The sequence below is a fragment of the Aeromonas sp. DSM 116730 genome (genome assembly GCF_046581335.1).
Lineage (GTDB): Bacteria > Pseudomonadota > Gammaproteobacteria > Enterobacterales > Aeromonadaceae > Aeromonas > Aeromonas rivipollensis.
Genome location: NZ_CP144265.1, coordinates 1,637,757 through 1,693,430, shown reverse-complemented (window position 1 = coordinate 1,693,430; position 55,674 = coordinate 1,637,757). Strand labels below are relative to the sequence as shown.

Sequence of the window (55,674 nt, the reverse complement as noted above, 5' to 3'; positions counted from 1 at the left end):
TCTCCAGTCGGTGACCTCCAATCCGCCGGCCAGACAATCCCTTATCGTGAGCGAGATAGATAATGTCGCGACAACGCATTAATAGGCTTTTATCGGAAGTTTTAGGGGTAACGCCTATTCTCGACAAGAGTCACTGTCGCTACAGTGTCGACGAGCAGCACGCGATAACATGCAGGAGATGGATATTGCTAAATATCAAAGTAAAACGGCAGTGGTTATTTTTATTCGTCTTTTCCCTCTTTTCGATTTTATTGGTGAGTTTCCTGATCGTTGGCGGAATAATTGGTTGATTTCTTGCTCGTTGGTGGCGACGGAAAAAACATAACCACCCCAATCGATGACGACTCTCCTGTCGTGGACAAGGGCACCGAGCCGTTGCCGGCGCGTTGCAATAGCGGGAGGCGCACCTTTTGTGGTTCAAAATGGGCAACATCAACATCTTCCGGCTATTGCCAAGCGGCTTGAAGTAGAGAGACCGCTGGTCAGCCAACTCTCCCCTATCATTAAATGGTCCGCTTCTCTGAACAAAGTCTGGAGGCGCCTATGACTGAAAATGCAAGGGAGCGTCTGAAGATGCTCATTACCCACAGTGGGAAGTCGCTAGAGGAATGCGGGCATGATGGCGTGCTTGAAGAGCTGGTAGAAGACTCCACCCTCTTTGGCTCCGATCACAACGAAATCTTGTGTGTGCTGGAGGCCTGGAGCGGTTCATCCAGAAGAACGCAGCTGCTGGGATTCCTCTTCGATGAGTAGCATAGGAAGAAGGCCCCACATCCTGGGGCCTTCTTCCATCCGCCTGACAGCGCCACGCAGAGCGCGTGTAGTGTGGAATGCACCCGGCCACACCTTGGGAGGGAAGAAATTGAGTAACAGGCCACCGAAATCGCTGTCGCCACTCTGTCGCCAATTAGAAATAACAAAAAGGCCACTATCGCTAGTGGCCTTAGTAAGTCTTTGATTGCTTTTTTCAATAACTGGTGCCCGAGGCCGGAATCGAACCGGCACGACGCGAACGTCGAGGGATTTTAAATCCCTTGTGTCTACCGATTTCACCACTCGGGCACCGCAATCGGTATCAAGTCCGCGCCGCGGGCTTGTCAATATGGAGGCACGTTCCGGAGTCGAACCGGACTAAACGGATTTGCAATCCGCTGCATAACCGCTTTGCTAACGCGCCATGCAAAAGAGAGTTGGCTCTCTATTGTCTGAATTTGGAGCGGGAAACGAGACTCGAACTCGCGACCCCGACCTTGGCAAGGTCGTGCTCTACCAACTGAGCTATTCCCGCATCGGTCTGGCTGACTGCCTGACTACGAGAACGCATTCTAGCGATGTTCCTCGTCCAGTCAACCAAAAACATTTAATACTCTGATCGTTCGGGCATTTTTTGCCCTTCTCCCACACTTTTGCCACTCATGGCCGTTTCTCTGCCCCAACGGCAAGGAAACGGCCATTTGCCCATGGGCGGACTAGAAGCGGGAGTGGTAGGTCAGATCGCCCCAGGCGGCCTTCATGTACTGGAACATGGACCAGAAGGTGAGCACAGTGGCGACATAGAGCAGCACGTAGGCGAGCCACACCATCCAGATGTCGTATTGCCAGATGAGGCCGGTGAGCGACACCATCTGGATCATGGTCTTCCACTTGCCAATCCAGCTGACCGCCACCGAGGAGCGCTTGCCGAGCTCCGCCATCCATTCCCGCAGGGCGGAGATGATGATCTCGCGGCCAATCATGGTCATGGCCGGTATGGTGACCCAGATGGTGTTGTAGTGTTCGACGATGACCACCAGGGCGGCCGCCACCATGATCTTGTCGGCAACGGGATCGAGGAAGGCGCCGAAGGCGGTGGACTGGTTCAGCTTGCGGGCGAGGTAGCCATCAAACCAGTCGGTCGCGGCCGCCAGGATGAAGACAAGCGCAGCCGCCATGTAGGACCACTGATAGGGAAGGTAGAACAGGATGACGAAGACGGGGATGAGCAAAATCCGAAAAAACGTCAGCAGGTTAGGAATATTTGTCATTATTTTCAGCCACTTCTTGTATGCCGCTACATGGTAGCCCCAAGCCGATCACCGTTGCAACCGGACAGGCGCCCGCCTTGGTCTATTAATCCATCAATAACCTCAGGATGCATGCCATTATGGCATTTGCGGGCCCCCTGCGTCACGGCTCTTGTGCTGCCGGGGCCGGTTTGCGGGATCCACATCAAATGCCACCCACTCGAGGTGGCCCGGGTCAGACCCGCTCCTGGGTATCGCCTCTCCTGAACAACACTCTTTATCCCGGGTCAGAGCGAGTGCAGGGCGTCGTGAATGGACTGTGCCAGCTCCTGGCTGATGCCGGGCACCTTGGCAAGCTCGTCCACTCCCGCCTTCTTCACCTCCTGCAGGCCGCCCAGGTATTTGAGCAGTGCCTGCCGCCGCTTGGGCCCCACCCCGGGAATATCTTCCAAGGTACTGGTGGTGCGGGCCTTGGCTCGGCGGGCCCTGTGGCCTGTGATGGCAAAACGGTGGGATTCATCGCGAATGTGCTGAATAAGGTGCAAAGCGGGCATATCTGCCGGCAAGTGCAGCTCTTCGTGGCTCTCCCCCAGGATCAGGGTCTCCAGCCCCGCCTTGCGGGTCACCCCCTTGGCGATGCCCACCAGCAGCGGGTATTTGCCGCCAAGAAACTCCAGCTGGCGGGCCAGGATCTCCTCCGCGCGGCGCAGCTGGCCGAGGCCGCCGTCGATGAAGAGCACATCAGGCACCTTGTCCGGCTCCTGCTGCTTGCCAAAGCGGCGCTCCAGCGCCTGCTCCATGGCGGCGTAGTCATCGCCCCCCGTGATGCCGTCGATGTTGAAGCGGCGGTATTCCGATGAGAGCGGCCCCTCCCGGTTGAACACCACGCAAGAGGCGACGGTGCGCTCCCCCATGGTGTGGGAGATGTCGAAACACTCCATGCGGGCGATGGGGGTCTCGAGCTCCAACAACTCCTCCAGCTGGTCGTAGCGGGCTGTGATGGTGCTCTTGTGTGCCAGGCGCGAGCGCAGCGCCGTCTGCGCGTTGATGGAGGCGAGCTTGATAAAGCGGGCCCGTTCACTCCGAGTGCGGCTTTGCACCCGCACCTTGTAACCTGCGGTCTGGCTCAGGGTCTCGGCTATCACCGCCTCGTCTTCCAGCGCCACATCCAGCAGCACCTCGCTCGGGATCTGCCTGCCCCCCTGCCCCGACAGATAGAACTGCAGCAGGAAGGATTGCACCACCTCCTCCAGCGGCGTATCGCTCGGCACCTTGGGGAAGTAGCTGCGGGAACCCAGCACCTTGCCCTGACGGATGAAGAGCACGTGGATGCAGGCCGCCCCCTGATCGAAGGCCACCCCCACCACGTCCAGCTCATCCAGCACGTTGCCGCTCACCGACTGCTGCTCGGTGACCCGACGCAGGGCCTGGATCTGATCCCGGTAGCGGGCCGCCTCCTCGAAGCGCAGATCGCCGCTGGCGGACTCCATCTTGCCCACCAGTTCCCCTATCACCTGTTGGTTCTTGCCCGCTAGGAACAACTTGGCCAGCTCCACCTGCTGGGCATATTCCGACTCGCTCACCAGCCCAGCCACGCAGGGGCCGGCGCAGCGCTTGAGCTGATAGAGCAGGCAGGGGCGAGTGCGGTTGGCATAGACAGCGTCCTCGCACTGGCGCACCGGGAAAATCTTCTGCATCAGGTGCAGGCTCTCTCGCACCGCGCCACCGGAGGGGTATGGACCGAAATACTCCCCCTTCACCTTGCGGGCACCGCGATGCACGCCGATGCGGGGATGCTGGTGCGCCGTGATGATGATCCAGGGGTAGGATTTGTCATCCCGCAGCAGCACGTTGTAGCGCGGCTGGTACTGCTTGATAAGGTTGTGCTCGAGGATCAGCGCCTCTGTCTCTGTGTGGGTGACAGTGACCTGGATGTCGGCTATCTGGCGCACCAGGGTGCGGGTCTTGATGCTGTCGACATTGGTGCGAAAGTAGGAGGCGAGCCGCTTTTTCAGATCCTTGGCCTTGCCCACGTAGATGACAGTGCCACCGCCGTCATACATGCGGTAGACGCCGCTCTGGTGAGTGACGGCGGCAAGGAACGCCTTGCTGTCGAAGAGAGGTTCAGAGGTCGTCATGCGGTCTCCGGCGGCAGAGATCCACATGGCAGGCAACGGCGCTTGACGACGCCTGGCTGTCGAAGAGGGGTTCGGGAGAGGGGATCATCGGCGACTCGACTCAACACTAAGGGCGAAAACGGACCAAGAGAGCATACTGCGCCGGGCATGCGAAAAGCAAAAAGGCGGCACTCGCCGCCTTGGGTGGGCACTGATACTCCCTTACAGGGTGTCGGCATCCAGCATGCCATAGCGAATGGCCAGATGGGTCAGCTCCACATCGCCATTGATCCCCAGCTTGCTGAACAGGCGGTAGCGATAGCTGTTGACCGTCTTCGGGCTCAGGTTGAGCTGCTCCGAGATGTCGGTCACCTTCTGGCCCTTGGTGATCATCATCATGATCTGCAACTCGCGCTCGGAGAGGGACTTGAAGGGGTTCTCGTCCGCCGAGGCAAACTGGCTGAGAGCCATCTGCTGGGCTATCTCGGGGGAGATGTAACGCTGGCCGGAATGCACCAGGCGAATGGCGTGGATCATCTCGTCCGGCGCTGCCCCCTTGGTGAGGTATCCGGCGGCACCCGCCTGCATCACCTTGGTGGGGAACGGATTCTCGGAATGAATGGTCAGCACTATGATGCGCACATCGGGGCGCAGCCGCAGGATCTTGCGGGTCGCTTCCAGACCGCCGATGCCCGGCATGTTCATGTCCATCAGGATCACGTCGGGGTGATGCTGCCGACAGAAGGCCACGGCGGTTTCCCCGCTCTGTGCCTCGCCCACCACCTTGATCCCGCGGACATCTTCCAAAATGCGTCTTATCCCTGTACGCACCAACTCATGATCATCGACCAGGAATACATTAATCACCCAAACACCCCGTTTTTTATCTCGTTATATGCCAGTTAGGGTTAACACGGCGTCTTGCATCATAACCAAACTCGATGATTTGGCAAACCATGGCCGGGAAAAGTTTGAAATCGCTCGTAAAAGCCGTTTTAAATCAACTTATTATATAAATAATCAACGAAAAAACGGCGCCTGAAGGCGCCGTATCGGTCAACTTTGGTGTCGCCAGCCTCAGTGGGCCAGCAGCGCGCGCACCTTGTCCAGGTCCTGCTGGGTATCCACCCCGACCGGGGGGGCCTCCAGGGCCTGGGCGACGTGGATCTTCTCCCCGTACCAGAGCACCCGCAGCTGCTCCAGCGCCTCTACCTGCTCGAGCGCGCTCGGCGCCCAGTCCACGTAACGCTGGATGAAACCGGCGCGGTAGGCGTAGATGCCGATGTGGCGCTGATAATGTGCCCCGATCCGCTCCTGACTCTGGGCGAAGCGATCCCTGTCCCAGGGAATGCTGGCCCGGCTGAAGTAGAGGGCATAGCCATCCTTGTCCGTCACCACCTTGACCGCATTGGGGTTGAACGCCTCTTCGGCGTCCTGGATGGGCACGGACAGGGTGGCCATGGGGGCCGTGGCGGCGGCCAGGTTGTCCGCCACCTGGCGGATGATGGCGGGCGGGATCAGGGGCTCATCCCCCTGCACGTTGACCACGATAGTATCGGCGGCAAAGCCGTAGTGACGGCACACCTCGGCCAGACGCTCGGTGCCGGACTGGTGATCCTTCGATGTCATGCACACCTCGACGCCGGCCTGCTCTGCAAACGGCGCCAGCGCGCTGCGCACCCGCTCGTCATCGATGGCGACTATCACCCGATCGGCGCCCGATTGCAGGGCCTTCTCCACCACGTGCTGCACCATGGGCTTGCCATGGATGTCCGCCAGCGGCTTGCCCGGCAAGCGGGTGGAGGCGTAGCGGGCCGGAATGACGACGACGAAACTCATGGCTTCAGCTCTTCCAGGGGCAGATGACGCGCCCGGTTCTCCAAGAGGACGGGGATCCCCTCCTCCAGCGGATAGGCCAGTCTGTCGAAGCGGCAGATGAGCTCATGGGCGGCCTTGTCCGATTGCGGTTGATAGTGCAGCTTCCCCTTGCAAACCGGGCAGGCGATGATGTCGAGCAATTTGATATCCAGTGCCAAAACGAAACTCCTTCAACGATGTCGAGCAAGCGACGATCTCGAGCGGGCTATGCTGCCGAGCAGTTTAATGGTCCATCGCCGGAGCCGAAAGCCGGCTCCTTGCAACGGCGCCGCACGGGCTATGATGCCGTGCAGGCGATGATCTTGTGCCATTCAATGTGCATGGTCAGGGTCGGACGCTTGCGGCGGGGTCAACCGCTGCAGCAGGGCGTCGAGCAGTGAGGCGGGCAACTCGGCGCTCACCGGCAGATACCACCAGTGCGCCGGCGCGAAGGCCCGGCACTTGACCGCATCCTTCTCCGTCATCAGCAGGGGGCGCTCGCCGAAGCGGGCGAGCAGCTCATCCCGATCAAAGGCCTGATGATCCGCATAACCGACACTCTGTACCAGCTCATAACCGAGCCCGGTCAGGGTGGCAAAGAAGCGGGGGGGATGGCCTATGCCCGCCAATGCGTCCACAGGTCCGGCGAGGGGAGCCTCGAGGGGCGCATCGTCGCATACGCGGCGCGGCGCGGCCGCCACCAGCGCCATGGGGTATTCCCCCTGGGCCGGGGTCCCGCCGTTGCAGATGATGGCATCGACCCGCTTGAGGCGGGTCATGGGTTCGCGCAGCGGCCCCATGGGCAGCAGGCAGCCATTGCCAAAACGCCGGGCCCCATCCACCACCACCAGTTCTATGTCCCGGGCCAGGGCGTAGTGCTGGAGACCGTCGTCGGTGATGATGATGTCCACCTCGCCGCTTTGCTCCAGCAGACGCACCGCATCGGCCCGCTTGGGCGCCACCACCACGGGGCAGCCGCAGCGCCGGGCGATGAGCACAGGCTCATCCCCCGCCTGGGCGGTGGTGCTGGTGGCGTCCAGCCGATAAGGGTAATGGGGCGCCTTGCCACCATAACCCCGACTGACCACCCCGGGGCGCCAGCCACGGGCTTGCAGCTGTTCCACCAGCCAGACCACCACAGGGGTCTTGCCGTTGCCGCCGACCGAGATATTGCCCACCACTATCACAGGCAGGCTGGCCCGATAGCGGGTGAACCAGCCACGCCGGTAAGCGAAACGTCGCCCGCCGCTGATCAGGGCAAACAACAGGACCAGGGGGGCCAGCGCCCAGCGCCAGCCACTCTTGCCGTACCAGAGACGCTCCAGCATCAGCCCTTGTTACTCACGGCGACGTTGCCAAACTGAATGGCCCGCAACTGGGCATATGTGCCCTGTTGGGCCATCAGGGCGTCATGGTTGCCGCGCTCGACGATATGACCCTCGTCGATCACCAGGATCTCGTCCGCCTTCTCTATGGTGGAGAGACGGTGGGCGATGACCAGTGAGGTGCGCGCCTTGCACAGCTCGTCGATAGCCGCCTGGATGTGGCGCTCGGATTCTGTGTCCAGGGCCGATGTGGCCTCGTCCAGCAGCAGCACGGGGGAGTCCCGCAGCAGGGCACGGGCGATGGCGATGCGCTGGCGCTGACCACCAGACAACGAAGCGCCGTTCTCGCCGATGACGGTGTCATAGCCTTCCGGCATCTTGCGCACGAACTCGTCGGCATGGGCGATGCGGGCCGCATGCTGTATCTCTTCCCGGCTGTACTTGTCTTCTGCCGCGTAGGCGATGTTGTTGGCCACGGAGTCGTTGAACAAGTGCACATGCTGGGAAACCAGGGCGTACTGCTTGCGCAGCTCGCTTAAGCGATATTCGCGGATGTTGACGCCGTCCAGCAGTATCTCCCCCTGCTCTATGTCATAGAAGCGGGTCAACAGGCTGGCGATGGTGCTCTTGCCGGAGCCGGAGCGACCCACCAGGGCCACGGACTTGCCCGCCTCCACCTTGAAGCTGATGTTGTGCAGCGCCGGGGTCTCCTTGGTCGGGTAGGTGAAGGTGACGTTGCGAAACTCTATCTCCCCACGGGCCCGCTCCAGGGTTCGGGTACCGGTGTCCTGCTCCGGGGTGGAGTCCAGCAGACCGAACAGGCTCTGGCAGGCGGTGATGCCACGCTGGAACTGGTTGTTCACGTCGGTCAGACTTTTCAGCGGCTTGAGCAGCATCATCATGGAGGTGACCATGACGGTGAAGGTACCCGCGGTCAGGGTCGCCTTGACCGAGTCTATGGTCGCCACATAGAGGAAGACCGCCAGGGCGACCGAGGCCACCATCTGGACTATGGGGCTACCGATGGCGTCGGCCGCGACCATCTTCATGGTCTGCTGGCGCATCCGGTTGCTGACGGTGAAGAAGCGCTTGTCCTCCACCTGCTGGCCACCGAACATCAGCACCTCTTTATGGCCCTTGAGCATCTGCTCGGTGGAGGTGGTGATGTCACCCACCGCCTGCTGGATGTGACGGCTGATCTTGCGAAAACGACGGCTGATGAGACCGATGAGCACACCCACCACTGGGCCGACCACCAGGAAGATCACCGACAACTGCCAGGAGTGCCAGAACATCAGGCCGAGCAGGCCGATGACGGTGGCCCCTTCGCGCACCAGCGACACCAGGGTCGAGCTCGCGGCGGACGACACCTGACCGGCGTCATAGGTCACCTTGGAGAGCAGGTTGCCGGTATTCTGGCGGTCGAAGAAGCTCATGGGCATGGCCATCAGGTGGCTGAATACCTGCTGCTGCAGCCGCATCACCACATGGTTGCCGACCCAGGCCATGCAGTAGTTGGAGAGGAAGGCGGCACAACCGCGCAGGGCGACGATACCGAGCACGAAGAAGGGCATCCACTTGAGCACGCTGCTGTCGTTGCCGTTGAGGCCCTGATCGATGAGCGGCTTGATGGAGTAGACGAAGGTGGTATCCACGGCCGCATAACCCAGCATGCCGATGATGCCGCCCACCAGCCCCAGTTTGCGATCCCGGACATAACCGAGCAGGCGTTTGAAGACGGGCCAGCTCTCTTGTGAGGTTTCTTGTTGCATGAATAGCCGTTAATGAGGGAAATGACGGGGTATTCTAGCCAAAGCGCAGGATTACACCAAGCGTTGCCATAACTCCGGCCCCACCCCAAAGCGAAATGACAGTTAAGGGAGTGGTTCTAGCGCCATAACCTGGGTTGCCACCAGTGGCCATTGCGCCTGTACCAGGGGCCCTGCTCGCGCTCGGCCCGGATCTTGAGCCCACCCTCCCCCGCCTCGATCAGGATGGCACCATCCTGCCCCGTCACCCATTGACGGGCCCCCTGGTATCTTGCCACCACCTCGGGGCGGGGAAACTGCCACTGGTTCCTGTCGCCGGCGCTGTGGATGACGACATCCGGGTTCACCGCCGCCACGAAGCCCGGGGTCGAGGAGGTGCGGCTGCCATGGTGAGGGCTCACCAGCACGGTGCTGGAGAGGGTGCTGAGGTGAATGCTGGAAAACGTGCTGGCAAGTTCCTCTCCCCCTCCCCTCTCTTCCAGGGCCAGCAGGCGGCGCTCCGCCCCCTGCTCTATGTCGCCGCTGAGCTGGATGCGATGCTGGCCGTCGCTTATCTGCACCACGCAACTGTCGTTGTTGCGCCCCGCCCCCGGCCGCTCGGGCCAGAGCACGCGCACCTCCAGCCCCTGCCAGTGCCAGCGCTGACCGCGGCGACACAGGGTCGTGCTGCGGGCGAAGCCGAACGAGGAGAGCTCGCGGCGCACCGGCATCGCCTGCAGCATGGCGCGTCGATTGCCCGCATGATCCCTGTCCTTGTGGCTGATGATGAGGGCATCGAGCACCCGCACATCGAGGCGGCTCAGCACGGGCAGTATTGCGGCCTCCGCCATGTTGTAGCCGCCGGGGTAGCTATTCCCGGTGTCATAGAGGATGCCGCGCTCGCCACGGGTGACGAGCACCGACAAGCCTTGCCCCACATCCAGCACCCGCACCTGCCAGGGCGTGGGTGCAGGCCAGGCACCCAGCAGCAGGGCGGCCCCCACAGGGAGCAGCAGGCTGCGCCCTCCCGGCAACTGCCAGGCCCCCCACAACAGCACCAGCAAGGCGCTGACGGGCATCAGCCAGCCGGGAACAGGCCACCAGAGCTGCAGATGGTCCGCCAGCAAGCCGAGTCCCCACAACACCCAGGTCAGCCCCAGATCGGACAGCCAGAACAGGGCATGCGCCAGGGCGGTGGAGAGGGGCGCCAACAGCACGCCGATCAGCGCCAGCGGAATGATGCCGAGGCAGAACAGCGGCAACGCCAGCAGATTGAGCAGGAGCGCCAACGGGGCCATGCCCTCGAACAGCAGCAGTTGCAGGGGCAGCAGGCCGAGCAGCAGCAGGATCTGCAGCCGCACCAGTCCGGGACGCGCGTGCAGCAGGCTCGCCAGCAACAGCAGGGCCACCGCCATGAAGGAGAGCCAGAAACCGGCCGAGTAGAGGGCGAAGGGATCCCAGAGCACTATCACCACGAAGGCCCACAGCCAGATGCGGTGGCTGGGCCAGTCCCGATTCAACCAGCGCAGCAGGCTCCACACCAGCACCATGATGAGGGCCCGCTCGGTCGCCACAGCGAATCCCGCCAGCCAGCTGTAGACGGCGGCAAACAAGAGGGAGACCACAATGGCCCCCCGCAACCCCAGCAGCCGCCCCAGCCACCAGCCGAGCACCGCCACCAGGGCGATATGCTGGCCCGAGATGGCGATGATATGGGTCAGGCCGCTACCGCGAAACAGATCCCACTGGGCATCCGTGATGCCCCCCTGCTCCCCGAAGCTGAGCGCCGCCAGCAAGGGGGCCTGCTCCAGTCCCTGCCAGGCGCTGCTGGCTGCGGCCAGCCAGCGCTCGCGCATCCCGGGGGCTGCCTCCTGGACCTCGACGATCCGGCGCAGGTTGCCGGTCGCCGTGATCCCCTTGCCAAGCAGCAGGCGCCGCCCATCCATGCCCGCCTCGTTGGCCAGCCCATGGGCGGGCTTGAGGGAGCTCACCAGGGTGATGCGACTGCCGGCCGGCAAAGGGGGCAACCCTTGGTAGGCATTGATCCTGACCAGGGGGGCTATCGTGAGGGGCTGCTCGTCCAGCGTCTCCACCCGCAGCAGCAGGCGGGCAAATTTATCTCGCGGTTTATCGCCCGAGGACTCCGTACTTTGCACCCGTGCGGTTATGATGTGGCTGGTCTGTGTCTCCAGCTTGTCCAGCCAGGCCAACCGATACTGCAGGTTCAGCTGCATCCAGAGCATGCCGAGCACCAGAAACATGAGCCGCCAATGACGGCCATGGGCGAGCAGGATGGCGAGGGCCAGCAGCGCGCCGCCCCATGCAGTAGAGGGTAACCAGGGCCAGAGCAGTGAGGAGCTTGCCCCCAGGGCAAACGACAACAGACGCAGATCCATGGAGCAAGTATTTAGCAAGGTTTCAAACATGCCCAAACGACTCATAAAACGCTGGCTGCCCGATCAGGACAAGCTCAAGGAACACAAGCACTTGCGGCTGTTCGGCAAGCTGCTGCTCGATGCCAACCTCTGGCACCTCAACCGCCGCTCCGCCGCCGGTGCCTTCGCGGTCGGCCTCTTCATGGCCTGGATCCCGCTCCCCTGCCAGATGCTGCTGGCGGCCGGTGGCGCCATCCTCTTTAGGGTCAATCTGCCCCTCTCGGTCGCCCTGGTCTGGCTCTCCAACCCCTTCACCATGCCGCCGCTGTTCTATGGCGCCTATCTGGTGGGCTGCCAGCTGCTCGGGCACCCCGCACAGCACATCGATATCCAGTTCACCTGGGAGTGGCTTGTCTCGGTATTTGAAACCCTGGCCCCGCCGCTGCTGCTGGGCTCCCTGGTGCTCGCGCTGCTGAGCGCCTTGATGGGTTACGCCTTCATCCGCACCTTCTGGCGCATCAACACAGTGCGCCAATGGCAGAAGCGCAAGGAGGCGCGGGCATGCTGAGCCGCTGGCTGGCCCGTTTCAAGATAGACCCGGACACCCTGCGCCAGCAGAAGTGGTTCGCCCTCTTTGGTGAGCGCCTGCTGACCCCCGTCCTCTGGCAGGGCGGCACCCGGGCGCTCAGCGGCGCCGTGGCGGCCGGCCTCTTCGCCAGCTGGATCCCCATCCCCATGCACTCCCTCGTCGCGGTCGGACTGGCGCTGGCGTTTCGCCTCAACCTGCCGCTGGCCCTGCTGGCGGTCTGGTTCAACAACCCGTTGACGCTGCCCTTCATGTACCTCTATGCCTATCGCACCGGCTGCCTGGTGCTGCACCAGACGCCCGAGCCCTTCCACCTCACCTGGTCATTGCACTGGCTGGAGCACGAGGCGGCGACCCTGGTGCCCCCCTTCCTGCTAGGCAGCCTGTTGCTGGCGCTGCTGACCGCCGCCACCGGGGCCCTGCTCACCCTGCTGATGCTGCAACTGGGCAGACTGACCGGCGCCCGCTGAGCCTCCTGCCCGCCCTTCGGCTTCACCACAGGACGCAATTCGCGCCGCCTTGCCATCGTTTGGCTCTGCCACCACACTCCTTGTAGCCCTCAGCTTGCCGCTACCTGCAAAGACAAGGAGTTCACCATGGCCCAACCCCTGACGCTGGCCTATGCCAATGGCCAACCCATCTCACTGCTGCCCGCCATGGCCAACCGCCACGGCCTCATCACAGGTGCCACGGGGACCGGCAAGACAGTCACCCTGCAGGTGCTGGCAGAGGGGTTCTCCCGCCTCGGGGTGCCGGTCTTTCTGGCGGATGTGAAGGGGGATCTCAGCGGCCTTGGCGCCGCCGGCACCCCGTCGAGCAAGCTGGATGCCCGTCTGGCCCAGCTCGGCATCCCGGCCCCCGCCTTCACCCCCAGTCCGGCCCTGTTCTGGGACCTGTTTGCGGAGCAGGGGCACCCGGTGCGGGCCACCGTCTCCGACATGGGGCCCCTGCTGCTGGCCCGCCTGCTCGGCCTCAACGACACCCAGAGCGGGGTGCTGGAGCTGGTGTTCAAGGTGGCGGACGACGAGGGCTTGCTGCTGCTCGATCTGAAAGACTTGCGCGCCATGGTGCAGTTTGCCGGGGACAACGCCAAATCCCTCACCACCCGCTATGGCAATGTGTCCACCGCCTCCATCGGCGCCATACTGCGCAACCTGCTCACCCTGGAGAGCGCCGGAGGGGATCACTTCTTCGGCGAGCCCATGCTGGACATTCAGGATCTGCTGCAGACCGACAGGGCCGGCCACGGCCACATCAATGTGCTGGCGGCTGGCAAGCTCACCCAGTCCAGCCGCCTCTATGCCTGCTTCCTGCTCTGGCTGTTGTCCGAGCTGTTCGAGCAACTGCCCGAGGTGGGGGATCCGGACAAGCCGGTGCTGGTGTTCTTCTTCGACGAGGCACACCTGCTGTTCAACGACGCCCCCAAGGCGCTGCTGGAGAAGATAGAGCTGGTGGTGCGACTCATCCGCTCGAAAGGAGTGGGCGTCTATTTCGTGACCCAGAGCCCGGCCGACATTCCCGACAGCGTGCTGGGGCAGCTCGGCAACCGGGTGCAGCACGCCCTGCGCGCCTTTACGCCGAGCGACCAAAAAGCGGTGCGCATCGCCGCCAACACCCTGAGGGCCAACCCGGCCTTCGACGCGGCTGGCGTCATCACCGAGCTCGGGGTGGGCGAGGCCCTGGTCTCCCTGCTCGATGAGAAGGGGCGCCCAAGCGTGGTGGAGCGCGCCTTTATCGCCCCGCCCGCCAGTCGCATAGGTCCCCTGGGCGACGCCGAGCGGCAGGCCCTGACCCAGGGATCCGTGCTTCACGGTAGATACGAGACCCGCGAGGATCGCGAATCCGCCTTCGAGCGCCTCAATGGCGGGGCACAAGCCGCCTCGGATGATGCCTCCCAGACCCCGTCGGAGCAGGGCGGCGGATTGCTCGACGCCCTCAACGGTATCCTGTTCGGTCGCACAGGCCCGCGCGGTGGCCAGCATGACGGCGTGGTGCAGACAGCCGCCAAGAGCGTGGCCCGTACCCTGGGCAACGAGGTGGGGCGCCAGCTGGTACGGGGCGTACTCGGCTCCCTGCTGGGGGGCAGCAAACGGCGCCGCTGATGCCGGAAAACAGGCATGAAAAAGCCCGCCGACATGGCGGGCTTTTTACTGAGCGGATGCCGATGGTTGTGCTTACAGCACCTTGGCGATGGCATCGCACAGGGGATCTATGATATTGACGCGGGTGATTCCCGCATAGAACCTCTTCGCCTCAGTTACAGCACCTTGGCGATGGCGTCGCACAGGGGATCTATGTTGGCTCGGGTGATCCCGGCCACGCTGATCCGGCCGGAGCCGACGATGTAGATGGCAAACTCGCTCTTGAGACGCTCCACCTGATCCTTGGAGAGACCGGAGAAGGAGAACATGCCGTTCTGCTCGCGGATGAAGCTGAAGTCCTGGCTCACACCGAGGGCAGCCAACTTCTCTACCAGCAGTTCGCGCATCTCGCGAATGCGCACCCGCATGGCCGCCACCTCTTCCACCCACTCGGCATAGAGGGCCGGATCGCTGACTATGGTGGTCACCACGGCGGCGCCGTGTGACGGCGGGTTGGAGTAGTTGGCTCGGATGACGGTCTTGACCTGGGTGAAGGCCACATCGGCAATCGCCTTGGTCGCGCTGACCAGGGTGAAGGCACCGACCCGCTCGTTGTAGAGGCCGAAGTTCTTGGAGAAGGAACTCGCCACCAGCAGTTCGTCATGGCACTCGGCGAAGATGCGCAACCCTTCGGCATCTTCCTCTATACCACGGGCAAAACCCTGATAGGCGAAGTCAAACAGCGGCAGCCAGCCGGCGGCGGCGCTCTGTTTGGCCAGGGCGCGCCACTGATCAGCAGTGGGGTCAATGCCGGTCGGGTTGTGGCAGCAGCCGTGCAGCAGCACCAGATCGCCGGCCTGCGCTTCGCAGAGCGACCCCTGCATGGCGGCAAAGTCGAGACCCTTGGTCGCCGCATCGTAGTACTTGTACCACTTGACGGTGAGGCCGGCAGCCTGGAACACACTGACGTGGTTGGCCCAGGTGGGATCGGAGATCCAGATGGTCTTGGCCAGACCGTTGCGCACCACGAACTCGGCGGCGATGCGCAGGGCACCTGTACCACCCGGCGCCTGGGCTGTCTTGGCGCGGCCGCTGGCAATCAGGGCAGAATCCTGCCCGAACAGCAGTTGCTGCACTATGCGGCCATATTCGATATTGCCTTCAATACCGAGGTAGTTCTTGGTCTTCTCGTCGGTGAGCAGCTTCTGCTCGGCTTTCTTGACGCAATGAAGGATAGGAGTGGCACCGGTCTCATCCTTGTAGATCCCGACCCCCAGATTGATCTTGTGGCTGCGAGAGTCGGCACGGAAGGCTTCGGTCAGGCCCAGGATCGGATCCGCTGGGGCGGCAACAACCTTTTCAAACATGGTATTCCCTGTATTCCGTTGAGTTCATTGGCTGGCAAACTAGGTTGGCAAACAAAAGCGCTCCTTTGGCGAGCGCTCCGTCAACTCTTTATACCACTGCCTTCCATAGGGGAAAACCGCTTTCTCAAGGGTGATGGCAGCCCCATCAGCCGATGGCATGCCAGCCCGATGCCAGGGCGCATACCTCGGCCGACAGGCCGCAGTTCGACTCCACCAGATCGCCGCACAGGGCCCGCAATGGACGGGGTATTCGGCTCGGCTCCCAGGGGCGAGCGTCCTGCAAAGGGGCGGCATAGGCCTCCTTGATGGGAGCCAGGTCCCGGGGCAGCCACCAGCTGGCCGGGCGTCCCAGCCGCTGGGCCAATACCAGGACCCTGTCGACCCCGGCCGGGTCCAGGGCTGTGAGGTGGCTCCAGAGGGTCTGGGGCGGCAAGGCGGCAATCAGGGGTTGCAGGGCGCCGGGATCCTCGGCGGGTAGCCAGACCAGCAAGGCGTCGTCTGGGAGGTTCAGCTCGGCGAAGACCCCGACGGAGTCGGTGCTGATCACCCGCTGGATCTCCCCCTCGCCCCACAAAATCTTGCCAAGCCCCGCCAGGGTGCGGGCGGGTAGCGCCACCTCTCCCAGGGTGTGCAACCAGGGGGCGGCATCGAGCAGGGTGCCGCCGCTGAAGAACAGGCTGAACGGGCGGGCGGCCCGCAGGCGCAGCGGCAGATCGCTGCACAGCCGTATCCCCTTGTCTTCAAAGTTGATCTGCTCGACCGGACTGAAGCTCGCCTCCCCCTTGCGATAGAGTGCCGCCAGCACCCGCTCGTTGACCCGCTCCCCCAGTTGCCAACCCTGGGCATGGAGCCACTCCTCGGGTTCGGGGGGAGCACAGGCCAGTTCGGCCAGCATCAGCTCGCGGGTGAGATAGCGCCGTCCGGCCGGGGTCAGCTCATAGCGGTGATTGCCAAGGGGGAGCAGCAGCTGGTTGTCCCTGAGCATGCCGATGAGGGGCTGCCATTGGCGACCGCGGATAACCTGGGGCGCCTCGTCCAGCAACTGCTGAGCCAGCGCTCGCCACTCGGGGTGACTGAAATCGATCACACGCATCCTTCCCTGTCTGCAGACCATCTTTCAACGAATTGAATAATCTAGCGATTTACGACTAAGGAGCCAAGGGCGGAAAAGAGACAACGTGACCTGGCGCAGGGCCAAACGGCGGGGGAATGAAGAAGGTGAAAGGCAGATAAAACAAAACGGCCAAGCAAGCTTGGCCGTTTATCAACTAAATCCGTACTAAGACTGGATTAGAAGTTGTATTGCAGGGCAACAGTGAACTCGTCGTCCATGTCATCGATACCCTGGATCTTGTACTCGGTGTACGCCTTCAGCTTGGAAGTGAAGTTGTACTGAACACCCAGCAGGGTTTCGTCAACCATGTCTTCGTAGGAAGAACCGGCAGAGTTGTCCTTGCCTTCCTTGAAGTTGTAGCCAGCCAGGAAGGTCCAGGCATCAACGTTGTAGGAAGCAGCCAGCTCGTAGCCACGACCTTCACCCTTGTAACCGGTGGTGTCGTTCTTCAGGTCGCCTTCGGTGTAGACACCGGCGAAGTAGAAGCCGTTGATGGCGTAGTGTGCGCCCAGGGCCCACTCGGACTTGTCACCAGTGTTGGTGCTGGTGGTGCTTTCCAGGTCGGAGTAAGCGTAACCGCCGTTCAGGCCCAGACCGAAGTCGAAGTCATAACCGATGGCAGCTGCGTAGCCGTAGTTACGCTTCAGGTCCGGGAATACGGTAGTGACGGTTTGGCCACCCATGTCAGAAACCTTGACGGCTTCGTCGTCGTTGGTCTGGTAGGACACTTTGCCCTTGAAACCACCGTAGGTGTTGGAGTAGATGATCTGGCCTTCTTGACGACCGTCGTAGAAGTTACCGTAATCACCCCACTCGTTGAAGATATCGGTCGGCTCCAGCACGTCGTAGAACGCGGTGTCGGTCTGGCCGAAGATGATCTTGCCGTACTGGGTACCGTCGAAGCCAACCCAGATGTGACGGGAGTTGAACTTGTTGTCGGAGTTTTCGGCGGAAACCTGCCACTCAGTCTTGGCAATACCGGACCAGGTGTTGTTCAGCGCAACTTTACCGGACCAGCCCAGACGGGAGGAACCGATCAGCTCGGCATCACCAGCGTTGCTGGCAGTGATGGGGCTGGCGTCGTCAGCGTCAGCATAGTAGTTAGCCTGAACACGGCCGTAGATATCAAAAGAGGTACCGTCTTTGTCATAAACGACTGCGGCGTTAGCGGCAGATGCGAACAGAGCCGGGATAGCGATAGCCAGAATTGTCTTTTTCATAGTTGTTTCCAATGCCTACTGTAATTAAACACTAAGTCCTTGTTATTCCCTGTGTTAGCGATGTTCTTTGCATCACTATGCCGCCGAGACTATCACCGGGTTTTCCGATCCGCAACGAAAAAACTTGGAACTTTTTGAGAAAACCATAGTCATAGGGAAAAAATTGTGAGCTGAATCCCATATTGTTTGCCCTCCCAGGGAAAACGTTTACAGCGATACGCGCTGCCTGAAACGCCCTTTTTTGGTGGTTTATTGCACGCACAATCCACCCGATGACATAAGTGCGGATCCCGGCCCATAACCCCTGCCTCACCTTGCCTCGACCCAGGCCGCCTGTTGCGGGTATCCTGTGGCCATTCATTCCAGACACGGTCACGCCCCATTCATGCTATCGACTCGCCTCAAAGCCACCATTCGCAATACCTATCGACAGATTGCCGATGGTTTACCCGGTTTTGTGCCGCGCAAGGAGCAGAATTTTCTGGTGGCCGAAATCGCCAAGACCCTCACCGGAGAGTATGAAAAGAGTCGCCGCATCCTGGTGGCCGAGGCGGGCACCGGCATCGGCAAGTCCCTCTCCTATGCCCAGGGTGCCATCCCGGTGGCGCGGCTCACCCAGAAGAAGCTGGTGATCTCCACCGCCACCGTCGCCCTGCAGGAGCAGCTGATCCACAAGGACCTGCCCTTCTACCATCGCCACAGCGAGCTGCCGTTTCGCTTCATGCTGGTCAAGGGGCGCCAGCGTTACTGCTGCGAACATCTGCTTGAACAAGCGGCAAGCGGCGCCGATATGGCCAATTTCGAACTCGATTTCGGCAGCTTGAGCAAACACAAGCCGTCAGATTCTGACAAGGAGCGCTATCAGGCGCTGTGGCAGGCCTACACCGAGGGGAAGTGGGACGGGGACAGGGACAACTGGCCCAAGCCGATTCCAGATCTGTGCTGGGATCGCATCGCCGCCGATCGCCACAGCTGCAACAAGGCGCTGAGCCACCACCAGCACTGCCCCTTCCACCGAGCCAGGAATGACATGGACGCCGCCGATGTGCTGGTGGTCAACCATGCCCTGCTGCTCTCTGACCTCACCATGGGCGGCGGCATCATATTGCCGCCACCGGACGAGTGTATCTATGTGCTGGATGAGGCTCACCACCTGCCGACCATAGCCCGGGATCACGGCGCCGCCTCCGCCAGCATCAAGGGGTCCCGCCGCTGGCTGGAAAAGCTGGTGCAGAGCGCCGGCAAGCTGGCCAGGGCGCTGAACAAGGAGAGCCTGCTCGATCCCCAGCTCAAGCTGCAGGATGCACTGGCCTCCCTGCAACCGGATCTCAAGGCGCTGGAGCAGTGGCTCGCCGGCAACGATCAGCTGTTTGGCTCCGAGCAGCACCACAGATTTGCCGAGGGGGTGCTGCCCGATCCCCTGCCCATGCTGGCGGAGAACCTGAAGGAGGCGAGCAAGAAGGCGCTGCGGGCGCTGGACAGGATGCAGGGCGCCATCGGCGAGGCGCTCAAAGACGGCGAAATCCGTCGCAAGGAGGCCGAGCCCCTGCTGGCGGAGAGCGGTTTTCACCTGCAGCGGCTGGAGAGTTTCTGCGCCCTGTGGGAGATGCTGAGTCGCCACGTGCCGACGGGCAAGACACCGCTGGCCCGCTGGATGGCCAGGAGCGAGGATGGAGACATCTGGCTGCACGCCTCCCCCATAGAGGTGGGTTATCTGCTGGAGGAGTGGCTCTGGTCTAGGTGCCTGGGCGCAGTGCTGGTCTCGGCCACCCTCACCGCCCTCTCCTCCTTCAGCTATTTCCGCCACCAGGTGGGGCTCAAGGAGCACGACGGCACCCGCTATCTGCGGCTGCGCTCTCCTTTCGAATATCATAAGGCCGAGCTCTATCTGCCCAAGATGACCCATGAACCGAGCGCCCCCGGCTTTACCCAGGAGCTGGTCGATACCCTGCCCAGGCTGCTGGCGGGCAAGGAGGCGAGCCTGGTGCTCTTCTCCTCCTACCGGCAGATGAACGAGGTGGCGGTGGGGCTGCGGGCCAAGGGCCTCTCCCTGCTGGTGCAGGGGGAAGCGTCGCGCAACGCCCTGCTGACCTTGCACAAACAGAAGTGCGATGGCGGCCAGGCCAGCATCCTCTTTGGCACCGGCAGCTTCTCCGAGGGACTGGACCTGCCCGGCCACTACCTCACCAACCTGGTGATCACCAAGCTCCCCTTCGCGGTACCGAACTCCCCGGTGGAAGAGGCGACCGCCGAGTGGGTCGAGAAACGAGGTGGCAACCCCTTCCTGCAGCTGACGGTGCCAGAAGCGTCCCGCAAACTCATTCAGGCCTGTGGTCGTCTGATCCGCAAGGAGGCCGATCGGGGCCGGGTAACCATTCTCGATCGGCGCCTTCTTACCAAGCGCTACGGCAAGGGCTTGCTCGACGCCCTCCCCCCCTTCACCCGGCGTATCGAGTGAGCCATGCCGGGTTTATTTGACAGATAAGTCAGCAAGCTGCCTGCCGGGCGGCGCCACAAACGGCTATTGCCGCTCTGGGGCAAACCTGTAAAAATGAGCCCCTATTTTTCAGTGGGCAATCGCCTGACTGTTCAAGGAGATGAAATGAAACTGACTGTTCTGGTGCCGGCTCTGGCTGGTCTGTTGTGGGCAGGTAGCGCCCTGGCTGATAGCCAACTGGAAATACACAATCCCTATGTGGTGCAGTTGATCGATGGCGAGTCCATCAATCCCAAGCTGCTGGAGAAGACCAGCAGCTTCCCCATCAGTGCCGGCAAGCACCAGCTGGTGGTGGCCTTCGAGGGCAACTACTCCAACCGCAACGACATCAAGCTGGTGACCGCCGAGCCTCTGGTGATCAACTTCACCGCCGCCGACAACCAGACCCTGGTGCTGGATTTCAAGAAGCCCCGTAACGAAGACGAAGCCAAGGCATTCGTGAAAGAGCAGAAGGTCGTTCTCAAGGACAAGGTCAGCGGTCAGGCCCTGGCCAGCGAGCAGTTCGTCATGCCGAAAGTGGGTGGCTTCCAGCTGACCCGTGACTACCAGCAGGAGCTGCTCAAGATGGGCAAGGCCTTCAACCAGCCAGCGACCGTTGCCGTCTCCACCGCTGCCGTGATGGCCGCCGCCAGCGCGCCGGTCGAAGTGGCGCCGAGCAAGGCCCAGAGCAATCCGGAAGCCCTGACCCAGCTGCAAAACTGGTACAACAAGGCGGATGCGGAAACCCGCAAAGCCTTCCAGATCTGGGTGATCCAGCAGCAATAAGGCGCAGCACGTCGCTTTATGCATAGAGGGGAGCCTGGCTCCCCTTTTTCATATCAGTTCAGGCCTATTGCCATGTCCCTGCGCATCTTCTATCACCCCCATTACTCCTCCCTGACGCTGCCCGAGCGCCACCGCTTTCCCCTGGCCAAGTACCAGGCGCTCTACCAGATCCTGGCAACACTGGGCTATCCGCTGTCAGAGGCTCCCGCCGCGAGCCGCCAGCAGATAACCCGGGTCCACGACGCCGACTATGTAGCGGCGGCCCTTGCCGGCACCCTGGATGACGGCGCCATCCGCAGACTCGGCTTTCCCTGGTCACCCCTGCTGATTGAACGCACCCTGCGCTCGGTCGGGGCCACCCTGGCCGCCAGCCGCCACGCCCTCGAACAGGGCTGCGGCCTGCAGGTCTCCGGCGGCTATCATCACGCCCACAGGGACTTTGGCAGCGGCTTCTGCCTGTTCAACGATCTGGTGATAGCGGCCAGAGCCTGCCTCGACGAGGGGCGCTGCGAGCAGGTGCTGATCGTGGATCTCGATGTCCATCAAGGGGATGGCAGCGCCGCCCTGTGCATGGGGAGCCGGGACATCATCACCCTCTCCCTGCATGGCGAGCACAACTTCCCCCACCACAAGCCCGCCTCCCATCTGGACTTTGCCCTGCCAAATGGCATGGAGGACGACGCCTACCTCGAGACCCTGACCCAGGCGCTGTCACTGGCGCTGCGCCTCTACCGCCCCGACCTCATCCTCTACCAGGCCGGGGTCGACGTGCACCAGGCCGATGAGCTCGGCTATCTCTCTCTGAGCGACGCCGGGGTGCGCCAGCGGGACGCCATGGTGTTTGACTGTGCGATAAGCCACGGCCTGCCCATCGCCGCCGTACCTGGGGGCGGTTATAGGCGCGACTGGCGGCAGTTGATCCCGCTGCATCTCTCCCTGTTCGAAGAGGCGAAAAAGCGCTATGGCTAGCGCCCCAACCCCCCTTGCCAATCCCTGATAACAACAAGGCGGCCCCGGGGCCGCCTCTTCTTATATAGGGCACTGCTGCGTTTTGCAGCGCCTGTCACCAGAGACAGGACAGGGCGTCATCCATGGCTCTCGACGCTCTTTTCTATCAGACACTCGCCATCAGGCATGTGCTACCGGGGTCGGATGCTCACCCACGGGGCGCAACAGCATCAGCAGATAGATGAAGGACACGCTGGCGATCATGATAAACAGCAGCTTGTCCGAAAGGTGCTGCATCAAGAGCGAGGTATAGGCCGGGCCGAGCAGGCTGCCTATGGTGTAGCTCAGCAGCAGCGCCTGATTCATCGCCACCAGCTGGTGCTGCTCGACCTTCTCGCAGGCCCAGGCCATGGCCACCGGATAGAGGGTAAAACCGGCGGCGCCCAGGATGAAGAGCGCCGGACCCATCGCCAGGTTGCCAAGCATTGCCAAGGCGCCCAGGATGACCACCAGCACCTGCAGCCGCAGTACCGGCAAGCGACCGAACCTGTCTGCCAGACGGCCGGCAGGCCACTGCCCCAGGATGCCGGCGCTCACCATGACCGCCATCCAGTAGCCGATACCGGCATCACTCACTCCCTGGTGGTTCAGGTAGAGCGGCATCAGGCCATAGAGCGACCCCAACACTATGCCGGAGATGATGCAGCCATTGACCCCAAGGCGCGCCTGACGCAGGCGCAGCATGGGCCACACCCGGGTTGCCCCCTGCTGCTCGCCCTGCTCGTTGACAATGCGGGTAAACAGTAGCGGCAGGATGGCGGCCAGTACCAGGCCAGTGACCCAGGGCAGCACATCCATCAGCCCGGTCGGCAGCGTGCTGACCAGCAGTTGCCCGAGCACGGTCCCCATGTAATAGACCATCATGTAGGCGGCGAGCAGGCGCCCCCGGTTGCGTGCGTTGCCGCTGCACATCAGCGCACTCTCAACCACCACCCAGATCATGGCGCAGCCGATGCCGGCGATGAATCGCCAGATAAGCCAGCTCCAGAACCCCAGGGTGAGCCCAAGCCCGACACAGGCTGCGGCGAAGAGGGCTGAGGCCAGGTAGTAGCTGCGGTTGAACCCGACGCCTTTGATCAGCGCCCCCGCCAGCAAAGTCCCCAGCAGGTTGCCGCAAAAATAGGCGGAGCCGACCATGCCCACCTGCCAGGTCGGCAGCTTGTCATGGGCGAGCCAGAGCGGCACCAGGGTATTCAACACTGCTATGGCCAGGGTCAACAGCAGCAGGCCACAGAGCAATAACTGCACTGGCCGGGAGTATGTGGTCATGGATAAAACTCTGGGGAGAGGCAAAATGCGAGCGCATCATGCCACCGCCAATGCCATTGTCAATCGGCACTGAACGAGCCGCAGCCAGGTTTTGCCCCGGCCCGGCCATTGGCGTCATAACAGAAGAGGCGACCCCGGGGTCGCCTCTGCGTTATAGCTGCCACAACATCGGCTATTTCTGACGCTTTTTGGCGTACTTGCGACGGGCCCGCGCCTGGCGCTCCTCTTCCCGTTCGGCCTTCTCCTTGGCCTTCTCCTCAGCCTCCTCTGCCGCCAGTATGATCTCGGCGCTCACCATCTCAGGGGTCTCCAGGGAGATGCGCCCCAGCATGCCTGAGCGGAACTCGTTGACCAGGATCTCGGAGGCCTTGTGCAGATCCGCCAGGCCGCCCTTGCGCACGAAGGCGCGCTGACGGGCGATCATCTCCAGCAGCTCGATCTCGGTCTCGGGCAGATCGGTTATCTGGTAGCGGGCCTTGATGCGCTCGGGGTAGGCCTTGATGAAATAATCGGCGGCGAACATGGCGATGTCGGCGTAGTCAAAGACGGTGTCCTTGATGGCCGCGGTGATGGCCAGCCGGTAGCCGCAGGAGGGCGGGTTGAGCTTGGGCCAGAGGAACCCCGGGGTATCGGTCAGGATGACGTTGTTGTCCAGCTTGATCCGCTGCTGGGACTTGGTCACCCCCGCCTCGTTGCCGGTCCGGGCTATGATGCGCCCCGCCAGGGTGTTGATCAGGGTGGACTTGCCCACGTTGGGGATGCCCATGATCATGGCCCGCACCCCGCGCAGGTCGAAGTTGCGCTCCGGCAGCATCTCGTGGCACAGGGTCAGCAGCGCCTTGATCTTCTCCGGCTCCTGCTGGGTCAGGGGCAACGCCTTGATCCCCTTCTCTTGTTCCATGTGCGCCACCCACAGCTCGGTGATCGCCGGATCGGCCAGATCCGCCTTGTTCAGCACCTTGATGACAGGGGTATCCCCACGCAGCTCTGGCACCAGGGGGTTCTCGCTGGAGAAGGGGATGCGGGCATCGAGCATCTCGATGATGACATCGACCTGGGGCATGACCTCGGCAATTTCTTTGCGGGCCTTGTGCATGTGGCCGGGGAACCAGTTGATGGACATATCCGTTACTCTCTCATTGGGGATGCTGGCCCCCGCTGGGGGCTGCGGGCGCCTGGTGATGCGCCAAACCGCTGGCACTCATCGCAAGGGGGCGCATTTTACCTGCTGCGGCCCCGATTTGACAGGCCATTGTGGCCACAGGCGTGCACGACCGCGGCGCCGGTGCCACCACGACGGCCTGGGGCAGAAGGGCAGACAGCTATCAATAAGTGGTTGATACAACATAACATTTATACGGTGCCTTCACCGTATTGTCATCCAGACTCACTAAAAGTGTCATCTGCCCCCTCTAGGCTGCGCTCAGGTTTTACAAGGAGCGAACCCCAATGAGAAACATGGCAGGACTTGCAGTGATGATAGGCGCCACCCTGGTCGCCGGCTGCAACTCCAACAATGACAGCAGCACCCCGGAGCCCAGCGCCAAAAACGTCATCTTCTTCCTCGGCGACGGCATGGGCCTCAACACCCTGACCGCCGCCCGCATCTACGGCGTGGGGGAAGAGGGCAGCCTCACCATAGACACACTGCCGGAAACGGCCTTCATCAAGACCTTCTCCCACGACGCCCAGGTCACAGACTCGGCCCCCTCCATGGCGGCCTACATGACAGGGGTCAAGAGCAACAACGGCGTCATCAGCATGGACAGCGACGCCACCTATGAGAGCAACTGCAGCCAGAGCGCCGGCAAGCCGGTCACCACCTTGCTGGAGCTGGCCAAGGCCGACGGCCGCGGCACCGGCGTGGTCACCAGCACCCGGGTCACCCATGCCACCCCGGCCGCCACCTATGCCCACATCTGCAACCGGGATCTGGAGGCCGACATCGCCGCCCAGCTGGTGCCGGGCGGTGCCGGTTATAACGGCGCCCTGAAAGAGGGGCTGGACGTGGTGCTGGGGGGCGGCAGCAGCTTCTTCCTGCCCACCGCCGACAAGGGCAAGCGGGAGGATGGCCGCAACCTCATCAGCGAGATGCAGGCCAAGGGCTACCAGTTTGCCAGCAACCTGGACGAGCTGAACCAGGCCGAGGCGGGCAAGCCGCTGCTGGGGCTGTTTGGCGCCAGCCACATGAAATATGACCTGGACAGGCCCGCCAGCGAGCCCTCCCTTGCCCAGATGACCCTGGCTGCCATCAAGCAGCTCAAGGACAAGGAGAAGGGTTACTTCCTGATGGTGGAGGGGGGCCGCATCGATCATGCCCTGCACGACACCAACGCCAAGCGCGCCCTGCAAGATACCCTCGCCTTCGACGACGCCATCAAGGCCACCATCGACGAGGTGAAGAAGACCGACCCCGAGCTGAAAAACACCCTGATAGTGGTCACCGCCGACCATGACCATACGCTAGTGCTGAACGGCTACGCCAAGCGTACCGGCAAGACCACGGCTGGCAACCCCGGCGTGCTCGGGCTGGTGAAGAACTACGAGACCGGCGAGCCGAGCAAGGACAGCGACGGCATGCCCTACACCATCATCGGCTTTGGCAACGGCTACAACCGGGTGGATGGCCCGCGCAGCAGCGTGGCACCGCTCGACGATGCCACCGTCTCGGCCGACGACTATCACCAGGAGGTGGTGGTCAAGGTGGGCGAGCTAGGCAACGAGACCCATGGCGGCACCGACGTCTTCCTCGGCGCCATCGGCCAGGGGGCAGACAGCTTCCACGGCTCCCTCGATAACACCGCCGTCTTCGGCAAGGTCAAGGCTGCGGCCAAGCTATGAGGATCATTCCCGTGAGAAAAACCATGAACAAAACCCTGGTGTGCACCGCCCTGTTCGCCGCCCTCGGCGGCCTGTCCCAGGCCCAGGCCAGCGATGCCAAGAACGTCATCCTCTTTATCGGCGACGGCATGGGCCCCAGCGTGCTCACCGCCACCCGCCTCTACAAGGTGGGGGAAGAGGGGGATCTCGAGATGATGAAGCTGCCACGCAGCGCCCGCATCAAGACCTTCTCCCACGATGCCCAGACCACGGATTCGGCTCCCTCAATGGCGGCCTACACCACAGGGGTCAAGATGAACAACGAGGTGATCGCCATGAGCAGCGACACCCAGGCCGTGGCACCGTCCAAGGATGCCAACGGCAACAAGGGCATCAACAACTGCACCGGCGACAACGGCACCCCGGTGCCAACCATACTCGAGCTGGCCAAGGCGGCGGGCAAGTCGGTAGGGGCCGTCACCACCACGGAGCTGACCCACGCCACCCCGGCGGCCACCTATTCCCACATCTGCCACCGGGACGCGGCCTACGCCATCGCCGAGCAGGCGGTACCGGGGGGCGCCGGCTTCAACGCCGCGCTGGGGGACGGGGTGGACGTGCTGATGGGGGGCGGAGCCAATCACTGGACCCCCTACAGCGCCAGCAACAAGGGGGGCCGGGCCGATGGCCGGGATCTCACCGCCGAACTGAGTGCCCAGGGCTATCAGTACGTCACCACCCAGAGCGATCTCGCCAAGGTCGAGAGCGGCAAGGTGCTGGGTCTGTTCAGTGCCAAGTCCCACCTCGACTACGAGCTGGACCGCGTCGCCAAGGGGGCGGCCAATACCCAGCCGTCCCTCTCCGAGATGACCGCCAAGGCGATCGATCTCTTGAGCCAGAACAGCCAGGGTTACTTCCTGATGGTGGAAGGGGGCCGCATCGACCACGCCCTGCACGCCACCAACGCCAAACGGTCGCTGACCGATGCGGTGGCGCTGGACGAGGCGGTCAAGACGGCGCTCGGCAAGGTGGACTTGAGCGATACCCTGATAGTGGTCACCGCCGATCACGACCACACCATGACCATCAACGGCTACTCCGCCAAGGGCAACCCTGTGCTGGATTTGGTCAAGAATGGCGACGGCTCCACCCAAAACGACGTGGATGGCAAGCCCTTCACCACCCTGGTGTTCGGCAACGGCCCTAACCGCGCGGACCTGCGCCCCACCCTCACCAGCAACCAGGTGATGGGGGATGACTACCTGCAGGAGACAGGGGTCAAGCTGGGCTCAGAGACCCACGGCGGCGGCGACGTGATGCTGTTTGCCGGCGGAGCTGGCAGCGGCCGCTTCAAGGGCACACTCGACAACACCCTGGTGTTCGGCAAGCTCAGGGAGGCGCTCGGCCTGTAAGAAAGAGGGCCCGGTGTCACGCCGGGCCCCCTTCTTTCGAGCGATCACCCATGATGCGATTGTTACTTCCGTTATGGCTCCTTGGCAGCACCCTCAGCTTCCCCCTGCTGGCCGACGAGGCCCCCGATCTGGCCGCCCGCATCCGCTATCAGGACAGGATCACCAGCAGCGACGGCATAGCCCGGGAGAACCACTGGCAGGAGAAATGGATCCGGGTCGGCAACCAGGTGTGGAGCCAGCGGCTCATCCCCCTGCCGCTCGCCCGCGCCTATCACGCCAGCCACGATGCCACTCCGGGCCACAAGCACTTCACCCACCAGATGGCGGCCCGCTGGGTCAGCCGCAGTGATGAGGGGGATCTGCAACTGCGCTACGCCGACGCCTGGCACAACCAACTGGTGGAGGTGCCGCCGGAGGAGTATGGCCAGGTGGCCTTTACCGCAGACTGGGCGCGCCTTCGCCACCTGGTAGACCCGGCCCTGCTGCAGGGCATGACCCCCCTCGACGAGGCGGCCCCCGAGCAGGCGCTCTGGTACGAGAAACGCGAGGGCAGGCAGCGCACCCGCATCCTCTGGTCGAGCCAATGGCAGTTGCCCCTGGTGGTGGAGTCCGCGAGCCTGGACGGCTATCGCAGCTACCGGATGGAGGTGACCCTCAAGCCCTTGCCAAAGCAGTTGCCCTGGCAGCAGCTCGATAGCTACCAGACCCTGGATCTGCGGGACTTCTTCGACTGACGGCCCGCTCCCCCCAATGGGTTGACTGACTTGGGGTTACGGGATGTTACACTCTGTGTACTCATCCCTGACCCGGTCTTCTATGCGTCTTCCCCTACTGCCTCTATTCTGCTGCGCCCTCCTCTTCCCGGGTCCCGGCGCCCACGCCGTGGTGGTCCTGGCCGCAGACGTTCCCCCTTATGTCATTCGCTCCCAGCAGGGGGCCCCGAGCGGCATGGCAATCGAGGTGCTGGAAGAGGCTGCCCGCCGCCTTCGGGAGCCGCTGGAGATAGAGCTGATGCCGCTGGCCCGCGCCCTCAGCCAGACCCGCCATCGGGCGGACGTCCTGCTGCTGCCACCGGCCAGGAGTCCCCAGCGCGAGCCCCTGTTCCTCTGGATTGCCCCCCTGCTGGAGGAGGCCTTCGTGCTGGTCAGCCACCGCCAGCACCACCCGGCTCCCCTCTCGGTCAAGGCGCTGTCCGGCCTGACCCTGGGGGCGATGCGCGGCTCTCATGGTCAGAGCCTGATCCAGCCCCTCAAGGGAGTGACCCGGGAGCTGGTCACCGAGGAGGTCAACAATGCCAGCAAGCTGGCGCTGGGCCGCATCCAGGGCTGGGCCGTGGCCTGGAACACCGCCCGCTACAACCAGCAACGGGCCGGCTTGCTCCTGGCGGATCTGGTGCGCGGCGACACCTTGCAAGAGAGCGCCCTCTACCTGGCCGCCAGCCCGCAGTTTCCTGCGGCCGAGGCGCTGCGCTGGCGCAAGGCGATTGAGGAGATGCGCGAGGATGGCAGCCTGGCGCGCATCCTGCGGCAGTACGATTACCAGGCGCCCTGACCCCCGGCCGGGCATTTGCCAAAGCCATTCAGAATGGTTATGGTATCCCCATGAAAGCGCTCATGATTTTTTCCAGTCTGCTCACACCCCGTTGAGCCCCCGCCCTCGCCCCTGACAGCGAGTCGCTCGGGGGCATCGCGCTTGCGATCTATTCTCACAATCCGAACCCTTTTTCGACCAGCTTGTCCGTCATCCTGGTCCTTTCAGCCATTGATAAGGAATACCCCATGCAACAGCCACATCTCGTCATCTCCAACCTGGATCTGGATCGCATCGAGCAACTGCTCGGCAACCACCCGCAACACCTGGCCCTGCAGGAGGAGCTGAACCGCGCCGAGATCCGCGACTCCGCCGACATGCCGCCTGACGTGGTGACCATGAACAGCACTGTGCGCTTCAAGATGCAAAACAGCGGCAATGACTTCTGCCTGACCCTGGTCTACCCGAAGGACGTGCAGGGGGATGAGTCGAAGATCTCCGTGCTGGCGCCGGTCGGCAGCGCCCTGCTGGGCTTGAAGGTGGGTGACAGCATCGCCTGGCCCGGCCCGGCCGGGCGCACCATACAGGTGGAGATACTGGAAGTGGTCTATCAGCCGGAGCGGGCGGGCGAGCTGCACCGCTGACAGGGCCGGGCACGCTCTGCCGCCCCGGTGAGCAGAGCGTGCCTCTCCTTATATTGCCGCCCTGAATCACGCACTCAGGTGAAGCACCCATAGCCGCGTCTCCTGCGCAGGGGCTCTCCTCCCCCTTGAGCCAGGGGGCGAGCGGGAGTATCTTGTTGGCCGCGCCAGCGCCCTGGCCGCAGATCTCAGGCTGACACCATGATAAAAATTGCCCTCATCGACGATCACCAGATAGTCCGCTCCGGCTTTGCCCAGTTGCTCAATCTCGAACCCGATCTGCGGGTCGTCGCCGAATTTGGCAGCGCCGCCGACGCCCTCGCCGGCTTGCCGGGCAGCGGCGTCCAGCTGTGCGTGTGCGACATCTCAATGCCGGATCAATCCGGGCTGGATCTGCTCAGGCAACTGCCCGCCGGCCTCGCCGTGGTGATGCTGTCGGTGCACGACAGCCCGGCCCTCATCGAGCAGGCCCTACAGGCCGGCGCCAAGGGGTTTCTCTCCAAGCGCTGCAGCCCGGAGGAGCTGATCGCCGCGGTACGCACCGCCGCCCAGGGTGGTTGCTACCTCACCCCGGACATAGCCCACAAGCTCGCCAGCAGCCACAGAGATCCCCTCACCAACAGGGAGCGGGAGGTGGCGCAGCTGCTGGCCGGCGGCATGGAGGTGAAGGCCATCGCCGAGCGCCTCGGCCTCTCCCCCAAGACGGTGCACGTGCACCGCGCCAACCTGATGGACAAGCTCAACGTCAACAACAACGTGGAGCTGGCCCACCGCATGCTGGACAGCTGGTGATCTCCCGCCTTGCCAGCTATGTCGCCATCTCGCTGGCGGCCTGCTTTATCTTCGCCGCCGGCTGGTTCTGCCTCTGGAGCATAGGGCTGCATCTGGTGGAGAGCCCGGTGCTGGCGGTGTTGCTGTTCCCCTTCGGGCTGCGGCTGGGTCTGCTGTTGCAGAGCCCCCTCCCCTACTGGCCGCCCCTGCTGCTCTGTGAAGCCCTGCTGCTTCACTGGCTCGATCGGGAGGTGGGCATGCCCCTGTGGCCCCTCATCCTGGCTGGCAGCCTGCTCACCTTGCTGCCGCTGCTCATCGCCCGCCGCCAGCGGGTGCGAGACGACTGGCAGCAACTGCTGGTGCTGCTCGCCACCGTCACCGTGGCGGCGGCCCTGCAATCCCTGCTCTGGCATCTGGCAGGGGAAGATGGCCTCACCGCCCTGCTGCTCACCCTGACCGGCGGCCTGACCCTCACCTCCACCTGCATGCTGATCTGGCACTATCTGACCCGCGCCACCTGGGTGCCGCTCGGCCCTGCGCTGGTGGATCAGCCGGTGGACTGGCGCTTTCGCCATCTGGTCTGGTATCTACTGCTGTTCCTGCTGAGCCTGGGGCTGCAGCTCGGCCTGCCGGATTCCCTGGTGCGCTTCACTCCGTTTTGCCTCGCCATTCCCATCATGGCCATGGCCTGGCGCTACGGCTGGCAGGGGGCCCTGCTCGCCACCCTGATGAATACGGTGGCCCTGATGGCGGGCCAGGCCTGGCACGAACATCCCCTGGATCTGCTGCTCTCCCTGCTGGCCCAGAGCCTGACCGGCCTGCTGCTGGGGGCCGGCATCCAGCGCCAGCGCGAGCTCAACCAGGCGCTGACCCGCCAGCTCGCCCACAACCGCCAGCTCACCGAGCGGCTGCTGGAGACCGAGGAGAGCATCCGCAAGGAGGTGGCCCGGGAGCTGCACGACGACATAGGCCAGACCATCACCGCCATCCGCACCCAGGCGGGCATAGTGCGCCGCCTCGCGCCGGACAACACCCATGTCGGCCAGAGCAGCGCCCTTATCGAGACCCTGTCGCTCGGGATCTACGATGCGGTGCGCGGCCTGCTCGGTCGCCTGCGCCCGCGCCAGCTCGACGACATGAGCCTGGAGCAGGCGGTGCGCGGCCTGCTGCGGGAGCTGGAGCTGGAGCGGCGCGGAATCGTCACCCGGCTGGAGTGGGGGCTGGCGGATGAGGCGCTCTCGGACGCCCAGCGAGTCACCCTGTTTAGGGTCTGTCAGGAGGGGCTCAACAACGTGGTCAAGCACGCCAATGCCAGTGCTGTCACCATACTGGCCCGCCAGCAGGCCGATCGGGTGCTGCTGCAACTGGACGACGACGGCTGCGGCCTGCCCGAGCAGACGCCCCAGGGCTATGGCCTGCTCGGCATTCGCGAGCGGGTGCAGGCGCTGGGGGGGACGCTGCGGCTCTCCTGCGTCCAGGGGACCCAGCTGACTGTCAACCTCCCCAGCCGCAAACGGGAGGAGTCCCATGACTGATCCAGGCTCCAGAAGGCAGGGCGCCCCATGCTGAGCTTTATGAAGAGCCGCCCGGCGGCCCCTCTGGTGCGGGATCAGGCCGAGATCGATGCCAGCTATCGCCATTGGCGCCTCCACATACTGCTGACCATGTACCTGGGCTATGCGGTCTTCTATTTCACCCGCAAGAGCTTCAACTTCGCCATGCCGGACATGCTGGCGAGCGGCATCCTGGACAAGGCCGACATCGGCATGATGTGGACCCTGTTCTACCTCACCTATGGCTGCTCCAAGTTCGTCTCCGGCATCATCAGCGACAGGGCCAATCCCCGTTACTTCATGGGGCTGGGGCTGATGGCGACCGGGGTCATCAACATACTGTTCGGCCTCTCGTCGGCCCTCTGGATGTTCGTGGCACTCTGGATTGCCAACGCCTTCTTCCAGGGCTGGGGCTGGCCCCCCTGCTCCAAGCTGCTCACCAGCTGGTACTCGAGGACCGAGCGCGGCTTCTGGTGGTCGGCCTGGAACACGGCACACAACGTGGGCGGGGCCCTGATCCCGCTTATCGTCAGCACCATAGCCCTGCAGCACGGCTGGCGCTACGGCATGATAGTGCCCGGCCTCATCGCCATACTGGCCGGGCTGCTGCTGTGCTGGCGACTGCGGGACACCCCGAGCACCCTGGGGCTGCCCACGGTCGGACAGTGGCGCCAGGACGCCCTGGAGATGGCCCAGCAGACCCAGGATGTCGGCCTGGACCCGCGCCAGATCCTGCGTAAATACGTGCTCGGCAATCCCTACATCTGGCTGCTCGCCTGCTGCTACGTGCTGGTCTACGTGGTGCGCACCGCCATCAACGACTGGGGCAACCTCTACATGACGGAGCAGCGCGGCTTCAACCTGATGAGCGCCAACTCGGCCATCTCGATGTTTGAGGTGGGGGGCTTTATCGGCGCCCTGGTGGCGGGCTGGGGCTCGGACAAGCTGTTCAACGGCAACCGGGGGCCCATGAACCTCATCTTCGCCATGGGGATACTGCTCTCTGTGGGGTCACTCTGGCTGATGCCCTTCTTCAGCTACGTGATGCAGGCGGCCTGCTTCTTCACCATCGGCTTCTTCGTGTTCGGTCCCCAGATGCTGATCGGCATGGCGGCGGCGGAGTGCTCCCACAAGGATTGCGCCGGGGCCGCCACCGGCTTCGTCGGGCTCTTTGCCTACATGGGGGCGGCGCTGTCGGGGTATCCGCTGGCCAAGGTGATGGAGATCTGGCACTGGAACGGCTTCTTCGTGGTCATCTCGGTGGCGGCCGGGGTCTCGGCCTTGTTGTTGCTCCCCTTCCTCAAGGCCCAGGCGCCGCGGACCCTCGCAGCCGAAACGGGCTAAGAGGCCGACCCCCGACCCTGCTGCTGCACCTCTTCAGGCTGAAGGCCCAGGCGCCCCGCCCCCTCGCAACCGAACCGGGCTGAGCATCACGGCTCAGGCCGGCAGGCAGACCCGGTTCTTGCCGCTGCGCTTGGCCTGATAGAGGGCGCGGTCCGCCTGCCCGAACAGGGTATCGAGATGCCAGCCCCTGGCATAGGGCACCAACCCCAGGCTAGCGGTGACCTGGATGCCGTCCAGGGGCAGCGTCGCTATGCCCTGACGGATCTGCTCGCAACGGGCCTGCTGAGCCAGGGCATCCCCCTCGGGCAGCAGCAGCACAAACTCCTCGCCGCCGAAGCGGCTGGCCACCAGATCCCCCTGACCGGCCAGATAGGCGCCTACCGCCGCCAGCACCCTGTCCCCCGCCTCGTGACCGTGGCGATCGTTGATCTGCTTGAAGTCATCGAGATCCAGCACCACCAGCGCCCCCTGTTTGGGCGCAGTCACACAGCGATCCATAAAGCCACGCCGGTTGAGCAGGCCCGTCAAAGGATCCTGGCTCGCCTGCCGACGCAGGGCCAGGGCCCGGTACTGGGTACAGAGCAGCAGCACCCCGAAGGTGGAGAGGTAGTTGCCCATCAACATGGAGAGGAAGGGCAACACATTGACCACGTGCGGATCCATCAGCACCCGCACCTCGCCACTGAGCAGGGCCCCCATGCGCACCAGGTTGAAGCCGTAGAGCAGTATGTTGACCACGGTAAACACCAGCACGGCCGGCAGGTAGGCCGGATAGCCATGCCGCCAGATGAGCAGCACCACCACGGCCCCCAGCACCATGTAGCTCAGGCAGGCCAGCAGCACCCGGGGGGCCATCTCATCGTTGAACAGCACGCTCCAGCAGAGGATTAGCAGGTAGACCAGCATGAAGATCGCAAAGGCCCGCCAGTTCGGCGGCTCGCCGAAGAAGCGCTGCAGCGCCAGCGGCATCAGCGCTATGCAGAGGGTGATGAGCAGGTTGGCCAGCCAGATCCCCGCGATATGGGGGGCGAACGCCTGCATAAAGAACAGCGCCTGGGCCGCCAGGGCACAGAGGCTGGACCACCACCAGAGCCCGAGGCCGGGGATCTCCCTGTGGGTCGACCAGATGATGGAGAGGGTGATGAATCCCAGGCTGTAGCCCCCGAGGGCCATGAGCATCAGCGTGAATACATCCAGATTGAGCAGAATTGAGGTGTCCATTCCCGAGCCTTCCATTGGGGATGGCTGAGTATATGGGAAGCCCATGACAAGACACAGAGGGAGCCTACTGGCGCGATGAAATATTTTCCGGCTCCCCCAGCTGGCCCGATGCCTGGCACTCAAGGTTCGTTCGGCCCAGATTTCCCACCGACCACACAGCAAAATGCCTGCCAACTATTTTTGCACTTGAACCCGCGCCATTAGATAGATATGTTGTTTTCATGTGGTTTTATGAGCCGTGCCGCGAGGAAAAAGCGCCACTAACCTATTGAGTCGTCTGACACAATCGGATTTTGGTACATTTTTCACTCAATGAATGGGGAGTAGAATCTCATATGGGGCTTTTGCCTCAATCAAGACAATAATCCTGTCTTGCCTGCTGCCGGATGCAGCAGTCTCTTGTGCCATGGAGTCGCACGGAGCAGGTTCAAGGCCGAACACACTTTCGACAGAGACGTCACTTATGATCAAAAAACTCATTCTCTCTACCCTGCTGCTGTGCGGGCTCGCCAACGCCGCGCCCAGCTCCACCCTGGACGCCGTGCTGGAGCGCGGTGTGCTGCGGGTCGGCTTCGACGCCGGCTATCAACCCTTCGAGATGACCAACAAGCAGGGCCAGTACATCGGCTTCGATGTGGATCTGGCCAAGATGGTCGCCAAGGAGATGGGCGTGAAGGTGGAGTTCGTCAACACCGCCTGGGACGGCATCATCCCGGCCCTGCTGACCGACAAGTTCGACGTCATCATGGGCGGCATGACGGTCACCCCCCAGCGCAACCTGCGCGTCAACTTCGCCGACCCCTACATAGTCGTGGGCCAGACCATAGTGCTGCGCAAGGACAAGGCGGGGGAGATCAAGTCCTTCAGCGATCTGAACGATCCTAAGTACAAGATCGCGGTCAAGCTCGGCACCACTGGCGAGCAGGCGGTCAAGCGCCTGATCCCCAAGGCCACCTTGCTGCAGTTTGAAACCCAGGACGACGCCAAGCTGGAAGTGATCAACGGCAAGGTGGATGCCTTCGTCTACGACCTGCCCTACAACGCCATCTTCGCCTCCCAGAACACCGGCGCCGTGGTGCACCTGGACAAGCCCTTCACCTTCGAGCCGCTGGCCTGGGCCATCCGCAAGGGGGATCAGGACACCCTCAACTGGTTCAACAACTACCTGCGCCAGATCAAGGGTGACGGCAGCTACGACCGTCTCTACAAGAAGTGGTTTGAATCCAACGCCTGGCTCAACCAGCTCAAATAACCTCTCAAGGGGCGGTTCGCCGCCCCTTCACGCAGACCCCACACAATAACGACAAGAGAGGTTGTGACAGTGATCAACCCCAAAATCACAAGACAGATGGAAAAACAGCCCAACCTGCTGCTCTGGCACGGGGTTTTCCTGCTGATGCTGCTGGCCGCCATCTTTGGCATCTACAAGGCCGTGCAGGCGGTGGATTACACCTGGCGCTGGGAACGCATTCCCCAGTACATCGCCTATCAGGCCGAACAGAAACAGTACGCAGAATTTGACGGCACAGTGGTGGCTGGCACCACCTCCGCAGAGAAGGGCCAGCTCTTCCTGCAAGACGATCTCGACCCCAACCGTCGTCAGGCCATCGCCAGCACAGGCGCCCAGGTTGCCGAAGGGGATACAGTCTTCCAGGGCGACACCCTGGACACCCAACTGAGCTGGACCGCCGGCCCCATCGCCTGGGGCGTCTGGGTCACGGTCAAGCTTTCCCTGGTCGCGGGCATCTTCGCCATACTGCTGGGCACCCTGGCCGGCCTCGCCCGCCTCTCCCCCAATCCCGCCCTGCGCAACCTGGCGGTCACCTACGTGGAGCTCATTCGCGGCACTCCGCTGCTGGTGCAGATCTTCATCGTATATTTCTTTATCGGCACTGTGCTCAACCTCGACAGATTCACCGCCGGGGTAGCGGCGCTGGCCGTCTTCACCGGCGCCTATGTGGCCGAAATCGTGCGCGCCGGCATCAGCTCCATCCACAAGGGCCAGATGGAGGCGGGCCGCAGCCTTGGCATGACCTCGGCCCAGACCATGCGCTACGTCATCCTGCCCCAGGCGTTCAAGCGGGTCTTGCCCCCCCTGGCGGGCCAGTTCATCAACCTCATCAAGGACTCCTCCCTGGTCTCGGTCATCTCCATCACGGATCTCACCAAGGCCGGGCGGGAGGTGGTCAGCTCCACCTTCAGCCCGTTCGAGGTGTGGTTCACCGTGGCCCTGCTCTACCTGGTGCTCACCGGCACTCTCTCCTTCCTGGTGCGTCGTCTGGAGGTGAAATATGCGCGCAGCAACTGATCCCATTATCAAGGCTCAACAGGAGCCGAGAAGTGCAGCCATCACCGGCACGCCCTGCCCCTTCCCGGTACGTCGTCTGGAGGTGAAATATGCGCGCAGCAACTGATCCCATTATCAAGGCTCAACAGGAGTCGAGAAGTGCAGCCATCACCGGCACGCCCCGCGCCTTCCCGGTACGTCGTCTGGAGGTGAAATATGCGCGCAGCAACTGATCCCATTATCAAGGCTCAACAGGAGTCGAGAAGTGCAGCCATCACCGGCACGCCCCGCGCCTTCCCGGTGCGACATCTGGAGGTGAAATATGCGCGCAGCAACTGATCCCATTATCAAAGCTAGCGGCGTGGAAAAATTCTACGGCACCGAGGTGCACGCCCTCAAGAACGTCAGCACCCAGGTGGCCGAAGGGGAAGTGGTGGTGATAGTGGGGCCGAGCGGCTCTGGCAAATCCACCTTCCTGCGCACCCTCAACCAGCTCGAGACCATCAACGACGGCCATATCGAGGTGGATGGCATCAGCCTCACCGAGCCGGGCGACGTCAACAAGCTGCGGGAAGAGGTGGGCATGGTGTTCCAGTCCTTCAACCTCTTCCCCCACTTGAACGTGCTGGACAACATCAGCCTCGCCCCCCAGAAGGTGCGGGGGTTGTCCCGCAAGGATGCCGAGGAGCGGGCCAAGGCCCTGCTGCTGAAAGTGGGGCTGTCGAACAAGGCCCAGAGCTACCCGTCCCAGCTCTCCGGCGGCCAGCAACAGCGGGTGGCCATAGCCCGGGCGCTCGCCATGCAGCCGCGCATCATGCTGTTTGACGAGCCCACCAGCGCGCTGGACCCCGAGATGGTGGGTGAGGTGCTGGACGTCATGAAGGGCCTGGCCCGGGAAGGCATGACCATGGTGGTGGTGACCCACGAGATGGGCTTTGCCCGGGAAGTGGCGGACAGGGTGCTCTTCATGGAGAGCGGCGAGCTGCTGGTGGATGAAAAACCCACCGACTTCTTCGACAACCCTCCCTCACCGCGCCTGCGCCAGTTCCTGAGTCAGGTGTTGTGACCGCAAGCTTCGACAACCCAGAGCGCCTGCGCCAGTGACTGCGTCAGTTGCTGCAAGGGAAAGAGATACAACAGAGGGAGCCCTGGGCTCCCTCTGTTGTTGAGGCTGATGGGTGCGCCTCAGAAGCGATAACCTGTCATCAGCCCGGCGTAGTGTTGTTCGGGCAGCACTAGGGGGGCCAGGATCCAGCGATCGGTGGCAAAGGCGCCAAGTGCCGCGCCCAGCGCATTGACGCTCGCGTCCAGGGCAGAGAAGTCGCCGTTTCTCGACGCCAGCTCCCCCACCACCCCGATCCCGGTGGAGATCCCGAACCCTATCCAGCCTCTGTGCTCCCGATAGCCGTAGTGATCGGCCACTGCCGTGAAGCCCGCCCCCATGGCCGCGCCCCCGGCGAAATGACTCAGCTCGCTGTTGAAGCTGTCATTGGCCTGCGCACTCGCGCTCAGCAGGCCGAACATGACACACAGATGAACCGCTCTCACTCTCCCCTCCACTGGCGACACCCTGCCGCCCCTGGCAACCTCGTTCTCCCAGTGTATGCGAGGCCCCGCCGGACGACGGGTGCCGCCCAGAGCTGACTCATCCAGGGCTTATCGCCAACGGCCAGGCTTTGTCAGCAAAAACAAGCTATTGGATCTCGGTACCGGTAGCGGCAGGCACACCTGGGTCATCAAATGTTAATGAATTTTTAAATTCATTCGGTATGCTGGAACCCAACTGGTCCAACCGGATGCCTCACATGGATGTGCAACTGCTGCTGCTCTACCTCTCCCCCCTCTTTCTGGCCTTTGTCGGCTGGGAGATGCTCTATCTGCGCAAACACGGGGCAGCCTTTCCCACCGCCTCCTACCAGTGGCGGGACCTGTTCGCCAACGCCGCCCTGGCATTGATGCACCAGGGGGGCGATGCCCTGGCGGCCATCGCCATCGCCTACCTCTATGAGGGTCTGTGGGGCTGGCGACTGTTCGACATAGAGCTGAACCTCTGGAGCCTCTTGCTGCTCTTCCTGCTGCAGGATCTCTGCTACTGGCTGTTCCACTTTGCCAGCCACCATGTGCGCTGGCTCTGGGCCTCCCACGTGGTGCACCACAGCTCGGAGCGGCTCAACCTCTCCACCGCCTTTCGCCAGAGCCTGATGTACCCTGTCTCCGGCATGTGGCTGTTCTGGATCCCCATGATCCTCATCGGCTTCCCCCCCGAGGCCGTGGTCGCCACAGTGCTGCTGAGCCTGGGCTTTCAGTTCTTCGTTCACACCCAGGTGGTGGGCAAGCTGGGCTGGCTGGAACGGGTCTTCAACACCCCCTCCCACCACAGGGTGCACCACGCCAGCAACCCCAAATACATAGACCGCAACTTCGCCGGGGTGCTGATCATCTGGGATCGGCTGTTTGGCACCTTTGTGGAGGAAGACTTGGGCGAGCCCTGTCGCTTCGGTATCACCAAGCCCGTCCACAGCTTCAATCCCCTCACCCTCACCTTCCACGAGTGGCGCGACATGCTGCATGACGCCCGTGGCCTGCCGTGGCGACAAAAACTCGCCGTGCTGTTTGGCAAACCGGCGGGCCCGGGGGACGCCTGAGTTGCGCGCCACCCGCCACCAAAAAAGAGAGCGCCACCAGGGCGCTCTTTTCATCGGGTCACCACCTCACTCAGACATGGGCAAAGGACCAGATGGCCGGCACCAGGCTCACCAGGGTGATCCCGGCCAGCAGCCGCTCGCGCAGGCTGAGCCGCTGATCCGCCCCGAGCTGGCGGCGGCTGTAGAGAAACAGCAGCAGACCCGGCCCGTAGAGCAGCAAGGAGAGCAGCAGATACTCCACCCCGGCGGCATAGAGCAGCCAGAGACCGTAACCGCTCGACACCAGGGCCACCACCCGCACCAGGCCACTGCCCTGCCCGCTTAAGGAGAGCTTGAGCAGGAAGAGGCCGATCAGCAGGTAGGGCACCAGTATCATGGAGGTGGAGATGAGCAGCAGGTTGGTATACCCCTTGCCGAGCAGCCACACCAGCAGCAGGCAGCCCTGCACCGTCAGGCTGGTGAGCCAGAGCGAGGCTATGGGGGTGCCGTTGCGGTTCTGGCGCCGGAAGATGGCCGGGAAGGCGCCGTGGCGCGCCGCGCTGAAGGGCACCTCGGCCGAGAACAGGGTCCAGCTCACGTAAGAGGCGAGCACAGAGACGATGAGGCCGACGCTTATCAGCACCTTGCCCCAGGAGCCCGTCATCTGGGCCATCAGCCCCGCCATGGAGGGGTTGGGCAGGGCCGCGAGCTCGGGGCGACTCAAGATCCCCAGCGCCAGCACAGAGATGAGCACATAGAGCAGCAGCGCCAGTACCACGCCGAGCACTGTGGCCGTGCCCACGTCCCGCTTGTTTCTCGCCCGGGCCGAGAGCACGGCCGCCCCCTCGATGCCGGTGAAGACCCAGAGAGTGATCAGCATGGTGTTGCGCACCTGCTCGGAGACCGGCACCGCCAGTGTGCTGCCCTGCTGATCCGCCGCGAAGGTGACGGGATCGAACCAGTAGCAGGCGAACAGGATGAACAGCAGCAGCGGCAGGCTCTTGGCCAGGGTCGCCACCAGGTTGAACAGGGCCGCCTGCTGCACGCCGCGGGCCACCAGCAGGTGCACCGCCCAGAGGATGCAGGACTCGCCGATAAAGGCCGCCAGCGTATTACCGTCACCAAACCAGATCTGTTCGGGGGTATCGACAAAGCTGCCCAGCGCCGCGAAGGCGATCACCAGATAGCCCACCACGCCTATGGTGGCGCAGAGCCAGTAGCCCCAGGCGGAGAAGAAGCCCACCAGATCCCCAAAACCGGCGCGGGCATAGCTGTAGATGCCGCCGTCTAGCTCGGGTCTTAGCCGCGACAGGTAGAGGAAGCTCGCGGCCAGCGCCAGTATGCCCACCCCGGTGACGCCCCAGCCGATCAGCACGGCGCGGGCACCGGCCACCTCGGCCATGTTCTGGGGCAGGCTGAAGATCCCCGCCCCCACCATGGAGCTGAACACCAGGGCGGTGAGAGACCAGAGGCCTATTTTGCTCTCTTTCATGGACTCTCCTTAGCGCAGCCGGCTGCTCAGGGCCTGGATGTGCTCCGGGCCTATGCCGCAGCAGCCGCCGATGAGGGAGGCCCCGGCACCGCGCCAGCGCTCGGCCCAGCCGAGGTAATCCTGCGGCCCCAGATCGGCGCGGATCTCATCCAGCCCGTCGTTGGCGGTGGCCTCCTTGGGCTGGGGCGGGAAGGCGTTGGCATAGGCGCCGAGGCGAATGTCGGTGCGGCCCAGGGCCTGCAAGCGGGCGCTCGCCACCTTGAGCGCCCCTTCAATCACCTCGGGCTGGCAGCAGTTGAACAGGATGGCGCTCACCCCGGCCGACGCCAACGCGGCGACCGCATCGGCCACCCGCTCACCGGAGCGCAGAGTCGGCTCGCTGCCCGGCGCCTCGTCCTCCAGGGTGAAGGAGACCCAGAACGGCTTGCCATCGCCTGGCAGCAGCGCCTTGAGGGCCAGCGGCTCGGCGATCAGGCTCATGGTCTCGGCCAGCCAGAGATCCACATGAGGTGAGAGGCCCCGGATAAGCGGTGTGGCCAGCTCGCTCACCCTGTCCGCCTCGAACAGGTCGGCACGGTAGGAGCCAAACAGCGGTGGCAATGAACCGGCCACCTGCACGGCACCAGCCTGCCCGTCGGCCACGTCGCGGGCCAGCTGCCCGGCCAGGGCTGCAAGCCGCTCGCCATCCGCGGCGAAGCGCCCGTCACCGATATGAAACGGCACCAGGGCATAGCTGTTGGTGGTGATGACCCGGGCACCACTGACCACATAGGCCTGATGCACCTCGCGCACAGTCTCTGGTGCCTCCATCAGGGCCAGGGCCGACCACTCCGGCTGGCGAAACGGCGCGCCCCGCCGTGCCAGCTCACGCCCCATGCCACCATCCAGTACCCACAAATCCTTTGTATCCATCTCTGTCTCTCTGCGTGTCCCCGTCATGACGGGTGTTTATTGTGTGAAAAAACATTAAGCCATCAAAACATCTAGACGGCTACAAGTCCTGTGCATCATGGCGCAAAGCAGAGGGAGAGGCAATCGGGAACTAGGAACAAATCTGAGCAAGCTCAGGATGATAGCGGCAAAGGGAGGCCCCTCGTCCTTGCCACCCAGGGCCCGAGTCCACAGGCCTGAACGACAAGAGGCCACCCCGGGGGTGGCCTCTTGTGAAGCATGGATGGGCTGGCGACTCAGCGCCCCGCCAGTACCCGCTTGGTCTGCTTGACCCAGTCGGAGACTCTCCCCTGCTGGTGGAATCCTTGCCAGATCTGCTCCCACTGGGCCGGACTCAGGGGGCGGCCCAACCTGCGCTGCACACCGGCATAGAGGTAGTCGTGGGCCGTGGTGCGGGCCTGGGCCGAGGTGAGGAACTTGGCCACAGGATCGGTCAGGCGCACATCCCGCATGCCGAGCAAGGGGTAATCGCTGTGCACCGCCGCCAGCATGGTCTCACGCATGGCCGACTCTATGTAGCCACGGGCGAACAGGGCGGTCACCGACTCCAGCGACCCCTGATCCGGACCATGGTACTCCTCATCGAACACCGGGCTCGGCTCTGCCACTGCGCTTTGCACCACGGCATCGGGGTCCGGCTGCGGCGCCACTACAGCGGCCTTGGGAGCCACGGGCTTGGGAGCGGCGGCGGGTTTGCGGGGAGCGCTCTGGCTGCAGGCCCCCAGCGCCAGGGCGAGAGCCACACAGCTCAACGCACGGGAATAAGACGGCATCTTCATGACTCCTTGGTAACTCCTTTCACGATTCCAGGGCGGGTTTCTCGGCCAGCACAGGCTCCACCCGGGTGACCAGCAACTGATCGATCTTGTAGCTGTCGATGTCCACCACTTCGAACTTGTAGCCCGCATATTTCACCGAGTCCGTCCGCTTGGGGATCTTGCGCAGCATGAACATGATGAAACCGGCGATGGTCTCGTAGTTCTGGTTCCCCGGGAACTCCTCGATATCGAAGGCCCGCATGACATCGGAGATGGGGGTGACCCCGTCCACCAGCCAGGAGTTCTCGTCCCGCTGCACTATCTGCTCTTCCATCGCATGGGTGGCCCACTCGCCCATGACGGTGCTCATCAGGTCATTCATGGTGACTATGCCCACCACCAGGGCGTACTCGTTCATCACCACGGCGAAATCACCGCGATGGTTCTTGAAGTACTCCATGGCCTCGTAGAGGTTCAAGGTGTCGGGAATGATGATGACGTTCTGCACCAGGGAGCCGCTGTTGAGATCTATGCTCTGGCCGCTGATGACGCGGATCAGCAGCTCCTTTGCGTCGACGAAGCCCTTGATGCTGTCGAGGTTGTGGTCACAGACCAGGAACTTGTTGTGGGGGTGCTCGGCAATCTTGGCCTTGATGCTCTCTTCGCCCTCTTGCAGGGTGAAGTAGATGAGGCTCTCGCGGGCCGTCATGGCGGAGGTGACGCCCAAGGATTGCAGCTCGAACACGTTCTCGATGAGCTGGTGCTCCTCACGCTGGATGACGCCGGCCTCGGCGCCCGCATCCATCACCGCATAGATGTCGTCCGAGGTGATCTCGTCGTTGCGCACCATGGAGACCCGCAGCAGGCGGAACAGGGCGTTGGCCAGGCCGTTGAAGAACCACACCAGCGGCATCAGCAGGGTCACGCACAGCAGCATGGGACGCACCACCACCACCGCAACCCGTTCCGGCATCGTCATGGCCAGGCGCTTGGGCATCAAGTCCGCTATCAGGATGAACATGCCGGTGACGAACACGAAGGAGGCGATCGAGCTTATCTGGGAGAGCCAGGGGCCCTGATAGAAGCCGGAGATCAACGACTTGATGGCGGGGTTCAGGGCGGATTCGCCCAGGATGCCGCCCAGGATGGCGACGGTATTGAGGCCTATCTGCACCACGGTAAAGAAGTTACCTGGCTGGGCCTGCAGTGCCAGCACTTTTTCGGCATGGCGATTGCCCTCGTCGGCCATCACCTGCAACTTGATCTTGCGGGAGGCGGCGAGAGAGATCTCGGAAAGCGAGAAGAACACGCTGCCGGCGACCAGCAGCATCAAAAAGAACAAACTATCGGCAAAACTCATGATTAACCTATTGCTACAGCCGCCTTAGCACAAGACGGCAAACTGGGCCCGGGAAACCGGACCGTGACTCCATCCGGGACTCACACAGGGGCAATATTCTAGCAGAAAAGCGCCCCGTGGGGCGCGTTATCTTAAGCCGCCCCCCAATGCAATAAAAAAGGCGCTCAAGGCGCCTTTTTATTCATTTCTGTCTCAATGCTTGCCCAGCAGGTCGCTCAGCTCGTCCGCCTTGGTGTGGCGCACGTCCTTGCCCTTGACGTAGTAGACGATGTATTCGCAGATGTGCTGGCAACGGTCGCCGACCCGCTCTATGGCCCGCGCCGCCCACAGTACGTTCAGCACCTGGGGAATGGTGCGGGGATCTTCCATCATGTAGGTCATCAGCTCGCGGATGATGGACTCGTATTCCCTGTCCACCTTGTCATCTTCCTTGTAGACGGCGATAGCCGCCTCCAGATCCATGCGGGCGAAGGCGTCGAGCACGTCGTGCAGCATCTTGATGGTGCGGCGGCCCATGTTCTCGAGGGACACCAGCGGCGGCTGCGGCTTGTTGGCGTTGTCGGTCAGCATGCGGGCTATCTTGTCCGCCACATCGCCGATGCGCTCCAGATCCGTGATGGTCTTGATGATGGCCATCACCAGGCGCAGGTCGGACGCGGTGGGCTGGCGCTTGGCGATGATGCGGGTGCACTCCTCGTCGATGGCCACTTCCATGGCGTTGACCTTGTGGTCGTTGGCCACTATCTTGCGCGCCGCATCCAGATCCTGGATGTGGATGGCGGAGATGGCGTCCGTCAGCTGCTGCTCCACCAGACCGCCCATCACCAGCACCTGGTTGCGCACGTTCTCGAGCTCGGCATTGAACTGACCGGAGATGTGTTTATTGAGGTTCATATTGTCCATACAAATAATCCTTGTTGCTCCGATTATGCCTTAGCCGTTGAACCGACCGGTAATCTGTTTATTGATGCTCATCTTGTTCATACCAATAACCCTTGTTGCACCAACCATGCCTTAGCCGTTGAACCGACCGCCAATCTGTTTCTTGTGGTTCATGTCAGTCATCCTCATCTCTTAGCCGTAACGACCGGTGATATAGTCCTCGGTCTTCTTCTTGGCCGGGGTGGTGAAGATGGTGTTGGTGTTCGAGTACTCGATGAGCTCACCCATGTACATGAAGGCGGTCTGATCCGACACCCGCGCCGCCTGCTGCATGTTGTGGGTCACTATCACCACGGTGAACTGGCTCTTGAGCTCGTTGATCAGCTCCTCGATGGTGAGGGTGGAGATGGGGTCGAGCGCCGAGGTCGGCTCATCGAGCAACAGCACTTCCGGCTCGATGGCGATGGCCCGGGCGATCACCAGACGCTGCTGCTGACCACCTGAGAGGCCGAAGGCGTTGTCGTGCAGGCGATCCTTCACCTCTTCCCACAGGGCTGCGCCGCGCAGTGAGCGCTCGGCGGCCTCGTCCAGGGTGCGTCTGTCGTTGATGCCCTGCAGGCGCAGGCCATAGACCACGTTCTCATAGATGGATTTCGGGAAGGGGTTGGGGCGCTGGAACACCATGCCGACCTGACGGCGCAGGGCGGAGACATCCACGCTCTTGTCATAGATGTTGTGGCCGTGCAGCTGGATTTCCCCCTCGATGCGGCAGATCTCCACCAGATCGTTCATCCGGTTGATGCAGCGCAGCAGGGTCGACTTGCCACAGCCGGACGGGCCGATAAAGGCCGTCACCTGCCCTTTCGGGATCTTCATGTTGACGTTGAACAGCGCCTGCTTGTTGCCGTAATACAGGTTGAGATCCTTGACCTCAAGGGCGGTCTGCTCCGGGCTCAGGTTGAGCAGGTCCAGGGCGGTATGCTGGGTCGAAGTCGGTGTTACGTTGATCATCTGTTACCTCAAATCTCTCTGGGGTGGCCGGATACATTCCGGCGACCATCATGCTGTTGATGGCGGCCGCTGGGCCGCGCATCTCTTGTCTCAGTCAGGTGGCCGGATTAATGCTCCAGCGACCGGAATTTCTCGCGCAGGTGGTTACGAATACCGATAGCCGTCAGGTTGAGGCCCACTATCACAGTCACCAGCAGGAAGGAGGTGGCATAGACCAGGGGCCGCGCCGCCTCGACGTTCGGGCTCTGGAAGCCGACGTCATAGATGTGGAAGCCCAGGTGCATGAACTTGCGCTCCACGTGCAAGTACGGGAAGTTGCCATCCATCGGCAACGTGGGAGCAAGCTTCACCACCCCCACCAGCATCAGCGGTGCCACTTCACCGGCGGCCCGGGCTATCGCCAGGATGAGGCCTGTCATGATGGCCGGGCTCGCCATGGGCAGCACTATGCGCCACAGGGTCTCGGCCTGGGTGGCCCCCAGGGCCAGGGAGCCCTGGCGTATGGTGCTCGGGATCCGCGCCAGCCCCTCTTCGGTGGAGACGATCACCACCGGCAGGGTCAGGATGGCCAGGGTCAGCGCCGACCAGATGACGCCGGGGGAGCCAAAGGTCGGGCTCGGCAGCGCTTCCGGGTAGAACAGCTGGTCTAACGAACCACCGAGCGTGTAGACGAAGAAGCCGAGGCCAAACACGCCGTAGACGATGGAGGGCACACCCGCCAGGTTGATCACCGCGATGCGGATGATCTTGGTCAGGCTGTTCTTGCCCGCGTACTCGTGCAGGTAGACAGCGGCCACCACGCCGAGCGGTGTCACTATGATGGCCATCAGCAACACCATGAAGACGGTGCCGAAGATGGCGGGGAAGACGCCGCCCTCGGTGTTGGCCTCACGGGGATCGTCGGAGACGAACTTGCCAATCTGGTGGAACCAGTGTCCTACCTTGGCGGGCAGGCTCATGTCGTTGGGCCAGACCACGTCCAGCACCTTGGACATGGGCATGGTCACCAGCTCGCCACGCATATCCTTGACGGTAATGGCGTCACGATCCGCCTGGGCGCGCAGGGAGAAGAGCTCCTTCTCCAGCACCAGATAGCGATCGTTCAGGGCCTGGCGCTGGGCGGCGAGATCCGCCTTGAGCGCGTCGGTCAGCTCCCCTTCCAGCTCCGCCTTGCGCTCTTTCAGACGCAGTCGCTCCAGCTGGTAGTTGATGCCGCCGATGTCTCCCTTTTGCAGATCGTTGGCCTGCTCCGACAGGGCGTTGGCTCGTGCCAGCACCCGCTGCAGGGCAGGATGCAGATCTGCCGTCAGCTCTTTGCCATCCTCTTTCACCGAGGTGATGTAACCGTAGAAGTTGCCGTTGGTGGCACGCTCCACCATGGCGAGCTCGGCCGGCTGGCTCTGGGACTTGATGTCGGTCTCCAGCACCCAGCGAAAATCGAGGTCGACAAACTCACGGTTGCCGGTCTTGACCAGATATCGGGTCAGCAGCTCGCGCTCCTCCCCCTCCAGCGCCTGGCCCGCAGCGCGCAGCCGCTCCACAGGTACCATCTCGCGGTCATTGATCTCGCCGATCAGCACGCTCTTGTTGCCGCTGGCATCTTCAAGCTGCCACTCATAGATGGGGTGCGGCCAGAAGTAGACCAGACCACGCCAGCCGATCAGCAGCAACAGACCCAGTACGGCTACCAGACTCAGGCTGACGGCGCCGCCTGTCATCCAGATCCAGGGGGCCCCTGATTTAAACCACTTACCCATTGTTGATTCCTTGTCCATATACAGAACGCCGCTTTTTAAGAGAACGGCTCATTACAGAGAGCTGTATTTTTCGCGCAACCGCTGACGAATGAACTCGGCCAGGGTGTTGAACATAAAGGTGAACACAAACAGGACGAAGGCCGCGAGGAAGAGCACCCGGTAGTGGGAACTGCCCACTTCCGACTCCGGCATTTCCACCGCTATGTTCGCCGCCAGGGTACGCAGCCCCTGGAACATGGAGAAGTCCATGATGGGGGTGTTGCCGGTGGCCATCAGCACTATCATGGTCTCGCCCACGGCGCGGCCCAGGCCCATCATCACCGCCGAGAAGATGCCCGGACTCGCGGTCAGGATCACCACACGGCTCAGGGTCTGCCAGGGGGTCGCCCCGAGCGCCAGAGACCCTTGGGTCAGGTGCTTGGGCACCGAGAAGACCGCATCTTCGGCGATGGAGAAGATGGTGGGTATGACGGCGAAGCCCATGGCGATGCCGACCACCAGGGAGTTGCGCTGGTCAAACTTGATGCCCATCTCATGGGTCAGCCAGATGCGCGAATCGCCGTGCATGAAGGCATTCTCGATGAGCGGGCTCAAGGCGAAGGCGCCCCAGCCAATCAGCAGCAGCACGGGGATCAACAGGATGGCGTGCCAGCCCTCCGGCAACCAGGACTTGCCGCGCTCCGGCAGGTAGTTCCACACCAGCGCGGTGAGCAACATGCCCATCGGCAGCAGCAGCAGCAGCAGGATCACCCCGGGCAGCGCACCCTCGATGATGGGCGCCAGCCACAGACCCGCCAGGAAGCCCAGGATAACGGTCGGCAGCGCCGCCATGATCTCCACCGTCGGCTTGACGTATTTGCGCAGGCCCGCCGACATGAAGTAGGCGGTGTAGATGGCACCGGCCACGCCAAGCGGTACCGCAAACAGCATGGCGTAGAAGGAGGCCTTGAGGGTCCCGAATACCAGGGGCACCAGGCTCAGCTTGGCTTCGAAGTCGTTGCTGGCAGAGGTGGACTGCCACACATACATGGGCTCGGGATAACCTTCGTACCACACCTGCTGCCACAGGGCCGACCAGGTCACCTCGGGGTGATCGTTCTCCACCTCAAAGACCTTGAAGTCATTCCCCTGCTGGGTCAGCAGCAGGTTGTGGCGGGGAGAGATGGCCAGGGCCGCCAGGGCGCCGCCTTCTATGGTCTCGCCGAGAAGCTTGGCCTCGCCGGTGGCGTGGAAGAAGTTGATGGTCCCGTCTTTGGCGGCGCTGATGAAGCCCTTGCGGAAGTGCTCCGGGGTCAGCAGCGCGACCGGGCCGTCGCCCTTGAAGTCACGAATCTGGGTGAACTGGCGCTTGCCGTCCTTCGCCACCTCGAACCACTGGGAGATGACGCCATTGTCATTGCCCACCAGCAGGGAGGAGGCGCCGGAGAGCAGGGCAACCTGGGTCACGTCGGCGTTGGGAGCATTGATCTCCATGACGTCGCGCAGGGAGATGTCGCTCAGGTTGTGGATGTCATAGACCGACAGGCGATTGCCTTCACGCACGAACAGGATGCGCAGGTTGGGGGTCAGCAGCATCTGATCCACGTGACGAGGCAGGGAAGGAATGGCGTAGTTCTGGCTGCTCCACTCGACTTCACCGGAGAGGAAGTTCTCCTCACCGCTCATCACCGTCATCACGCCGCGGCCATCCTCGGTCACAGCGGCGGTGGCCATCTTGTCCTTGGTCGCCTCGAACACCATGCGGGTCAGCGCCTTGCCTTGGGGATCTATCACCACAGGCTCTTCGCCGAAGGGATATTGCAGGCTGGGCTCGATGACGCGCACGTCGTTCGGATAGGAGACCTTGAAAGAGGGCTGCACCACAGTGGCCTTGCCGTCGGCAAAGCCATAGGCGATGAGCTTCTGGCCCGGCGCCGGCACGGCGACGGCGGTGACGTCACCGGCGACACTGGCCTGGCCCAGCACCTGGCCTACCTTGACGCCGCCATCCGCCTTGACGGCGAAGAAGCTGACCTGACCCTGGTCGTTGAAGCGATACCCTATCTCGTTCTGCTCCTCGACCCCGAGCCAGGCGGTCTTGCCCTGCGTCGGCAGGGTAAAGGAGGAGGTTGCCTCTACGCTGGCGCCATTGAAGATGGGTTTCACCACATAGAGCAGGTAGAAGAAGATAAGCAGCAGGGCCACCAGTACCAGGGCTCCCCCTGTGGTGACGCCGTATTTGGCCAATTTATCCTTGATCCGGCGTTTTCTACTGCCCGCCATGACCAGGTTTAACGATTCCGATGACATGCAAGACCTCAATGTGAGCTAGGCTTGGCGGCATTATATGGCGGTTGCATGACAGTTTTGTTACATCAGGAGCCTCTGTGAAGAGGTTATTTCAGGGGGGATACAGGCAGGAGGATGAGGGCAAGCAGCAGTGCCAACCCTCTGTTTTATATGAGGATGTGTGAAGAAATTCAGAGCGGGGGCAAGATGATGCCCCCCGTCCGCCTCAGAGGGCGGGGCCACTACTTTGTTTCAGCGCCTCTCTGGCCGCCTTCTTCTCGGCGCGCCGCCGCTTGAAGAAGTCCGACAGCTGGGCCGAGCAGGCCTCTGCCAGCACCCCTCCCGTCAGCGCCACCCTGTGGTTGTGGCGCGGGTCCTGCAAAATGTCGAACACCGAGCCCGCCGCCCCCGTCTTGAGATCGCGGGCCCCGTAGACCACCCGCTTCACCCGGCTGTGGATGAGGGCGCCGGCACACATGCAGCAGGGCTCCAGCGTCACATAAAGGGTGGTATCGAGCAGCCGATAGTTCTGCTGCGTGATGCCAGCGGCACGGATCGCCATGATCTCCGCATGGGCGCAGGCGTCATGGGCGCTGATGGAGCGGTTCCACCCCTCGCCGACCACCTCGTCCCCCAGCACCAGCACGGCACCGACCGGGATTTCGCCTATCCCTTCCGCCCTGGCCGCCAAGGCCATAGCATGACGCATCCAGCGCTCGTCCTGGGTGATCTGCATCTCGGCTGCGTTCATCTGTGCTGGCTCCACGGCCGCTCCTCTCATTTATCTGTATTCATCATCAAAGACGGCCCTGTTCGCTCGGCCCGGATCCAGGGCCACCGGCACCGGGCGAGGTGGGCGGCGATTATGCCAAAACTCCCGCCAAGGCCCAAGTTGCATCTTGGTTGAGCAATAAAGAAGCAATCGGCATCTCCCTGATAAAAAAGGAGTTGCACCCTTAGGATCATCCTATTAGACTCCTTTCCCGTCAGCCGAGCTGACTCCGTCGGTGTGTAGCGCAGCCAGGTAGCGCATCTGCATGGGGTGTAGAGGGTCGGAGGTTCGAATCCTCTCACACCGACCATTTTCCCCGAAAATAGCCCAGTCAAACGACTGGGCTATTTTTTTACCTGTTTTCTGCCCGTTCCCTGCACGTCCTCTTCTTATCTCACCCCTGTGGCTTGCACAGAGGCCGTGCCGGCATAAATTTTATACAGAACCACTTGAAGCTTTCATAAAGTCCCGCTAGGATACGCAACTTTTCCGCCGGCCATCAGACAGGGAGGTGGCGTCAGGGTGAGGGAATCACCAACCGGCTTGCAATCCATTGAGGCAAGCACCCATGAACCAAGCAGTCGACACACAGCCCGATCAGCCCCTTCTCTCCTCACCCCATTCCGATCCCGAATCCACCGACACCGGTCTCGGCGGCACAGTGCATCTGGACGTGATCGATCTCGCCGCGCCGGATGATGACTACTGAGGCGGATCTGGCCCAGTCCCTCTCCAACTTTGCGGACGAAAGGCCGGTTTTGCTGTCCGGCACCCCGTCCCGACCCGGCTAAAAAGCCGCCAACGAAAATAACCATAAAATGCTGATAAACATCCATGGATTGGTGTTATTCACTACTCCGTTCCCCGTCATCTCCCTCCCCCCTGCTCCAGCCCCTTGATACAAACCTACGTTATTGCTCGTCATTTCCACCACACGCTCTGCGCTGCCCCCGCTTCGCAAGATTTGACCATTTGGTTTTAAACAGCAGTTCACCTGTCAATGGCTTCACATGCCAGATGCCGACTGTGTTGGCAGCAGGCATTTCATACAGCTGTTTTCTCAAAGCCTGGAGTAAGGTCGGGATTTGTTTTTGCATTGGTAATTTTATTACGTAATTAATTACATTTTTGATGTGCCGCACCTGGCTCTTTCATCCCCCCTGACGGCCTTGCCAGCCGAGAGCATAACCATCTGCGTAGAGCTTTTATGCTAATCACATAAACATTTTAAAAACATAGACTTAAATACCAACCAAAAACACCTGTTTTAAAAATCAAGTTGACGAACCAAGCATTATTTTGCACCTTATGAGTCGTATTACCCCGCTGTTACGGGGAGTTTAAGAGAAACGGATATAGACGTTAGTCGTAGTTAGTAAGTTCAAAATGTAACTTTCAAAGGAGTGAAACCTATGTCGGCACCGGCCCAGACCATCAGCAGCACCCGTCTGCGCATCCAAGGCGAGATGCTTCCCGATTACGCGCAGATCCTGACGCCGGATGCGGTGGCCCTGGTGTCCGAACTGGTGGAACGCTTCGCTCCTCAGCGCAATGAACTGCTGAAACAACGGGTGGCTCGCCAGGCCCGCATCGATGGCGGCGAGTTGCCGGACTTCCTGCCCGAAACCGCCCACATCCGCGAAGGCAGCTGGACAGTGCGCGGCATTCCCGCCGATCTGCAAGACCGCCGTGTGGAGATCACCGGACCGGTCGAGCGCAAGATGGTCATCAACGCCCTCAACGCCAACGTAAAGGTGTTCATGGCGGACTTCGAGGATTCACTGGCCCCCGCCTGGAACAAGGTGATCGAGGGTCAGATCAACCTGCGCGATGCGGTCAACGGCACCGTCTCTTACACCAGTCCGGAAGGCAAGGCTTACACCCTCAATCCCGATCCCGCAGTGCTTATCTGCCGGGTACGCGGTCTGCACCTGCCGGAAAAACACGTCACCTTCGATGGCGACGCCATCCCTGGCGGCCTGTTCGACTTCGCTCTCTACTTCCTGCACAACCACAAGGCGCTGCTGGCCAAGGGCTCGGGCCCTTACTTCTACCTGCCCAAGCTGCAGAGCAATCTGGAAGGGCGCTGGTGGAGCGAGGTGTTCGCCTGGACCGAAGACAAGTTCGGCCTGCCCCGCGGCACCATCAAGGCCACGGTCCTCATCGAGACCCTGCCGGCCGTGTTCGAGATGGACGAGCTGCTCTATCAGATGAAGGATCACATAGTCGCCCTCAACTGCGGCCGCTGGGACTACATCTTCAGCTACATCAAGACCTTGAAGAACCACCCTGATCGCGTCCTGCCGGATCGCCAGGTGGTGACCATGGACAAGCCCTTCCTGTCGGCTTATTCACGGCTGCTGATCAAGACCTGCCACAAGCGCGGCGCCCTGGCCATGGGTGGCATGGCCGCATTCATTCCGGCCAAGGATCCGGCAGTGAACGCCGAGGTCTTTGCCAAGGTGAAAGCGGACAAGGAGCGTGAAGCCAACAACGGCCACGACGGCACCTGGGTCGCCCACCCCGGCCTCGCCGATACCGCCATGGGAGTGTTCAACGTCGCCATCCCGGCAGGCGCCAAGAACCAGATAGGCGTACTGCGCGAGCAGGATGCCCCCATCACCGCCGCCGAGCTGCTGGCCCCCTGCGAGGGCGAGCGCACCGAGGCGGGCATGCGCACCAATATTCGGGTCGCCCTGCAATATCTGGAGGCCTGGATCAACGGCAACGGCTGCGTGCCCATCTACGGCCTGATGGAAGATGCGGCCACCGCCGAGATCTCCCGCACCTCCATCTGGCAGTGGATCCGCCACGGCAAGAGCCTGTCGAACGGCCAGGTGGTGACCAAGGCGCTGTTCCGCCAGATGCTGGCCGAGGAGCAGCAGGTGGTCAAAGCCGAGCTGGGCGATGCCCGCTGGCAGGCAGGTCGCTTTGCCGAGGCGAGCGAGCTGATGGAGCAGATCACCTGCGCCGACACCCTGATCGATTTTCTGACGCTGCCCGGTTACGAGCGGCTCTGAATCCGGGCCCCGAAAGGGACTCGTCCATAACAAATCAATGGAAACGTGAAATCAATGAAAGAGGGAACTGATATGGCACTGACCCGTGAGCAACAGATCCAGGCTATCGAGAAAGACTGGGCAGAAAACCCCCGCTGGAAAGGGATCAAACGCGGCTACAGCGCCGAAGACGTGGTGAACCTGCGTGGCAGCCTGCAGCCGGCACACACCCTGGCCCAGCGCGGCGCCGACAAGCTGTGGGAGCTGATCCACGGCGGCGCCAAGAAGGGTTACGTCAACTGCCTCGGCGCACTGACCGGCGGCCAGGCGGTGCAGCAGGCCAAGGCGGGCATAGAGGCCATCTACCTCTCCGGCTGGCAGGTGGCGGCGGACAACAACTTGTCCTCCACCATGTACCCGGATCAGTCCCTTTACCCGGCCAACTCGGTGCCCTCAGTGGTGGAGCGCATCAACAACTCCTTCGCCCGTGCCGACCAGATCCAGTGGGCCAACAAGGTGGGCCCGCAGGATGCCGGTTTCATCGACTACTTCCTGCCGATAGTGGCGGATGCCGAAGCCGGTTTCGGTGGCGTGCTGAACGCCTTCGAGCTGATGAAAGGCATGATTGAAGCGGGCGCCGCCGGCGTGCACTTCGAAGATCAGCTGGCCTCGGTCAAGAAGTGCGGCCACATGGGTGGCAAGGTGCTGGTGCCGAGCCAGGAAGCGGTGCAAAAACTGATCGCGGCCCGTCTGGCGGCCGACGTCTGCGGCACCACCACCCTGGTGATCGCCCGTACCGACGCCAACGCGGCCGACCTGCTGACCACGGACGCCGATCCCTACGATGCAGGCTTCCTGACCGGTGAGCGCACCGCCGAGGGCTTCTACAAGGTGCAGGCCGGTATTGAGCAGGCCATCTCCCGCGGCCTGGCCTACGCCCCTTACGCCGACATGGTGTGGTGTGAAACCGCCAAGCCGGACTTGGACGAGGCACGTCAGTTTGCCGAAGCCATCAAGGCCCAGTACCCGGACAAGATCCTGGCCTACAACTGCTCTCCCAGCTTCAACTGGAAGAAGAACCTGGACGATGCCACCATAGCCCGCTTCCAGCAGGAGCTGTCCGACATGGGCTACAAGTACCAGTTCATCACCCTCGCGGGCATCCACAACATGTGGTTCCACATGTACGAGCTGGCCTACCAGTACGCCCGTGGCGAAGGGATGAAGCACTACGTCGAGATGGTACAGCAGCCGGAATTTGCCGCCGCCGAGCGTGGCTACACCTTCGTGGCACACCAGCAGGAAGTCGGTACCGGTTACTTCGACAAGGTGACCACCGTCATTCAGGGTGGCCAATCTTCAGTGACAGCCCTGACCGGCTCCACCGAAGAAGATCAGTTCCACTAATCACCCCATGACGCGAGCCACCACGTTCGAACAAAAACCCCGGCCTGGTGCCGGGGTTTCTTTTTGCTCGCCACTCAAGGATGTGGCGCAGACAGGCAATCACCATTGGCTCAGAGTTCGAGGATCTCTTTGACAAAGGGAATGGTGAGCTTGCGCTTGGCGCGAAAGGAGGCGTTGTCGAGCTGATTGAGGGTGGTGAGCAGGGTGCGCATGTCGCGGGACAAGCGGTTGAGCAGGAAGCGGCCCACGTCTATGGGCAGTTTGAAGCCCCGCAGCTCGGCACGCAGCTGCAGGGCACTGAGCTTGCCTTCGTCATCGAGCTCGTCGAGATGGAAACTCACTCCCCAGTCGAGGCGGGAGGCGAGATCCGGCAGTTGCAGCCCCAGCTTGCGCGGCGCGCTGCAGCCGGTGACCACCAGGGTCCCCTCTCCCTTCTCCCGCCAGCGATTGTAAAAATCGAACAGGGCCCGCTCCCAGAGCCC

51 protein-coding genes and 4 tRNA genes (1 of these 55 cut by a window edge) are annotated in these 55,674 nt (G+C 62.5%); 26 read left to right on the top strand and 29 right to left on the bottom strand.

Annotated features, from left to right (window positions below):
* Nucleotides 1-543 precede the first annotated feature (543 nt).
* On the top strand, nucleotides 544-753 hold the full coding sequence (locus Aeroheme_RS07880) for a hypothetical protein (protein WP_163147247.1): 210 nt from the start codon (nucleotides 544-546) through the stop codon (nucleotides 751-753).
* 222 nt (nucleotides 754-975) lie between these two features.
* Here the strand turns inward: Aeroheme_RS07880 and Aeroheme_RS07875 are convergent.
* The 11 genes from Aeroheme_RS07875 to Aeroheme_RS07825 all read right to left on the bottom strand — a co-directional run bounded on the left by Aeroheme_RS07875 (nucleotide 976) and on the right by Aeroheme_RS07825 (nucleotide 11,446).
* Nucleotides 976-1,062: transfer RNA gene (locus Aeroheme_RS07875), tRNA-Leu, on the bottom strand.
* A gap of 41 nt (nucleotides 1,063-1,103) precedes the next feature.
* Nucleotides 1,104-1,177: transfer RNA gene (locus tag Aeroheme_RS07870), tRNA-Cys, on the bottom strand.
* 35 nt (nucleotides 1,178-1,212) lie between these two features.
* Nucleotides 1,213-1,288, bottom strand: a tRNA-Gly gene (locus Aeroheme_RS07865).
* Nucleotides 1,289-1,469: 181 nt separating this feature from the next.
* A complete protein-coding gene (pgsA, locus tag Aeroheme_RS07860) occupies nucleotides 1,470-2,024 on the bottom strand; it encodes a CDP-diacylglycerol--glycerol-3-phosphate 3-phosphatidyltransferase (RefSeq protein WP_025327475.1) in 555 nt (184 codons plus the stop codon).
* 266 nt (nucleotides 2,025-2,290) lie between these two features.
* Entirely contained in the window at nucleotides 2,291-4,141 is a 1,851-nt protein-coding gene (gene uvrC / locus Aeroheme_RS07855) for an excinuclease ABC subunit UvrC (protein ID WP_411167029.1), read from the bottom strand.
* A gap of 201 nt (nucleotides 4,142-4,342) precedes the next feature.
* A complete protein-coding gene (gene uvrY, locus Aeroheme_RS07850; protein ID WP_025327477.1) occupies nucleotides 4,343-4,987 on the bottom strand; it encodes a UvrY/SirA/GacA family response regulator transcription factor in 645 nt (214 codons plus the stop codon).
* A 210-nt stretch (nucleotides 4,988-5,197) separates the two neighbouring features.
* On the bottom strand, nucleotides 5,198-5,959 hold the full coding sequence (gene kdsB, locus Aeroheme_RS07845) for a 3-deoxy-manno-octulosonate cytidylyltransferase (protein WP_411167028.1): 762 nt from the start codon (nucleotides 5,957-5,959) through the stop codon (nucleotides 5,198-5,200).
* The gene (locus Aeroheme_RS07840; RefSeq protein WP_005331987.1) at nucleotides 5,956-6,156 is read right to left on the bottom strand and encodes a Trm112 family protein; all 201 of its coding nucleotides are present in this window, start codon (nucleotides 6,154-6,156) and stop codon (nucleotides 5,956-5,958) included. Before Aeroheme_RS07840 ends, kdsB begins: the two co-directional genes overlap by 4 nt.
* Nucleotides 6,157-6,309: 153 nt before the next feature.
* Nucleotides 6,310-7,305 (bottom strand): tetraacyldisaccharide 4'-kinase, encoded by a 996-nt coding sequence (gene lpxK, locus Aeroheme_RS07835; RefSeq protein ID WP_411167027.1) that lies wholly within the window; start codon nucleotides 7,303-7,305, stop codon nucleotides 6,310-6,312.
* Nucleotides 7,305-9,074 carry a lipid A ABC transporter ATP-binding protein/permease MsbA gene (gene msbA, locus Aeroheme_RS07830; RefSeq protein ID WP_411167026.1) on the bottom strand — a complete coding sequence of 590 codons (1,770 nt, stop codon included), beginning with the start codon at nucleotides 9,072-9,074 and terminating at the stop codon, nucleotides 7,305-7,307. The genes lpxK and msbA overlap by 1 nt, the downstream gene beginning before the upstream one ends.
* Before the next feature lie 116 nt (nucleotides 9,075-9,190).
* Nucleotides 9,191-11,446, bottom strand: coding sequence for a DNA internalization-related competence protein ComEC/Rec2 (locus Aeroheme_RS07825; RefSeq protein ID WP_411167229.1), 2,256 nt, complete (start codon nucleotides 11,444-11,446; stop codon nucleotides 9,191-9,193).
* A gap of 28 nt (nucleotides 11,447-11,474) precedes the next feature.
* On the opposite strand from Aeroheme_RS07825, the gene Aeroheme_RS07820 reads away from it, so the two are divergent.
* The 3 genes from Aeroheme_RS07820 to Aeroheme_RS07810 all read left to right on the top strand — a co-directional run bounded on the left by Aeroheme_RS07820 (nucleotide 11,475) and on the right by Aeroheme_RS07810 (nucleotide 14,113).
* Nucleotides 11,475-11,993 carry a DUF2062 domain-containing protein gene (locus Aeroheme_RS07820; RefSeq protein WP_106886404.1) on the top strand — a complete coding sequence of 173 codons (519 nt, stop codon included), beginning with the start codon at nucleotides 11,475-11,477 and terminating at the stop codon, nucleotides 11,991-11,993.
* Nucleotides 11,987-12,481, top strand: coding sequence for a DUF2062 domain-containing protein (locus Aeroheme_RS07815; RefSeq protein ID WP_411167025.1), 495 nt, complete (start codon nucleotides 11,987-11,989; stop codon nucleotides 12,479-12,481). Before Aeroheme_RS07820 ends, Aeroheme_RS07815 begins: the two co-directional genes overlap by 7 nt.
* 126 nt (nucleotides 12,482-12,607) lie before the next feature.
* Nucleotides 12,608-14,113 carry a helicase HerA-like domain-containing protein gene (locus tag Aeroheme_RS07810; protein WP_411167024.1) on the top strand — a complete coding sequence of 502 codons (1,506 nt, stop codon included), beginning with the start codon at nucleotides 12,608-12,610 and terminating at the stop codon, nucleotides 14,111-14,113.
* A gap of 155 nt (nucleotides 14,114-14,268) precedes the next feature.
* Here the strand turns inward: Aeroheme_RS07810 and Aeroheme_RS07805 are convergent, their stop codons facing one another.
* The 3 genes from Aeroheme_RS07805 to Aeroheme_RS07795 all read right to left on the bottom strand — a co-directional run bounded on the left by Aeroheme_RS07805 (nucleotide 14,269) and on the right by Aeroheme_RS07795 (nucleotide 17,793).
* Nucleotides 14,269-15,459, bottom strand: a complete 1,191-nt coding sequence (locus Aeroheme_RS07805; RefSeq protein ID WP_163135093.1) for an amino acid aminotransferase — start codon at nucleotides 15,457-15,459, stop codon at nucleotides 14,269-14,271.
* Nucleotides 15,460-15,604: 145 nt separating this feature from the next.
* Complete coding sequence (locus Aeroheme_RS07800; RefSeq protein WP_411167023.1) at nucleotides 15,605-16,546, bottom strand: hypothetical protein; 942 nt, start codon at nucleotides 16,544-16,546, stop codon at nucleotides 15,605-15,607.
* Between the two features lie 203 nt (nucleotides 16,547-16,749).
* Nucleotides 16,750-17,793 carry a porin gene (locus tag Aeroheme_RS07795; protein ID WP_106886400.1) on the bottom strand — a complete coding sequence of 348 codons (1,044 nt, stop codon included), beginning with the start codon at nucleotides 17,791-17,793 and terminating at the stop codon, nucleotides 16,750-16,752.
* 385 nt (nucleotides 17,794-18,178) lie between these two features.
* Between Aeroheme_RS07795 and dinG the strand changes: the two genes are divergently transcribed.
* From dinG to Aeroheme_RS07780, 3 genes are all read left to right on the top strand, one after another.
* Entirely contained in the window at nucleotides 18,179-20,251 is a 2,073-nt protein-coding gene (dinG, locus tag Aeroheme_RS07790; RefSeq protein ID WP_106886399.1) for an ATP-dependent DNA helicase DinG, read from the top strand.
* A gap of 144 nt (nucleotides 20,252-20,395) precedes the next feature.
* Complete coding sequence (locus tag Aeroheme_RS07785; RefSeq protein ID WP_106886398.1) at nucleotides 20,396-21,055, top strand: DUF2057 domain-containing protein; 660 nt, start codon at nucleotides 20,396-20,398, stop codon at nucleotides 21,053-21,055.
* 72 nt (nucleotides 21,056-21,127) lie between these two features.
* Entirely contained in the window at nucleotides 21,128-22,024 is an 897-nt protein-coding gene (locus Aeroheme_RS07780; RefSeq protein WP_408793919.1) for a histone deacetylase, read from the top strand.
* A 159-nt stretch (nucleotides 22,025-22,183) separates the two neighbouring features.
* Here the strand turns inward: Aeroheme_RS07780 and Aeroheme_RS07775 are convergent, their stop codons facing one another.
* Nucleotides 22,184-23,332, bottom strand: a complete 1,149-nt coding sequence (locus Aeroheme_RS07775; RefSeq protein WP_368169987.1) for an MFS transporter — start codon at nucleotides 23,330-23,332, stop codon at nucleotides 22,184-22,186.
* Between the two features lie 172 nt (nucleotides 23,333-23,504).
* The gene (gene ylqF, locus Aeroheme_RS07770; protein ID WP_106886395.1) at nucleotides 23,505-24,455 is read right to left on the bottom strand and encodes a ribosome biogenesis GTPase YlqF; all 951 of its coding nucleotides are present in this window, start codon (nucleotides 24,453-24,455) and stop codon (nucleotides 23,505-23,507) included.
* Nucleotides 24,456-24,781: 326 nt separating this feature from the next.
* Here ylqF and Aeroheme_RS07765 point away from each other — a divergent pair, with 326 nt between their 5' ends.
* The 8 genes from Aeroheme_RS07765 to Aeroheme_RS07730 all read left to right on the top strand — a co-directional run bounded on the left by Aeroheme_RS07765 (nucleotide 24,782) and on the right by Aeroheme_RS07730 (nucleotide 33,403).
* On the top strand, nucleotides 24,782-26,173 hold the full coding sequence (locus Aeroheme_RS07765; RefSeq protein ID WP_411167022.1) for an alkaline phosphatase: 1,392 nt from the start codon (nucleotides 24,782-24,784) through the stop codon (nucleotides 26,171-26,173).
* Between the two features lie 23 nt (nucleotides 26,174-26,196).
* Nucleotides 26,197-27,564: an alkaline phosphatase gene (locus Aeroheme_RS07760; RefSeq protein WP_411167021.1), complete on the top strand. Its 1,368-nt coding sequence runs from the start codon at nucleotides 26,197-26,199 to the stop codon at nucleotides 27,562-27,564.
* Nucleotides 27,565-27,614: 50 nt separating this feature from the next.
* Nucleotides 27,615-28,298, top strand: a complete 684-nt coding sequence (locus Aeroheme_RS07755; RefSeq protein WP_411167020.1) for a hypothetical protein — start codon at nucleotides 27,615-27,617, stop codon at nucleotides 28,296-28,298.
* Nucleotides 28,299-28,380: 82 nt separating this feature from the next.
* The gene (locus Aeroheme_RS07750) at nucleotides 28,381-29,115 is read left to right on the top strand and encodes a substrate-binding periplasmic protein (RefSeq protein ID WP_411167019.1); all 735 of its coding nucleotides are present in this window, start codon (nucleotides 28,381-28,383) and stop codon (nucleotides 29,113-29,115) included.
* A 227-nt stretch (nucleotides 29,116-29,342) separates the two neighbouring features.
* On the top strand, nucleotides 29,343-29,738 hold the full coding sequence (rnk, locus tag Aeroheme_RS07745; protein ID WP_411167018.1) for a nucleoside diphosphate kinase regulator: 396 nt from the start codon (nucleotides 29,343-29,345) through the stop codon (nucleotides 29,736-29,738).
* 198 nt (nucleotides 29,739-29,936) lie between these two features.
* Nucleotides 29,937-30,527, top strand: coding sequence for a transcriptional regulator UhpA (uhpA, locus tag Aeroheme_RS07740; RefSeq protein ID WP_139437025.1), 591 nt, complete (start codon nucleotides 29,937-29,939; stop codon nucleotides 30,525-30,527).
* Complete coding sequence (gene uhpB / locus Aeroheme_RS07735; protein ID WP_411167017.1) at nucleotides 30,524-32,041, top strand: signal transduction histidine-protein kinase/phosphatase UhpB; 1,518 nt, start codon at nucleotides 30,524-30,526, stop codon at nucleotides 32,039-32,041. Before uhpA ends, uhpB begins: the two co-directional genes overlap by 4 nt.
* Nucleotides 32,042-32,068: 27 nt before the next feature.
* Entirely contained in the window at nucleotides 32,069-33,403 is a 1,335-nt protein-coding gene (locus Aeroheme_RS07730; RefSeq protein WP_139744153.1) for an MFS transporter, read from the top strand.
* A 93-nt stretch (nucleotides 33,404-33,496) separates the two neighbouring features.
* Here Aeroheme_RS07730 and Aeroheme_RS07725 read toward each other — a convergent pair whose 3' ends face one another.
* Nucleotides 33,497-34,624 carry a GGDEF domain-containing protein gene (locus tag Aeroheme_RS07725; protein WP_411167016.1) on the bottom strand — a complete coding sequence of 376 codons (1,128 nt, stop codon included), beginning with the start codon at nucleotides 34,622-34,624 and terminating at the stop codon, nucleotides 33,497-33,499.
* A 463-nt stretch (nucleotides 34,625-35,087) separates the two neighbouring features.
* Between Aeroheme_RS07725 and Aeroheme_RS07720 the strand changes: the two genes are divergently transcribed.
* The 6 genes from Aeroheme_RS07720 (at nucleotide 35,088) to Aeroheme_RS07695 (ending at nucleotide 37,977) form a co-directional block, all read left to right on the top strand.
* Nucleotides 35,088-35,876, top strand: a complete 789-nt coding sequence (locus Aeroheme_RS07720) for a transporter substrate-binding domain-containing protein (RefSeq protein WP_162520050.1) — start codon at nucleotides 35,088-35,090, stop codon at nucleotides 35,874-35,876.
* Nucleotides 35,877-35,972: 96 nt separating this feature from the next.
* Complete coding sequence (locus tag Aeroheme_RS07715) at nucleotides 35,973-36,932, top strand: amino acid ABC transporter permease (protein ID WP_411167228.1); 960 nt, start codon at nucleotides 35,973-35,975, stop codon at nucleotides 36,930-36,932.
* A complete protein-coding gene (locus Aeroheme_RS07710) occupies nucleotides 36,916-37,038 on the top strand; it encodes a hypothetical protein (protein WP_411167015.1) in 123 nt (40 codons plus the stop codon). The genes Aeroheme_RS07715 and Aeroheme_RS07710 overlap by 17 nt, the downstream gene beginning before the upstream one ends.
* Nucleotides 37,022-37,144 carry a hypothetical protein gene (locus Aeroheme_RS07705; RefSeq protein ID WP_262110816.1) on the top strand — a complete coding sequence of 41 codons (123 nt, stop codon included), beginning with the start codon at nucleotides 37,022-37,024 and terminating at the stop codon, nucleotides 37,142-37,144. The genes Aeroheme_RS07710 and Aeroheme_RS07705 overlap by 17 nt, the downstream gene beginning before the upstream one ends.
* Nucleotides 37,128-37,250 (top strand): hypothetical protein, encoded by a 123-nt coding sequence (locus Aeroheme_RS07700; protein ID WP_408857271.1) that lies wholly within the window; start codon nucleotides 37,128-37,130, stop codon nucleotides 37,248-37,250. The genes Aeroheme_RS07705 and Aeroheme_RS07700 overlap by 17 nt, the downstream gene beginning before the upstream one ends.
* The gene (locus tag Aeroheme_RS07695; protein ID WP_163149812.1) at nucleotides 37,234-37,977 is read left to right on the top strand and encodes an amino acid ABC transporter ATP-binding protein; all 744 of its coding nucleotides are present in this window, start codon (nucleotides 37,234-37,236) and stop codon (nucleotides 37,975-37,977) included. The genes Aeroheme_RS07700 and Aeroheme_RS07695 overlap by 17 nt, the downstream gene beginning before the upstream one ends.
* 119 nt (nucleotides 37,978-38,096) lie before the next feature.
* On the opposite strand, the gene Aeroheme_RS07690 is transcribed toward Aeroheme_RS07695, so the two are convergent.
* The gene (locus Aeroheme_RS07690) at nucleotides 38,097-38,459 is read right to left on the bottom strand and encodes a hypothetical protein (protein ID WP_171273571.1); all 363 of its coding nucleotides are present in this window, start codon (nucleotides 38,457-38,459) and stop codon (nucleotides 38,097-38,099) included.
* A 257-nt stretch (nucleotides 38,460-38,716) separates the two neighbouring features.
* Here Aeroheme_RS07690 and Aeroheme_RS07685 point away from each other — a divergent pair, with 257 nt between their 5' ends.
* Complete coding sequence (locus Aeroheme_RS07685) at nucleotides 38,717-39,556, top strand: sterol desaturase family protein (RefSeq protein WP_408776919.1); 840 nt, start codon at nucleotides 38,717-38,719, stop codon at nucleotides 39,554-39,556.
* Nucleotides 39,557-39,626: 70 nt separating this feature from the next.
* Here Aeroheme_RS07685 and Aeroheme_RS07680 read toward each other — a convergent pair whose 3' ends face one another.
* The 9 genes from Aeroheme_RS07680 to tadA all read right to left on the bottom strand — a co-directional run bounded on the left by Aeroheme_RS07680 (nucleotide 39,627) and on the right by tadA (nucleotide 50,765).
* On the bottom strand, nucleotides 39,627-41,027 hold the full coding sequence (locus Aeroheme_RS07680) for a basic amino acid/polyamine antiporter (RefSeq protein ID WP_411167014.1): 1,401 nt from the start codon (nucleotides 41,025-41,027) through the stop codon (nucleotides 39,627-39,629).
* A gap of 9 nt (nucleotides 41,028-41,036) precedes the next feature.
* Nucleotides 41,037-41,939 carry a homocysteine S-methyltransferase family protein gene (locus Aeroheme_RS07675; RefSeq protein ID WP_411167013.1) on the bottom strand — a complete coding sequence of 301 codons (903 nt, stop codon included), beginning with the start codon at nucleotides 41,937-41,939 and terminating at the stop codon, nucleotides 41,037-41,039.
* Nucleotides 41,940-42,214: 275 nt separating this feature from the next.
* On the bottom strand, nucleotides 42,215-42,757 hold the full coding sequence (locus Aeroheme_RS07670; protein ID WP_411167012.1) for a hypothetical protein: 543 nt from the start codon (nucleotides 42,755-42,757) through the stop codon (nucleotides 42,215-42,217).
* Nucleotides 42,758-42,776: 19 nt separating this feature from the next.
* Entirely contained in the window at nucleotides 42,777-44,096 is a 1,320-nt protein-coding gene (locus Aeroheme_RS07665; RefSeq protein ID WP_106886381.1) for a hemolysin family protein, read from the bottom strand.
* Between the two features lie 192 nt (nucleotides 44,097-44,288).
* Entirely contained in the window at nucleotides 44,289-44,999 is a 711-nt protein-coding gene (gene phoU / locus Aeroheme_RS07660) for a phosphate signaling complex protein PhoU (protein WP_025327511.1), read from the bottom strand.
* A 171-nt stretch (nucleotides 45,000-45,170) separates the two neighbouring features.
* Nucleotides 45,171-45,989: a phosphate ABC transporter ATP-binding protein PstB gene (pstB, locus tag Aeroheme_RS07655; protein ID WP_005328825.1), complete on the bottom strand. Its 819-nt coding sequence runs from the start codon at nucleotides 45,987-45,989 to the stop codon at nucleotides 45,171-45,173.
* Nucleotides 45,990-46,096: 107 nt separating this feature from the next.
* Entirely contained in the window at nucleotides 46,097-47,746 is a 1,650-nt protein-coding gene (pstA, locus tag Aeroheme_RS07650) for a phosphate ABC transporter permease PstA (RefSeq protein WP_106886380.1), read from the bottom strand.
* Nucleotides 47,747-47,797: 51 nt separating this feature from the next.
* Entirely contained in the window at nucleotides 47,798-50,035 is a 2,238-nt protein-coding gene (locus tag Aeroheme_RS07645) for an ABC transporter permease subunit (protein ID WP_163149793.1), read from the bottom strand.
* A gap of 205 nt (nucleotides 50,036-50,240) precedes the next feature.
* Nucleotides 50,241-50,765, bottom strand: coding sequence for a tRNA adenosine(34) deaminase TadA (gene tadA, locus Aeroheme_RS07640; RefSeq protein WP_411167227.1), 525 nt, complete (start codon nucleotides 50,763-50,765; stop codon nucleotides 50,241-50,243).
* Nucleotides 50,766-51,019: 254 nt separating this feature from the next.
* On the opposite strand from tadA, the gene Aeroheme_RS07635 reads away from it, so the two are divergent.
* Nucleotides 51,020-51,096: transfer RNA gene (locus tag Aeroheme_RS07635), tRNA-Pro, on the top strand.
* 258 nt (nucleotides 51,097-51,354) lie between these two features.
* Nucleotides 51,355-51,495, top strand: coding sequence for a hypothetical protein (locus Aeroheme_RS07630; RefSeq protein ID WP_163135121.1), 141 nt, complete (start codon nucleotides 51,355-51,357; stop codon nucleotides 51,493-51,495).
* 202 nt (nucleotides 51,496-51,697) lie between these two features.
* Here the strand turns inward: Aeroheme_RS07630 and Aeroheme_RS07625 are convergent, their stop codons facing one another.
* Complete coding sequence (locus Aeroheme_RS07625; RefSeq protein ID WP_339385219.1) at nucleotides 51,698-51,883, bottom strand: hypothetical protein; 186 nt, start codon at nucleotides 51,881-51,883, stop codon at nucleotides 51,698-51,700.
* Between the two features lie 315 nt (nucleotides 51,884-52,198).
* Here Aeroheme_RS07625 and aceB point away from each other — a divergent pair, with 315 nt between their 5' ends.
* Together aceB and aceA are read left to right on the top strand one after the other, a co-directional pair.
* Nucleotides 52,199-53,806, top strand: coding sequence for a malate synthase A (aceB, locus tag Aeroheme_RS07620; RefSeq protein WP_368168864.1), 1,608 nt, complete (start codon nucleotides 52,199-52,201; stop codon nucleotides 53,804-53,806).
* A 72-nt stretch (nucleotides 53,807-53,878) separates the two neighbouring features.
* Nucleotides 53,879-55,192 carry an isocitrate lyase gene (gene aceA / locus Aeroheme_RS07615; RefSeq protein WP_111910109.1) on the top strand — a complete coding sequence of 438 codons (1,314 nt, stop codon included), beginning with the start codon at nucleotides 53,879-53,881 and terminating at the stop codon, nucleotides 55,190-55,192.
* A 110-nt stretch (nucleotides 55,193-55,302) separates the two neighbouring features.
* On the opposite strand, the gene hda is transcribed toward aceA, so the two are convergent.
* A protein-coding gene (hda, locus tag Aeroheme_RS07610) for a DnaA inactivator Hda (protein ID WP_162520047.1) crosses the window boundary here: on the bottom strand, nucleotides 55,303-55,674 show its 3' portion. Its footprint extends 330 nt past the window's final position; 372 of the gene's 702 nt are visible here — the last part of the coding sequence; the start codon falls outside the window, past its right edge; the stop codon is at nucleotides 55,303-55,305.

Excerpts from the sequence above, each read along its gene's own strand:
- Aeroheme_RS07805 (WP_163135093.1), bottom strand. The coding sequence starts at position 15,459 with ATGTTTGAAAAGGTTGTTGCCGCCCCAGCGGATCCGATCCTGGGCCTG.
- Aeroheme_RS07765 (WP_411167022.1), top strand. The coding sequence starts at position 24,782 with ATGAGAAACATGGCAGGACTTGCAGTGATGATAGGCGCCACCCTGGTC.
- Aeroheme_RS07820 (WP_106886404.1), top strand. The coding sequence starts at position 11,475 with ATGCCCAAACGACTCATAAAACGCTGGCTGCCCGATCAGGACAAGCTC.
- Aeroheme_RS07665 (WP_106886381.1), bottom strand. The coding sequence starts at position 44,096 with ATGAGTTTTGCCGATAGTTTGTTCTTTTTGATGCTGCTGGTCGCCGGC.
- Aeroheme_RS07720 (WP_162520050.1), top strand. The coding sequence starts at position 35,088 with ATGATCAAAAAACTCATTCTCTCTACCCTGCTGCTGTGCGGGCTCGCC.
- Aeroheme_RS07680 (WP_411167014.1), bottom strand. The coding sequence starts at position 41,027 with ATGAAAGAGAGCAAAATAGGCCTCTGGTCTCTCACCGCCCTGGTGTTC.
- tadA (WP_411167227.1), bottom strand. The coding sequence starts at position 50,765 with ATGAACGCAGCCGAGATGCAGATCACCCAGGACGAGCGCTGGATGCGT.
- Aeroheme_RS07695 (WP_163149812.1), top strand. The coding sequence starts at position 37,234 with ATGCGCGCAGCAACTGATCCCATTATCAAAGCTAGCGGCGTGGAAAAA.
- ylqF (WP_106886395.1), bottom strand. The coding sequence starts at position 24,455 with ATGTCCATCAACTGGTTCCCCGGCCACATGCACAAGGCCCGCAAAGAA.
- aceB (WP_368168864.1), top strand. The coding sequence starts at position 52,199 with ATGTCGGCACCGGCCCAGACCATCAGCAGCACCCGTCTGCGCATCCAA.
- uhpA (WP_139437025.1), top strand. The coding sequence starts at position 29,937 with ATGATAAAAATTGCCCTCATCGACGATCACCAGATAGTCCGCTCCGGC.
- Aeroheme_RS07750 (WP_411167019.1), top strand. The coding sequence starts at position 28,381 with ATGCGTCTTCCCCTACTGCCTCTATTCTGCTGCGCCCTCCTCTTCCCG.
- pgsA (WP_025327475.1), bottom strand. The coding sequence starts at position 2,024 with ATGACAAATATTCCTAACCTGCTGACGTTTTTTCGGATTTTGCTCATC.
- Aeroheme_RS07755 (WP_411167020.1), top strand. The coding sequence starts at position 27,615 with ATGATGCGATTGTTACTTCCGTTATGGCTCCTTGGCAGCACCCTCAGC.
- Aeroheme_RS07760 (WP_411167021.1), top strand. The coding sequence starts at position 26,197 with ATGAACAAAACCCTGGTGTGCACCGCCCTGTTCGCCGCCCTCGGCGGC.
- rnk (WP_411167018.1), top strand. The coding sequence starts at position 29,343 with ATGCAACAGCCACATCTCGTCATCTCCAACCTGGATCTGGATCGCATC.
- Aeroheme_RS07725 (WP_411167016.1), bottom strand. The coding sequence starts at position 34,624 with ATGGACACCTCAATTCTGCTCAATCTGGATGTATTCACGCTGATGCTC.
- Aeroheme_RS07645 (WP_163149793.1), bottom strand. The coding sequence starts at position 50,035 with ATGTCATCGGAATCGTTAAACCTGGTCATGGCGGGCAGTAGAAAACGC.
- Aeroheme_RS07675 (WP_411167013.1), bottom strand. The coding sequence starts at position 41,939 with ATGGATACAAAGGATTTGTGGGTACTGGATGGTGGCATGGGGCGTGAG.
- Aeroheme_RS07685 (WP_408776919.1), top strand. The coding sequence starts at position 38,717 with ATGGATGTGCAACTGCTGCTGCTCTACCTCTCCCCCCTCTTTCTGGCC.
- Aeroheme_RS07630 (WP_163135121.1), top strand. The coding sequence starts at position 51,355 with ATGAACCAAGCAGTCGACACACAGCCCGATCAGCCCCTTCTCTCCTCA.
- Aeroheme_RS07715 (WP_411167228.1), top strand. The coding sequence starts at position 35,973 with ATGGAAAAACAGCCCAACCTGCTGCTCTGGCACGGGGTTTTCCTGCTG.
- msbA (WP_411167026.1), bottom strand. The coding sequence starts at position 9,074 with ATGCAACAAGAAACCTCACAAGAGAGCTGGCCCGTCTTCAAACGCCTG.
- pstB (WP_005328825.1), bottom strand. The coding sequence starts at position 45,989 with ATGATCAACGTAACACCGACTTCGACCCAGCATACCGCCCTGGACCTG.
- Aeroheme_RS07710 (WP_411167015.1), top strand. The coding sequence starts at position 36,916 with ATGCGCGCAGCAACTGATCCCATTATCAAGGCTCAACAGGAGCCGAGA.
- aceA (WP_111910109.1), top strand. The coding sequence starts at position 53,879 with ATGGCACTGACCCGTGAGCAACAGATCCAGGCTATCGAGAAAGACTGG.
- Aeroheme_RS07670 (WP_411167012.1), bottom strand. The coding sequence starts at position 42,757 with ATGAAGATGCCGTCTTATTCCCGTGCGTTGAGCTGTGTGGCTCTCGCC.
- Aeroheme_RS07780 (WP_408793919.1), top strand. The coding sequence starts at position 21,128 with ATGTCCCTGCGCATCTTCTATCACCCCCATTACTCCTCCCTGACGCTG.
- Aeroheme_RS07775 (WP_368169987.1), bottom strand. The coding sequence starts at position 23,332 with ATGACCACATACTCCCGGCCAGTGCAGTTATTGCTCTGTGGCCTGCTG.
- Aeroheme_RS07700 (WP_408857271.1), top strand. The coding sequence starts at position 37,128 with ATGCGCGCAGCAACTGATCCCATTATCAAGGCTCAACAGGAGTCGAGA.
- Aeroheme_RS07795 (WP_106886400.1), bottom strand. The coding sequence starts at position 17,793 with ATGAAAAAGACAATTCTGGCTATCGCTATCCCGGCTCTGTTCGCATCT.
- dinG (WP_106886399.1), top strand. The coding sequence starts at position 18,179 with ATGCTATCGACTCGCCTCAAAGCCACCATTCGCAATACCTATCGACAG.
- lpxK (WP_411167027.1), bottom strand. The coding sequence starts at position 7,305 with ATGCTGGAGCGTCTCTGGTACGGCAAGAGTGGCTGGCGCTGGGCGCTG.
- Aeroheme_RS07880 (WP_163147247.1), top strand. The coding sequence starts at position 544 with ATGACTGAAAATGCAAGGGAGCGTCTGAAGATGCTCATTACCCACAGT.
- kdsB (WP_411167028.1), bottom strand. The coding sequence starts at position 5,959 with ATGAGTTTCGTCGTCGTCATTCCGGCCCGCTACGCCTCCACCCGCTTG.
- uvrC (WP_411167029.1), bottom strand. The coding sequence starts at position 4,141 with ATGACGACCTCTGAACCTCTCTTCGACAGCAAGGCGTTCCTTGCCGCC.
- Aeroheme_RS07705 (WP_262110816.1), top strand. The coding sequence starts at position 37,022 with ATGCGCGCAGCAACTGATCCCATTATCAAGGCTCAACAGGAGTCGAGA.
- Aeroheme_RS07785 (WP_106886398.1), top strand. The coding sequence starts at position 20,396 with ATGAAACTGACTGTTCTGGTGCCGGCTCTGGCTGGTCTGTTGTGGGCA.
- Aeroheme_RS07825 (WP_411167229.1), bottom strand. The coding sequence starts at position 11,446 with ATGGATCTGCGTCTGTTGTCGTTTGCCCTGGGGGCAAGCTCCTCACTG.
- Aeroheme_RS07625 (WP_339385219.1), bottom strand. The coding sequence starts at position 51,883 with ATGCAAAAACAAATCCCGACCTTACTCCAGGCTTTGAGAAAACAGCTG.
- Aeroheme_RS07815 (WP_411167025.1), top strand. The coding sequence starts at position 11,987 with ATGCTGAGCCGCTGGCTGGCCCGTTTCAAGATAGACCCGGACACCCTG.
- pstA (WP_106886380.1), bottom strand. The coding sequence starts at position 47,746 with ATGGGTAAGTGGTTTAAATCAGGGGCCCCCTGGATCTGGATGACAGGC.
- phoU (WP_025327511.1), bottom strand. The coding sequence starts at position 44,999 with ATGGACAATATGAACCTCAATAAACACATCTCCGGTCAGTTCAATGCC.
- Aeroheme_RS07730 (WP_139744153.1), top strand. The coding sequence starts at position 32,069 with ATGCTGAGCTTTATGAAGAGCCGCCCGGCGGCCCCTCTGGTGCGGGAT.
- Aeroheme_RS07810 (WP_411167024.1), top strand. The coding sequence starts at position 12,608 with ATGGCCCAACCCCTGACGCTGGCCTATGCCAATGGCCAACCCATCTCA.